Annotated in this window: 36 protein-coding genes, 2 pseudogenes and 1 riboswitch; of the genes and pseudogenes, 15 read left to right on the forward strand and 23 right to left on the reverse strand. The window is 36.9% G+C overall.

The genetic code is table 11. The features are described from left to right. Together A0F92_RS11875 and A0F92_RS11880 are read right to left on the reverse strand one after the other, a co-directional pair. Window positions 1-181: pseudogene (locus tag A0F92_RS11875) on the reverse strand (gfo/Idh/MocA family oxidoreductase); the annotation flags it as partial. A gap of 542 nt (window positions 182-723) precedes the next feature. Beyond that, window positions 724-1,455 (reverse strand): LOG family protein, encoded by a 732-nt coding sequence (locus A0F92_RS11880; RefSeq protein ID WP_068246308.1) that lies wholly within the window; start codon window positions 1,453-1,455, stop codon window positions 724-726. Window positions 1,456-1,734: 279 nt separating this feature from the next. Here A0F92_RS11880 and A0F92_RS11885 point away from each other — a divergent pair, with 279 nt between their 5' ends. From A0F92_RS11885 to A0F92_RS11915, 7 genes are all read left to right on the forward strand, one after another. Beyond that, window positions 1,735-2,571 (forward strand): hypothetical protein, encoded by an 837-nt coding sequence (locus tag A0F92_RS11885; protein WP_068246309.1) that lies wholly within the window; start codon window positions 1,735-1,737, stop codon window positions 2,569-2,571. Between the two features lie 41 nt (window positions 2,572-2,612). Beyond that, complete coding sequence (locus tag A0F92_RS11890; RefSeq protein ID WP_253810420.1) at window positions 2,613-3,404, forward strand: exodeoxyribonuclease III; 792 nt, start codon at window positions 2,613-2,615, stop codon at window positions 3,402-3,404. Further along, entirely contained in the window at window positions 3,401-3,706 is a 306-nt protein-coding gene (locus A0F92_RS11895) for a DUF4286 family protein (protein ID WP_068246311.1), read from the forward strand. Before A0F92_RS11890 ends, A0F92_RS11895 begins: the two co-directional genes overlap by 4 nt. Window positions 3,707-4,004: 298 nt before the next feature. Further along, window positions 4,005-4,274 (forward strand): HU family DNA-binding protein, encoded by a 270-nt coding sequence (locus tag A0F92_RS11900; protein WP_068246313.1) that lies wholly within the window; start codon window positions 4,005-4,007, stop codon window positions 4,272-4,274. A gap of 86 nt (window positions 4,275-4,360) precedes the next feature. After that, the gene (locus A0F92_RS11905; RefSeq protein WP_068246315.1) at window positions 4,361-4,474 is read left to right on the forward strand and encodes a 30S ribosomal protein THX; all 114 of its coding nucleotides are present in this window, start codon (window positions 4,361-4,363) and stop codon (window positions 4,472-4,474) included. A gap of 281 nt (window positions 4,475-4,755) precedes the next feature. Next, entirely contained in the window at window positions 4,756-6,792 is a 2,037-nt protein-coding gene (locus A0F92_RS11910; RefSeq protein WP_068246395.1) for a M13 family metallopeptidase, read from the forward strand. A 185-nt stretch (window positions 6,793-6,977) separates the two neighbouring features. Continuing rightward, on the forward strand, window positions 6,978-8,108 hold the full coding sequence (locus A0F92_RS11915; RefSeq protein WP_068246317.1) for an acyltransferase family protein: 1,131 nt from the start codon (window positions 6,978-6,980) through the stop codon (window positions 8,106-8,108). Window positions 8,109-8,113: 5 nt separating this feature from the next. Here the strand turns inward: A0F92_RS11915 and A0F92_RS11920 are convergent, their stop codons facing one another. Beyond that, entirely contained in the window at window positions 8,114-8,983 is an 870-nt protein-coding gene (locus A0F92_RS11920) for a formylglycine-generating enzyme family protein (RefSeq protein WP_068246322.1), read from the reverse strand. Between the two features lie 115 nt (window positions 8,984-9,098). Between A0F92_RS11920 and typA the strand changes: the two genes are divergently transcribed. Both typA and A0F92_RS11930 read left to right on the forward strand, forming a co-directional pair. After that, window positions 9,099-10,910, forward strand: coding sequence for a translational GTPase TypA (gene typA, locus A0F92_RS11925; RefSeq protein ID WP_068246325.1), 1,812 nt, complete (start codon window positions 9,099-9,101; stop codon window positions 10,908-10,910). 205 nt (window positions 10,911-11,115) lie between these two features. After that, window positions 11,116-13,287, forward strand: coding sequence for a TonB-dependent receptor family protein (locus A0F92_RS11930; protein ID WP_068246326.1), 2,172 nt, complete (start codon window positions 11,116-11,118; stop codon window positions 13,285-13,287). Window positions 13,288-13,439: 152 nt separating this feature from the next. Here the strand turns inward: A0F92_RS11930 and A0F92_RS11935 are convergent, their stop codons facing one another. The 16 genes from A0F92_RS11935 to A0F92_RS12010 all read right to left on the reverse strand — a co-directional run bounded on the left by A0F92_RS11935 (window position 13,440) and on the right by A0F92_RS12010 (window position 34,919). Continuing rightward, window positions 13,440-16,508 (reverse strand): efflux RND transporter permease subunit, encoded by a 3,069-nt coding sequence (locus tag A0F92_RS11935; protein ID WP_068246327.1) that lies wholly within the window; start codon window positions 16,506-16,508, stop codon window positions 13,440-13,442. Between the two features lie 150 nt (window positions 16,509-16,658). Further along, the gene (locus A0F92_RS11940; RefSeq protein WP_068246329.1) at window positions 16,659-17,609 is read right to left on the reverse strand and encodes an efflux RND transporter periplasmic adaptor subunit; all 951 of its coding nucleotides are present in this window, start codon (window positions 17,607-17,609) and stop codon (window positions 16,659-16,661) included. A gap of 6 nt (window positions 17,610-17,615) precedes the next feature. Continuing rightward, window positions 17,616-18,857 (reverse strand): TolC family protein, encoded by a 1,242-nt coding sequence (locus A0F92_RS11945; RefSeq protein WP_068246331.1) that lies wholly within the window; start codon window positions 18,855-18,857, stop codon window positions 17,616-17,618. Further along, complete coding sequence (locus tag A0F92_RS11950) at window positions 18,857-20,131, reverse strand: sensor histidine kinase (protein ID WP_068246334.1); 1,275 nt, start codon at window positions 20,129-20,131, stop codon at window positions 18,857-18,859. The genes A0F92_RS11945 and A0F92_RS11950 overlap by 1 nt, the downstream gene beginning before the upstream one ends. A 50-nt stretch (window positions 20,132-20,181) precedes the next feature. Next, the gene (locus A0F92_RS11955) at window positions 20,182-20,862 is read right to left on the reverse strand and encodes a response regulator transcription factor (RefSeq protein ID WP_068246340.1); all 681 of its coding nucleotides are present in this window, start codon (window positions 20,860-20,862) and stop codon (window positions 20,182-20,184) included. Window positions 20,863-21,035: 173 nt separating this feature from the next. Then, on the reverse strand, window positions 21,036-22,517 hold the full coding sequence (locus tag A0F92_RS11960) for a SusD/RagB family nutrient-binding outer membrane lipoprotein (protein WP_068246343.1): 1,482 nt from the start codon (window positions 22,515-22,517) through the stop codon (window positions 21,036-21,038). 19 nt (window positions 22,518-22,536) lie between these two features. After that, the gene (locus tag A0F92_RS11965) at window positions 22,537-25,734 is read right to left on the reverse strand and encodes a SusC/RagA family TonB-linked outer membrane protein (RefSeq protein WP_167517065.1); all 3,198 of its coding nucleotides are present in this window, start codon (window positions 25,732-25,734) and stop codon (window positions 22,537-22,539) included. Then, complete coding sequence (locus A0F92_RS11970; protein ID WP_167517066.1) at window positions 25,700-26,260, reverse strand: hypothetical protein; 561 nt, start codon at window positions 26,258-26,260, stop codon at window positions 25,700-25,702. The genes A0F92_RS11965 and A0F92_RS11970 overlap by 35 nt, the downstream gene beginning before the upstream one ends. Window positions 26,261-26,639: 379 nt before the next feature. Beyond that, the gene (locus A0F92_RS11975) at window positions 26,640-26,861 is read right to left on the reverse strand and encodes a TolC family protein (protein ID WP_068246358.1); all 222 of its coding nucleotides are present in this window, start codon (window positions 26,859-26,861) and stop codon (window positions 26,640-26,642) included. A gap of 439 nt (window positions 26,862-27,300) precedes the next feature. Then, window positions 27,301-29,925 (reverse strand): multicopper oxidase domain-containing protein, encoded by a 2,625-nt coding sequence (locus A0F92_RS11980; RefSeq protein ID WP_167517067.1) that lies wholly within the window; start codon window positions 29,923-29,925, stop codon window positions 27,301-27,303. 444 nt (window positions 29,926-30,369) lie between these two features. Continuing rightward, entirely contained in the window at window positions 30,370-30,552 is a 183-nt protein-coding gene (locus A0F92_RS15685; protein ID WP_167517068.1) for a hypothetical protein, read from the reverse strand. Between the two features lie 2 nt (window positions 30,553-30,554). Then, window positions 30,555-32,597, reverse strand: coding sequence for a copper-translocating P-type ATPase (locus A0F92_RS11990; protein WP_167517069.1), 2,043 nt, complete (start codon window positions 32,595-32,597; stop codon window positions 30,555-30,557). 90 nt (window positions 32,598-32,687) lie between these two features. Further along, window positions 32,688-33,188: a heme-binding domain-containing protein gene (locus tag A0F92_RS11995; protein WP_253810423.1), complete on the reverse strand. Its 501-nt coding sequence runs from the start codon at window positions 33,186-33,188 to the stop codon at window positions 32,688-32,690. Then, complete coding sequence (locus A0F92_RS12000) at window positions 33,158-33,778, reverse strand: DUF3347 domain-containing protein (RefSeq protein ID WP_253810425.1); 621 nt, start codon at window positions 33,776-33,778, stop codon at window positions 33,158-33,160. Before A0F92_RS12000 ends, A0F92_RS11995 begins: the two co-directional genes overlap by 31 nt. 85 nt (window positions 33,779-33,863) lie before the next feature. Further along, window positions 33,864-34,319 carry a DUF3347 domain-containing protein gene (locus tag A0F92_RS12005; RefSeq protein WP_068246409.1) on the reverse strand — a complete coding sequence of 152 codons (456 nt, stop codon included), beginning with the start codon at window positions 34,317-34,319 and terminating at the stop codon, window positions 33,864-33,866. 150 nt (window positions 34,320-34,469) lie between these two features. Further along, window positions 34,470-34,919: a hypothetical protein gene (locus tag A0F92_RS12010; protein WP_068246361.1), complete on the reverse strand. Its 450-nt coding sequence runs from the start codon at window positions 34,917-34,919 to the stop codon at window positions 34,470-34,472. A 793-nt stretch (window positions 34,920-35,712) separates the two neighbouring features. Here A0F92_RS12010 and A0F92_RS12020 point away from each other — a divergent pair. Together A0F92_RS12020 and A0F92_RS12025 are read left to right on the forward strand one after the other, a co-directional pair. Next, window positions 35,713-36,492 (forward strand): SDR family oxidoreductase, encoded by a 780-nt coding sequence (locus tag A0F92_RS12020; protein ID WP_167517070.1) that lies wholly within the window; start codon window positions 35,713-35,715, stop codon window positions 36,490-36,492. Beyond that, window positions 36,492-36,947 (forward strand): annotated as a pseudogene (locus A0F92_RS12025) (GxxExxY protein). Before A0F92_RS12020 ends, A0F92_RS12025 begins: the two are co-directional and overlap by 1 nt. 92 nt (window positions 36,948-37,039) lie before the next feature. Here the strand turns inward: A0F92_RS12025 and A0F92_RS12030 are convergent. Next, entirely contained in the window at window positions 37,040-38,446 is a 1,407-nt protein-coding gene (locus A0F92_RS12030; protein ID WP_167517071.1) for a PAS domain-containing sensor histidine kinase, read from the reverse strand. 219 nt (window positions 38,447-38,665) lie between these two features. Then, complete coding sequence (locus A0F92_RS12035; protein WP_068246368.1) at window positions 38,666-42,841, reverse strand: PAS domain S-box protein; 4,176 nt, start codon at window positions 42,839-42,841, stop codon at window positions 38,666-38,668. A gap of 522 nt (window positions 42,842-43,363) precedes the next feature. On the opposite strand from A0F92_RS12035, the gene A0F92_RS12040 reads away from it, so the two are divergent. From A0F92_RS12040 to A0F92_RS12055, 3 genes are all read left to right on the forward strand, one after another. Next, window positions 43,364-43,840, forward strand: coding sequence for a flavin reductase (locus A0F92_RS12040; RefSeq protein WP_068246373.1), 477 nt, complete (start codon window positions 43,364-43,366; stop codon window positions 43,838-43,840). Continuing rightward, on the forward strand, window positions 43,837-44,106 hold the full coding sequence (locus A0F92_RS12045) for a TIGR03643 family protein (protein ID WP_068246375.1): 270 nt from the start codon (window positions 43,837-43,839) through the stop codon (window positions 44,104-44,106). The genes A0F92_RS12040 and A0F92_RS12045 overlap by 4 nt, the downstream gene beginning before the upstream one ends. Window positions 44,107-44,773: 667 nt before the next feature. Then, the gene (locus A0F92_RS12055) at window positions 44,774-45,178 is read left to right on the forward strand and encodes a hypothetical protein (RefSeq protein WP_068246380.1); all 405 of its coding nucleotides are present in this window, start codon (window positions 44,774-44,776) and stop codon (window positions 45,176-45,178) included. A gap of 780 nt (window positions 45,179-45,958) precedes the next feature. On the opposite strand, the gene metE is transcribed toward A0F92_RS12055, so the two are convergent. Then, window positions 45,959-48,286 (reverse strand): 5-methyltetrahydropteroyltriglutamate--homocysteine S-methyltransferase, encoded by a 2,328-nt coding sequence (gene metE / locus A0F92_RS12060; RefSeq protein ID WP_068246383.1) that lies wholly within the window; start codon window positions 48,284-48,286, stop codon window positions 45,959-45,961. A gap of 174 nt (window positions 48,287-48,460) precedes the next feature. Then, a riboswitch (cobalamin riboswitch) is annotated at window positions 48,461-48,651 on the reverse strand. Between the two features lie 327 nt (window positions 48,652-48,978). After that, window positions 48,979-49,788 carry a DUF3050 domain-containing protein gene (locus tag A0F92_RS12065; RefSeq protein WP_068246386.1) on the reverse strand — a complete coding sequence of 270 codons (810 nt, stop codon included), beginning with the start codon at window positions 49,786-49,788 and terminating at the stop codon, window positions 48,979-48,981. A gap of 169 nt (window positions 49,789-49,957) precedes the next feature. On the opposite strand from A0F92_RS12065, the gene A0F92_RS12070 reads away from it, so the two are divergent. Further along, complete coding sequence (locus A0F92_RS12070; RefSeq protein ID WP_068246389.1) at window positions 49,958-50,353, forward strand: transposase; 396 nt, start codon at window positions 49,958-49,960, stop codon at window positions 50,351-50,353. Window positions 50,354-50,735 lie beyond the last annotated feature (382 nt).

Genomic DNA, 50,735 nt, shown 5'->3' on the forward strand with positions numbered 1-50,735 from the left:
CGCTTGCACCCTTTCCTCCTATACCCACCCCAGCAACATTCAGCTTATCGCTGGGTGCAATAAAGCCTTTGCCCAATACATGGCGTGGCACAATATAAAAGCCGGTAGCCGCCAAGGCGGTATTTCTTAAAAAATTACGGCGTGAATGGTTGGCAGCAGCATCGTTCGATTTCTTTTTCATATGATTGTGTTTATCAATACAAGTTTACATGTTTTCAGAATGTTATTGAAGTACATGGATAGGTTATTGCCATCCTGTTCCAACAATCGGATGGTACACTTTGGCTAAAAATTAGCGCAATGAATGTAGTGATTAATCAAGAATGTAAAAAAAGAAATGGGTGAATGGTAACCCCCATTCATACTTTAAAGGAATCACATCAAATAGCTGTAAATGGCTTAGAGCGCTCATTTTGCCGGGAGCATACGCAAACGCAACAATAGAAAATCAGTGCAGCTTAGCAAGTTTTTTTGATGAATATCAATTAGAAGATAGCAGGATATATGGAAATAGAAAGACATCATTTTTGAAATGTTTTATGAAAAGATTTTTCAACCTAACATGCCAAAGGCTAAAACCCAAAATTAAACAGTGCAAGAACGCATCGTGGGTAGCCAACAACAATAGGTGTAATCCCTCAATCTTTTGTATCATTGGGTTATACCAAAAACGAAATGTAAGAATGCCAAATAAAAGCTGAAAAACATTTTGTTAGTACAAATTTATTTTAATTCCAATAACCACCAGAACCGCTTCCTTGGTTTCAGTACATAGTTTTTACGGATATAGGTTTTAATATGGTTTATGGCTTCATCATAATCATCTGTAAACAATACCAAATCCATGTCACTGCGGGTAATGGTACCCTGCTCAGCCATTTCTTCTATAAAATCCATTAATGGTTTATAAAATTCTTTTCCAAATATTACAATTGGAAACTGAGTAATGGTGCGGGTTTGCACTAAGGTAAGGGTTTCAAAAAATTCATCCATGGTACCAAAACCACCGGGCATAATGATAAATGCATACGAATATTTTACCATCATTACTTTTCTTGAAAAGAAATGATTAAAAGTAAGTGAAGTATGCACATAGGGATTGGGTTTTTGTTCAAAAGGCAGTTTAATATTGCAGCCCACCGACTGACCGCCATTTTCAAAAGCGCCTTTATTAGCGGCTTCCATTGTGCCCGGTCCGCCACCTGTCATGGTAGTAAAACCCATTTTGGCAATTCGTTTCCCAAATTCTTCTGCTGCCAGATAGTATGGATGGTCGGATTTAAACCTTGCGCTTCCAAATACCGTAATACAGGGTCCTACAAAATGCAATACCCGAAAACTATTCAAAAACTCTATGAATACACGCCATGCAAATTTCAATTCATGTACTCGGGGCTTAGAACCCTCTAAATAAAAATTCTGTGTGGCCGGAATAATTCTTTCGCTTGTCTTCATAATAATCCACTTAAAACATTTCCAGATGAAAGCCCTGCGCCTTTGTTTATTATTTCAATAAAATACAGCATGCGGGGTAAGGTTTACATTTCAAATTACGGTAATTAATGAATTGAAATCAAAAAATTGCAGGTTAACATTTACACAATACTTTTGCGGGCAATTTCATATACCCTATGGGTAAACCAATAAAGGAAATGGAGCCATTAACCATACCGGCCATTGGGAAAAGTTGAATAGACAGGTTTAAGCAAGCAATAAAAATATAAAATACAAACTATGAAGCGTAAGTTAAGAGCATTGGCCATGGTGATGATTTGTGTAGCAGGCAGCATGCATTTGGTAAAAGCACAAACAACTGGCACAACAAAACACAAAAAAGATAGAAAAGGAGAATTTTATTTTTCATGGGGTTACAACAAAGAGTGGTATACCCACAGCAACATTAAAGTGGTACAACCGGCATTGGGTAACGATTATACTTTCAAAGCAGTAAAAGCACACGACCATATTGGTTGGGATGAAGGTATTTTGCGCATTCCTATTTCCATTCCGCAATACAATTACCGCCTGGGTTTTTTAATTAACAGAAAAAAAGATTTGTTTTTTGAAATCAACTTCGACCACACCAAATATATTTTTGCCGACCAGAATGCACATATTGTTGGCAAACTGAACAACCGGCAGGTAGATACTACGGTTGCCTTTAATGAACCCAATGGCTTTGCTTATTATTTAAACAATGGTGCTAATTTTTTATTGTTTAATTTAGTAAAACGCTGGCACATTTACCAAACAGGTGATGGCAATTTACAAATAGATGCGTTGGGCAAAGGTGGCATTGGTCCTGTTATTCCGCATGTACAAAATATGTTGTTTGGGCAAAATAACGATGCCGGCTTTCAGTTGGGTGGGTGGAATATGGGTTTTGAAGGCGCAGTGCGTGCTACCTTTTTTAAATATGCTTATTTAGAATTTGCCAACAAGGTTGACTATGCACGTTACAGCAATTTAAAAGTGTATGAAGGCCGTGCCAAACAATCTTTTGGAACCTATGAGCTGGTGTTAAGTTTGGGTTTTACTTTCCCCACAGGCAAAGTAATTCAAGTGAATTAATACAATAACCGCTATTCCACATTCAGTTAAAAAATTGAACCATGGCAACAAAAAATATGCGTATTATTTCTTATAATGTAAACGGCATTCGTGCTGCCATTAAAAAAGGTTTTGTGGAATGGCTGCAAACTGATCCTGCTGATGTAATTTGTTTACAGGAAACCAAGGCCACTAAAGAAGATGTAGACAGCAGTGCTTTTGAAACATTAGGCTACCATACCTATTGGTTTTCGGCGCAAAAGAAGGGATATAGCGGTGTAGCTGTTTTCACAAAAATAAAACCCGATGCTGTTTTTTATGGCCACCAAAAAGAGCAAAGCGATTTTGAGGGCAGGGTAATACGAATAGATTTTGGAGCCATTACTTTAATCAATGCCTACTTCCCATCGGGCACCAGTGGCGATGAACGGCAAACCTATAAATACCATTGGTTAGATGAGTTTTTAGATTATTTAAAAACATTACGCCAAACAAGGCCCCAATTAATTATTACCGGCGATTACAATATTGCACATACAGAAATAGATATTCATGATCCGAAAGGCAATAAAAATTCATCGGGTTTTTTACCGGAAGAAAGGGCATGGATGGATGGCTTTTTAGCAGGCGGATTTGTAGATACCTTCCGTTATTTACATCCCAACGAAAAAGGTGCTTACTCCTGGTGGAGCCAGCGTTTCCCCTCTGTACGTTTACAGAACAAAGGCTGGCGTATTGACTATATTACCATTACCAATAATTTGACTGAAGCATTAAGCGAAGCAGCCATTTTACCCGATGTAAAACACAGCGACCATTGCCCGGTATATGCTGCATTAAAACTGAATGTATGATAATATACAATGTAACATCGCATGTAGCAGCACCCATACATGAAACGTGGTTGCAATGGATGAAGGAAAAACACATACCCATGGTAATGCAATCGGGCTGCTTTTACCAATACCAATGGGTAAGGGTGTTGGGAACCGATGAAAGTGAAGGCTATACGTATGCCATACAATATTATGCCTATACCATACAGGATTATGAGCGGTATGTTAAAGAACATGCTATGGCATTGGGTAAAGTTGTGCAAGAAACCTGGGGAGAAAATATGACCAGTTTTCGCTCATTAATGCAGGTTGTGCAATAAATGTGGAAAGCTTTTATACTCATGTTTTTTCATTACATCAACTTCCTTATATTTATCACAAACCCTTACTCAGCCTCATTTTGCAACATTGAAAGCCTAAAACCCTTACCGACACTGTATTTCAGAAGATTGAGATATTGTTACCTGTTGTAAGTCCAACATACATTTTATATGAAAAGCCTTATCAATAAAGGATTTTGGGGCAAAACCTGTGCTTAAAAATTGAGAAAAATTATTTTGTTAATTGCCAAAAGCCTATACATTTGTTTTTGTTATTTAACTAATTAAACAATCATCTATGAACAAGGCTGAATTAATTGCAAAAATTGCAGAAGACGCTGAAATCACTAAAACACAGGCAAACGCTGCTTTAGATTCATTTGTTGAAGCAGTAACCAAAACTTTAAAAGGTGGCGGCAAAGTTACATTAGTAGGTTTTGGAACTTTCTCAGTTTCTAAACGTGCTGCCCGTACTGGACGTAACCCTCAAACCGGTGCACCTATTAAAATTAAAGCTAAAAAAGTTGCCCGTTTTAAAGCAGGTAAAGAATTAAGCAGCAAAATGTAATTTTTTGCACTACAGAATTAAATCCTGCTGTTTCAGCAGGATTTTTTATTTTTGCCTCTCATACAAATATTAAAAATCAATTTATTATGGGTAGAGGCGACAAAAAAACTGCGAAAGGCAAACGTTTTAAAGGTTCTTTCGGCAAAAGCAGACCACACAAAAAACAAAATGAAAAAAAAGAAGTGGTGAAAGCTTCGTAACAAATCATTCAATGCAGGCTGTCTCCATATTAGACGGCCTTTTTTTATAACTACACTACACTTCCCTTCCCATCCATTCTGCTGCAACAAATATCTTGTTACCACCATTAGTAATTTTTTTAATGTAAGCTTGTATATCTTCCAATTTTTTTAATGCCATCACTTCCCATTCATCAACTTTTTGGGCAGGGAATATGTTTTTGTATTACTTTAGAATTTCATTCAAAGGAAATTGCTTAGTAATAAAATTTACCGGCATTCCATTCATTAAAACCATGCACATGAATATTGTAAAAACAGCGTTCTGCAGCGCTACGTTAAGCGTTGTATTATTCACCGGCTGTAAAGAAAAACCGAACAAACCATCCGCATTCATTGACCTGAGTGCCATTGACACATCCGTAAAGCCGGGCGATAATTTCTTTTTATTCGCTAACGGAAATTGGTTGAAGAAAACCACCATACCGGCTTCTGAAGTTGGTGCAGGTTCTTTTTTAGATTTATACAACCACACCAAAAACAACATTCACACCATATTGGAAGAAGCAGAAAAAAATCCGGGGCAGGCAGGCAGTATTCAACAAAAAGTGGGCAACTTTTTTGCATCGGGCATGGACTCAGCTAAAATTGACCAGTTAGGTTATACCCCCATCCAACCTTTACTTACTACCATCAGCAATATTAAAACACCTGAATCAATTCTTCAATATGCTGCACAGGCACATACCCGAGGCAGTAATATGTTATTTGATTTTGGTGTATATCCCGACGATAAAAACAGCATGGCTACCATTGCCGTATTTGGGCAGGGTGGCTTGGGTTTACCCGACCGTGATTATTATTTTAAAACAGATGCGGCTACGCAGGCAGTAGTAGCTGCCTACAAAAATTACCTGCAAAAATTATTGGTATTGACCGGCACCGATAGCCTTACCGCCAGCAAACAGGTAGAACAAGTGTATGCATTGGAAAAACAAATGGCGGAAAGCCATAAAACCAATGTAGCCCTGCGCGACCCCCAAAATAATTATCACAAAATGGCCGTGAGCCAATTGGCCAACACAATGCCCAATTTGCAATGGCCTATGATGTTACAAACATTAAAAATCAAGGTTGATTCGGTAAATGTTCAGCAACCAGAGTTTTTTGCTAAACTCAATCAATTATTGGTTACACAACCCTTAGCCACCTGGCAGTTGTACTTGCGCTTACATACTATTAATAGTGCAGCACGTATTTTAAGTGCTCCATTTGTACAAGCATCATTTGATTTTTACGGAAAGGCACTGAGCGGACAAACACAAATGAAGCCCCGTTGGGAAAATGTTTACCGGACTATTGACAGCCAAATTGGAGAGGCATTAGGGCAATTATATGTTGAAAAATATTTTACCAAAGAAGCCAAGCAAAGGATAGATGAATTGGTGCATAATTTACAAACTGCCTTTGCACAGAGGATAAACCGCTTAGACTGGATGAGTGATTCAACCAAACAAAAAGGCAAAGAAAAATTACAGGCATTTATTAAAAAAATTGGTTATCCCGACAAATGGAGAGATTACAGTAAAGTAAATATTGACCGCAATCATTATTTTGAAAATGTAATGGCAGCAGAAGCCAACAATTACCAGTACATGGTACACAAATTAGGCAAACCGGTAGATAGAACAGAATGGGAAATGACGCCCCCTACCATCAATGCCTACTACAACCCCTTGTACAATGAAATAGTGTTTCCTGCGGGTATTCTACAGTTTCCTTTCTTTGACCCCCAAGCCGATGATGCCATTAATTATGGTGGTATAGGTATGGTAATTGGTCATGAAATGACACATGGTTTTGATGATCAAGGCGCACAATATGATAAAGAAGGCAACTTAAAAAATTGGTGGAGCAAAGCCGATTATGAGCAGTTCAAAAATAAATCGCAGCAAGTGGTGCATTTGTATGATGGATTTACAGTTTTAGATACGGTGCATGTAAACGGCGCATTGACTACCGGAGAAAACATGGCCGATATTGGAGGCATTGCCATTGCCTATGATGCCTTTAAAATGACCAAAGAGGGACAGAATACTACCCAAAAAATAGATGGCTTTACCCCCGACCAGCGCTTCTTTTTATCCTTAGCCCAAATTTGGCGTTCGAAAGAAAAAGATGCATATGTGCTTCGGTTAATCAACACCGACCCACATTCACCTGCTATGTATCGTGTAAATGGCCCTTTAATGAACTTTACTCCTTTCTACAAAGCATTTCATGTTGTGCGGGGCGAGAAAATGTATTTACCAGAAAATGAAAGAATAAAAATCTGGTAATTATTTCTTTTATTTCTTTCTCATCACCCCATTTGCCGGTTCTTTATTCCTGAAAGAACCGGCATTTTTTTGCGGCTACGCAAAGGTTTGAGCATTAAAAAGGGTATAATTTAATGGTCACTTGCTTTGTTTGCGGTTTTTATTGCTTATTTTTAAAAATCCCTAACCTCAAACCAACGATTGCTATGACAGCCCACACACAACGTTTTACTGCCTTAGATATATTTAGAGGCATGACCATCTGTTTCATGATTATTGTAAACACCCCCGGTGGTCCTTTATCGTATGCACCGCTACAACATGCCCATTGGAATGGGTTTACACCTACCGATTTGGTATTCCCTTCATTTCTTTTTGCAGTGGGAAATGCCATAAGTTTTGTAATGCCCAAATGGGCAGACAAAGCCAATGGATGGGTAGCAGGCAAAATTTTAAAACGCACCCTACTTATCTTTTTATTGGGTTACCTAATGTATTGGTTTCCTTTTTTTCGACTGGATGCGCAACACCATATACAAGCTGCACCATTTGCCAATACCCGTATTATGGGCGTATTACAACGGATAGCCCTTTGCTATGGCATTGCCTCATTGCTTATTTGGTTTTTAAAACCTAAAACAGCTTTATACATTGGGATTGCATTACTGTTTATCTATTGGGGCATCATGTATTACATGGGCGACCCTACAGACCCTTATGGAATGACCACCAATGCCGGTTATTACTTAGATGTTTGGTTAATGGGCCCCAGCCACATGTATCATGGTGAAGGCGTTGCCTTTGACCCCGAAGGTTGGCTGAGCACTATGCCTGCCATTGCCAATGTAATTGCAGGATATATGGCAGGTGCCTTTATTCAGAAAAAAGGTAACACATATGAAACACTCACCAAATTATTATTAGCAGGTTTTGGTTTATTTGTATTGTCATATTTCTGGAACCTCTCTTTCCCTATCAACAAAAAATTATGGACCAGCTCATTTGTATTACATACCGTTGGGTTAGACTGTATGATTATTGCGGCTGTGATGTATTTTGTAAGTTTCAAAAATTTAGGTGAAAGTAAAATCAGCTATTTTTTTCAGGTATTCGGTAAAAATCCGCTATTCATTTATTTATTGTCTGAACTGTTGGTAACTGTATTCTATATGATACCCATTGAAGGGTATCGTGGTTTAATTCAGTGGTTATATATTAATATTTACAGCCATGCAGGCGAATACTTTGGCTCATTTTTATTTGCTATTTCGTATATGCTGCTTTGTTGGGTAGTTGGCTATTATTTAGATAAGCGCAAAATTTATGTGCGGGTATAACCGCATTATTGTTGATCGCTAAACCCTTTTACCGGTTTTCCTTTTTTGGTTTTTTCATTTTTCCGGTTAAAGGGTGCAGCGGTTTCCACTTCGCATACACACCGAAAGCCTAACCAGCGATTGGGGCTTTTATAAGCCATACGCTCTTTAACCGTGCAATAAGCAATCGGCAAATCGTAGTGCCCGCCTTTGGCTACGCCTTTTTCTGCAATCATCTCACCCACATTACCAATCATATTGTAAATACCATATTGATTGGGGATGGAAAAACTAACCGGCATAATATCGCGTTGCCCCACCCGAAGGGAATCATCATCCGGATAACGGCAATTAAAATTTTTAACAGAATCGCCTTTATACAGGCTGTAAATACCCGGATAACCATAGGGATATTTAATGGAATCTAATTTACCATTGGCTGCCAATTCCCATTCAGCCTCAGTGGGCAGGCGGTAGATAACACTTCTAAAAGGAGGATGCGGCATGCGTGCCAGCAATTCATTTACCCGGTCGGTACGCCAGGCACAGAATGCTTGCGCCTGTTCATAACTAATGCCTGCCATGGGATAATTATTGTAACTATTGCTGCGATAATAAGTTTGAATAAATTCTTCCCCTCTTTGCCGGTAAGAAACCCATACCAGCGAATCGGGTAACATAGCGGCATAGGTAGCGGTATCATTCTCCCGGCCCAATAACCATCCTTCGGTAAAATCTTTCCAGTTGCTCACACTAATTTCAAAGGCATCCATGTACAGCCCGGGTTTCAGTAAAACCGTACCCGGCGGGGTTATAACCTTATCTCCATTCACAGCTTTTTGGGTAACAAACGAAAGGCCAATGGCACTTACGAACAGCATAATTATCCAACGCATCAATAGTATTATTTTTTATAAAGTTAAGGCATTCCGTATTAACAGCAGGTTAACTAAAAGATGAATAGCGGTAAACCCATTGTAAAACCTTACCTTTGCAGCCTTAAATTTTTTTATGGATATTAGAAATATTGCGATCATTGCACACGTTGACCACGGAAAAACCACATTAGTAGACCGCATATTACAGGCTACCAAGGTTTTTAGAGACAATCAGGAAACCGGCGAGTTGATTATGGACAGCAATGATCTGGAAAAAGAAAGGGGCATTACTATTTTTAGTAAAAATGCCGCTGTTACTTATAAAGACGTTAAAATCAATGTAATTGATACGCCCGGCCACAGTGATTTTGGCGGTGAAGTAGAACGTGTATTGAAAATGGCAGATGGGGTAATATTATTGGTAGATGCCTTTGAAGGCCCCATGCCCCAAACCCGTTTTGTATTGCAAAAAGCCTTGCAATTAAATTTACATCCTATTGTTGTTATCAATAAAGTAGATAAACCCAATTGCCGCCCCGATGAAGTGCATGATGCCGTATTTGAACTCTTCTTTAACTTAGATGCTACGGAAGAACAACTGAACTTCCCAACTTATTATGGCAGCGGTAAAAATGGCTGGTTTAATGACAGCTTAACCCCTACTGAAGATATTTTCCCGTTAATGGATGGCATTTTAAAACATGTACCACCACCTACCATTCAGGCAGGTTCATTGCAATTACAAATTACATCATTAGATTATTCTTCTTTCTTAGGCCGAATTGCAATTGGAAAAGTAACCCGCGGTACCATTAAAGAAAACCAGAACATTGCATTGGTGCAGGCAGATGGCAGCATCAAAAAAAATAAAGTAAAAGAATTATACGTTTTTGAAGGAATGGGCAAACGCAAAGTAACGGAAGTATTGTGTGGCGATTTATGTGCGGTTGTTGGTCTGGAAGATTTTAACATTGGCGATACCATTGCCGATACTGAAAATCCCGAAGGATTACCCATTATCAGCGTGGATGAACCTACTATGAGTATGATGTTCAGCATCAATAACTCACCCTTCTTTGGTAAAGACGGAAAGTTTGTTACCTCTCGCCACCTGCGCGACCGCCTGATGAAAGAAACAGAGAAAAACTTAGCCCTTAGAGTAGAAGATGCAGACAGTGCCGATAGCTTTTTGGTATTTGGACGGGGCATTCTGCACTTAGGTGTATTGGTTGAAACCATGCGCCGCGAAGGATATGAATTAACCGTGGGAAACCCACAGGTATTGGTGAAAACAGTGGATGGTAAGAAGCATGAACCTTATGAAATTTTAGTAGTAGATGTACCTTCTGAATTTAGCGGTAAAGTAATTGATTTGGTAACCCAACGCAAGGGTGAAATGCTGGTGATGGAAAGCAAAGGTGAAATGCAGCACTTAGAGTTTGAAATTCCTTCAAGAGGTTTAATTGGTTTGCGTTCACAAATGTTAACCGGCACTGCAGGTGAAGCTGTAATGGCACATCGTTTTAGCGAATACAAACCCTGGAAAGGGCCTATTCCCGGAAGAAACAATGGTGTGTTGATTGCTAAATTTGGCGGTACCACTACTGCCTATTCTATCGATAAATTACAGGATCGCGGCCGTTTCTTTATTGAACCTGGCGAAGAAGTATATGCCGGACAAATTATTGCCGAGCACATTAAACCCGGCGATTTGAATGTAAATGCAGTAGAAGCTAAAAAATTAACCAACCACCGGGCCAGCGGCAGCGATGACAGTGTACGCATTACCCCAAAAATTCAATTAACATTAGAAGAATGTATGGAATACATTCAACAGGATGAGTGCATTGAGGTAACGCCTAAAAACATCAGAATGCGTAAAGTGGTATTGGATGAAGAAGACAGAAAAAAAGTAAGCAAAAAAATGGGTGCTGAGGTTGAATAAATAATTAAATTTTAAAAAATATATAAAAAACAGCATTTATAAACTATTGCTGTTTTTTTTTGCATCAAAGTAATGCAATAAAAGAATAATTTTAATAAAATATATTTTAGTAGCTCATTTTGAATTCCAGATATCGTAAACAGAATTTCCCGATACAGTTATTATAGCATTGATTTCGCAATTTTCTTTGTGAAAAAGAAATTTCATGAAGAAAATACTTCTGCTACTATGGCTTTTATTACCCATTATTTTATTCGCACAAAAAATTGACAGCATAAACGTACACACACTTAAAAATGTTTCAGTTACTGGTTTTAAAACCGTTCGCGGAATAGGTCACATGCCAGATTTTAAAGATGGGATTATTTATGCCGGTAAAAAAAGCGAAGTGATTATGGTAGATAGTTTGGATGCAAATAAGGCTATCAATAATACCAGACAAATTTTAGGCAGGATACCCGGATTAAATATTGTTGAAACTGAAACAGGTGGCTTTACTGCAAACGGAATTGCAACAAGGGGGCTGAACCCTATTCAAAGCATTGAAATGAATACCCGCCAAAATGGTTATAACATTAGTGCTGATATATATGGATACAATGAAGCCTATTACCTTCCTCCTATGGAAGCAGTTCAAAGAATTGAAATGGTAAGGGGTGCCGCAGCATTACAATTTGGCGCTCAATTTGGAGGTTTGGTAAACTATATTACAAAAGATGCACCTGCCAATAAACCCTTTGAATTTTATACTTCGCAAACTGCAGGCAGTTATGGGCTTTTCAATACTTTTAATTCAATTGGCGGTAATTTTAAAAAACTATCCTATTATGCTTTCATCCAATATCGCTATATGGATGGGTACAGACCCAATAGTAAACAATGGCAGTTATCAGGTTTTGGAAAATTGCAGTATAAAATTTCTGAAAAGCTGAATGTTACAGCAGAATATTCTTTGCTTCGTAATACCATACAAATGCCGGGGGGATTAACAGATAGCCAGTTTCAGGCTAATCCCAGAATGTCTACACGTTCCAGAAACTGGCTGAAAACGCCTTGGAATATTGTTAATTTATCAATGAACTACAATCTATCCAAAAACAGCATAATTAGTATAAAGAGCACATATTTATACGGGAATCGTTCTCTGGTATGGAGAAACGAAGATGGTGGCCCGGCTGCCCAAGATACAATTGACCCCATTACAAATACCTACGTTCCAAGAGAAGTGGGGATAGAAAATATGAAAAACATCACAACAGAATTCAGATTTTCGCATCAATACCAATTTGCACATCAAAAAGCAACTATTTCGGGAGGTATCAGACATGCATATGCATGGTTAAAAAGGCTCGGGGGAGGGGAAGGAACTACCAATAGTGATTTTGATTTATCCATCCACGGCGATTGGGGTTATAACTTAAATTTTACCACTACAAACATCGCTCCTTTTATTGAAAATATTTTTAAGTTCGGTGACAAGCTGTCCATCATCCCCGGTTTTAGATTTGAATATTTAAACAGTACTGCAACTGGTTATAAAACTACAGATGGAACAAAACAAAATGTGTTAGAAAACAGATCAAGAACTTTTCCATTGTTTGGCATGGGCATTTCATATAAAACAGGAACCTACACCAATATTTACGGTAATATCAGTCAGGCATACCGGCCTATTGATTATAGCCAGTTAGAACCATTCGGAATAACATCCAGAATTGACCCCAATCTAAAAGACAGTTATGGCTTCAATGCAGATTTAGGTTATAGAGGTACCATTAAAAATTATTTTAATTTTGATTTGGGTGTTTTTTATCTGGCTTATAATAATAGAATTGGAGTATTAGTGCAAACAGACCCAAATACCGGAATGGAATACTCTGTGCGCAAGAATATAGCGAATAGTGTTCATAAAGGTGTTGAGAATTATTTGGAATTTAATATTTTAAAATACCTGAATGCACAATCAAAAACAGGCCTCAGTATTTTTAATTCGTTTGCTTTCATTGATGCCAGATATACCACCGGAGCATTCAAGGGCAACCGGGTTGAAGCTGCTGCCAAGACTATCAATCGTACTGGAATTATTTTTAATAACCCCCATTTTTCAGCAACTTTTCAGATAAATAATATTGGTGATGCTTACGGTGATGCTTCAAATGTAAAAACAAGCACTGACCCAATTGCAGGTTATATACCTGGATATACAGTTGCTGACCTCAGCATGACATATACCATCAAAAAAATCGCAATCAAAGTAGGTGTGAATAACTTAACTGATAAATCATATTTTACACGAAGAACTGATGAATATCCCGGACCAGGTATTATTCCTTCCATTGGAAGAAGTTATTATTTTGGATTTTCAACTCAATTTTAAATTTCCTGATAAGGGTCATTCACAACAAAAAACAGAACCCAATACAAAATATCTATTTTCATAATGAGCTCAAATTATAAGAGGCTATCTCAAAAGCAAGAGAAAGCCTCTTTTTTATGAAACTACCATAACAGAATTCTGTTTTTTATATTCTACATTTCTTCTTCCTGTACCAAAGGTTTACTGTTCTTATACAACAAATGCAACAAACTGGGCAACACTACCAATAACAATGGCAATGCTACAATAAATCCGCCAATTACGGCAATGGCTAAGGGTTGGTGCATTTGTGCACCGGTACCAATACCCAGCGCCAAAGGCGTTAAAGCAATAATAGCGCCCAACGCCGTCATTAACTTAGGCCTTAACCGGGTAGAAATGGAATAAATAATCGCTTCATCTACCCTGCCCACATTGGTTTTTCCTTTTAATGAATCCCTAAACTGCAAATAAGTAAAAATGGCATTCTCACCTATAATACCCACAATCATGATGAGACCGGTATAACTACCCACATTTAAAGGCGTATTGGTGAGGTAAAGTGCCAAATAACTGCCACTGATACCCAGTACCGCTACCAATATAATAATCAATGCAATTTTTACATCTCTGAACAAAAACAATATGACCCCAAACACCAGCAAACTGGCTGTAATTAAAATTACCAGTAACTCTTTAAACGATTGCTGTTGCTCTGCATAAGCACCGCCATAACTGATAAAATAACCTTGCGGCAATGCCACTTTTACGGCTACTTTTTGTTGAATTTCCTGCATGGTACTACCCAAATCGCGATTATCTAACCTTGCAGTAACTACCCCCATATTTTGCAAATTTTCTCTTTGTATTTCTGCATCGCCACTACTTAATGCAACTGTGGCCAAATTAGTAATAGGTATTCTTTTCCCATTGGGAAGAAAAATGAGTGTTTGTTTTACCTGTGCTACCGATAATTTGGCACTGTTTGGATAAATAAACCGAATATTACTCAACTGTTCCTTATCAAATACACTACCCACCACATTGCCTTCTAAAGCACTCTGCATTTGGTATTGAAAACTTGCAGGTGTAATACCATATTGGGCCAATGCGGTATAATTGGGTGTAACCAATACAGATGGACCGGCAATTACAATACCATCAAAAACATCGGCTGTTCCCTGAACAGTATTCAGCACTGCAGCCACCTGTCGGGACAGCTCTTGCAACTTCGACTGATCATTCCCGAAAATTTTTACTTCTATTGGCTGAACCGATGTCATTAAATCGCCCAGCATATCGGTAATTACCTGCCCAAAGTCAATACGCAAAGCCGGTTGCGTTGATTCTACCTTCAACCGAATATCATTAATTACCTCTTCCGTTGTCCGCATTCTGTTTTTCTTTAATTGTATCAGGTAATCGCCCCGATTGGGTTCTGTGATAAAAAATCCCATTTGTGTACCGGTTCTACGGCTATAAGCTTCTACTTCAGGCACTTTTACAATTATTTTTTCTACCTGCCTTAACATCCGGTCTGTTTCTTCCAATGAAGTACCGGGTGGTGAACTGTAATCCAATACAATACTTCCTTCATCCATATCGGGCAAAAAGCCGGTAGCTAATTTAGGATATACAACATAAATAGAAGCACCTAAAATTACGATGAACAATATACTGATATAAGGTTTACGGATAAAAAATCCCACCCATTTCTGTTGCTTTACTTCATGGCCATGATTTATTTTTTTGCCTACAGCATTTACCGACGCATTGCGGGTAAACAGCAAATACAATACAGGCAACAGTAACCAGGTTACAAAAAATGAGCATACCAAAGTAATAATCATGGTATTGGTCATTACTTTAAAATAAGCACCTGCAACTCCACTCATCAATACAAAAGGTAAAAAAATAACGATGGTACTTAAGGAAGATCCCACCATAGCAGGAAATAAATAATGAATGGCTTTTTGCAACAAAGTACTGGTGGGTTCGGCAGGATGTTCTTCGTGGGTACGATGAATTTGCTCCACTACTACTATCGCATCATCAATAATTAGCCCGATAGCAGCCGCCAGTGCGCCCAGCGTCATAATATTTAATGTTTGTCCGATAGCATACAAACAGATAATAGTGAGTAAAATTGTAACCGGTATGGTAAACAGAATAACGGTACTGGCTTTCAGTGAACGCAGAAAAATAATGGCCACCACTATTGCAAGCAATAACCCAATCCATAAACTATCGCTTACACTTTTAATGGCATCTTTTACAAAATTGGCCTGCTCATAGTATGGATGTATCGTTACATCGCGAGGCAGTATTTTTTTTAAATCTTTCAATTTAGCATCCATATTGCTGCTTACCTCAATTAAATTGGCATTGGGCTGTTTAATAACAGCCAGCAAAATACCTTCCCTTCCGTTTGCATTGATTTTGATATACTCCTTCGCTTCACGAATTTGCACATCGGCTATATCCTGCAACTGCACAATGCGCTTACCGTTATTGCTGATAACAATATGTTGTAATTGATCTTTCGAAACTACCGATGCATCGGTAAGTGATAAATACAATAAATGATAATCAGCCAGATAGCCGTTCGATTTGATGAAATTGGTCTGGCTTAATGCATAGTTCACCGAATCGGGAGAAATACCCAATGCAGACATTTTATCGGTATTCACAATTAACCAGTATTCTTTTGTTTTTCCGCCAATAACCCGCACTTCAGAAACACCGGATACCTGCGATAAAAAGGGTTTAATGGTATACAAAGCCAGCAGCTTCATATCAATGGGCGATCGGGTGTTACTTTCCAAAGAATACCCAATTACCGGCAAAATGGAAGGATTCATACGTTCCACCGTAATTTGAATACCGGGCGGCAGCGTATTCATAATTTCTGTAATTCGCGATTCAATTCTTTGTTTACTCACATCAATATTCGCATTCCAATTCAGGAAAGCAGATATTTCGCAACTGCCCCGGCTGGTAATGCTGCGTATTATGTGCAAATCGGGCACCCGCTTTACAGCATTTTCCAACTGTCTGGTAACAGTAATCATCATTTTATTCACCGGTTGTTGTCCGGCATCGGCTATAATTTTAATTTTCGGAAAAGTAATTTCAGGAAATAGTGAAGATTGCAATTTGCTGTAAGCAAACAATCCGCCCATAATGATGATGGCCATAAAAACAGCCAAAGGACTTTTATATTTTACAAAGAAATTGTTCATCCAAAAAATAATTAAAATTTACAAAGTATCCTGACCTTACAAAAAATTAAAAATAATTTTTATTACTTTTCTGTTATACTGTACTTGATTTAGAGTTTCATTTCAATACAGTATTCTGAAAAAACTGACCTGCCATACATGAAACATCACTTATTCTTTCAATGGCGTTGACAGAATCATCACCTTTGCAGTATCCGGCAAACCGTAATTCCCTTTTACAAGAATACTATCGGTAGTTTTAAAAGCAGGGGTAATTATTTCCACGGCATCATTCGTTTCAACACCTTTTTGCACCTGTACTTTTATTGCAGTAATACTATCTATCATTTTCATTACCCAAAAATTACTTTGCACTTCATCGCTTAACACGGCTGCTTTTGGAAGCGATAATGTATTCATTTTTTGAACTTTTATCAGGTTTACTTTAGCAATTAAATTTTCTGGTATTTGTTTATTGCTGTTTACCCTGATGATGAAGCTTTGTGTTTGTGCCGCAGGATCTACTGTAGGTAACGGAGTACCCATTGTACCTGTTAGTTGTGTACCATCGGGTAATAATAAATTAACCATTTTATTTTGTGGAAGATAGGGCTTCAATTCATAAGGCAGGTCTAATAAAAACACAAAACTCCTGTTATCGGTAATAGCTGCCAATGGCTCTCCATCTAACACATAATCGCCAGCATGGTAATTGAGCTGGGTAATATAACCATTCCCCGGTGCATGTATGGCAATGGTTCCTGAAAACCGCAAAGAAGTATCTAATGCATTAATGGTATTACCCAATGCCCTTGCTTCTTTGGTAGTAATCACAAATAAGGTTTCGCCCTTTTGTACATATTGGCCCAAATGAATATTTACCTGTTGTAAATAGCCGTTGGCATTGGCTTTCACAAAACTCTTCAATAAAAAGGCAGAAACAGCATTCAGGGTAACAGTTTCCTGCATCATACCCTTAACAGGATGGGTAATGGTAACCGGTGTGCCTGTAGCGGAATCTGCAACAGGCGTTGTGTGGACTTCAGCAGATTTTTCTTTACAGGCCTGCACTAAAATGGTTAGTACAATGCATAAATACAGTATATATTTTTTAAGCGTCATAATACTTTAGTTTCTGTTCCAGTAATTAATTTGGTTAATAATCTGTAATTTATTGATGGTATTTTGTGTAATTAAATTTTTTGCATTCAAATAATTGCCAATAGCTAAAATATAATTCGGCATCACTACATCACCGGTTTGCAGTAACTTTCGGTTTGCCTCAATTAATGTTTGCGTATATTTTATTTGTGTATTGGTTTCATTAATCAGTTCCTGCACCGATTGCAGTTGTTGGGCCAATTGTGCAATCTGTTGTTGAAACTGTGCTTTAAAATAATTGCGGTATTGCTGACGGGTTTGTTCGGCAATGGCAATTTTATCGTGTTTCATTTTTCTTTGCTTCCCATCATAAATAGGCCAAATAATCGTTACACCAAAGCTGGTTCCAAAATTTTTATAAGCCTGATAAGCAAATGATGAGAGATAGCCGGCATCTGCATACAAACTAACTTTTGGTTTATAACTAAAATCAATTTGTGCGTCACTGTTTTTCAGTTTTAAGCTATCTACAAAAAACTGTTTGTAAAAAACTGTTTGTTCTATTTCCGGTGTTAATACCAGTTGAATATCGGGTTTTTGCAATACAGTGTAAGCCGTATCTGTTAAGCCGCATAAATAATTGAGTGTACCATACTCATTGCTAAACTGAATGCGCAATTGATGAATCAATAAATCCTGCTGCTGAATGGTTACTAAAAAACTTAAATAATCAGTTTGTTTGTAGATACCTGATTCGGTTAATTTTTTCAGAATCACTTCTTCTTTTTTCAACAAATCAACCAATTCTTTATTGAACTGAATTTGTTGCTGTGTGCCATAGGCCGTAATATATTGAGCAGTTATGGCTTTGGTAATATCCTGCTCTGTTATTTTACCCGCTACTTGTAAACTTTGATTTAACAGTTGAATAGCTTGTTGCTGGTTTTGCAAGTTTTCTTTACCAATCAGCAGTTTGTTGGCAATAAGTTGTTGCGCAACATTGGCACCGTTGGTAATAGCACCATCATATCCCCAACCCTGATAAGAAGGCGCATAAGTATTTACACTGATGGCATTAATTTGTGGTTGATAGATGGCATGAATACGAAGACTGTCGATGATATTGCTTAACTGCTGATTATGGTAATCTTTCAAAAGCGGACTGTTTTCAATGGCGGCATTCACAAAAAATGGAAGGTTTTTTTGCTGTGCCTGCGCCCATCCAAAACATAATAAACTGCCGATGATGACGAATAATTGCTTTCCCATTATATTTTTTTCTCCTGATTAACAAACTGAATAATAAAAGAATGTTCATTTTGCTCAAATGTATATTGTATATGCCATTCTGCCAATCGGCATATTTCATGTACAATTGCCAGTCCCAAACCCGTTCCTTCGGTTTGTTGCTGTGGCCGGTAAAATCGTTTAAATACCTTTTCTGTATCTAAACTACCCTGTGCAGCTGTGTTACGAATGCTACAACTATTTGCAGTTAATACAATGGTAATTTGTCCATTTTGTGCAGTATACCGAATGGCATTATTCAGCAAATTATTGATGAGTATTTCGGTTAACTGCTGATGAAACAATACCGTAACGGGTACCAATTGCCGTTGTATGGTTAATTGTCTGGCTTCTATAAAAGCAGCTTTTTCTTCACATTTGTTCCGGATAATCTGATCTAACTGTACGGTTTCATTCAATGCAAACTGATTGTTTTCAATTTTAGCCAACAGCAATAATGACTGATGCAGTTTAATGAGCTTCTGCATATTATCGTCAATGGCCATCAGTTGTTGTACCCCTGCTTCATCTAAATTGTTTTGCTGAATCATACTTTCAATAGATGACCGGATTACTGCCAGTGGTGTTTGCATTTCATGCGCCGCATTTTCAGTAAAAGATTTTAAAGAACGGTATTCGGTGAAAATACGTTGCGACATTTCATTCAGGCTAATATTCAATACATGTATTTCTGTTACTTTACTAGTGGGTAACTGTAACGGCTGCGACTGCCCAATTTTATACTCCCTAATTGCAGTAATAGTTTGCTGAAAAGGTTTAAATAATTTATTGACCAATTTTCTGTTCACAAAAAAATTCAGTACCAAAAGCAAAGCAATCATTCCAAATGCCAATATGGCTATCAATTGCAATAAATCTTCCGTTTCTGCCTGCGATTTATTGACTTGTACCAGATAATGACGATTACCTACCTGCAAGTGAAATTGCAATTGCCGTATTTCCCGCATTTCCTGCTCAGCCTTATTAAATGCGGTTATGGTTCTGAATTTGTGTTTAGGTAATGCAATGACGTTACTGTCTACAATAATCCATTGGTTTTTGGTATTTTGTATTACAGGTAACTGATGATATTGTTGCACATAAGCAGAAATTTCCTGTTGTTCAGCCTTCAGGCTTTCATCTAATTGCCGAATAAGCACATATTGCAAAACGCCATAAAAAGCAATACTGCCCATTAAAAGAATAATAATGGCAGTCCAGGTATTAAAGCGTTGATAGGCGGCAAATGATTTCATGATTGCGTACGATTCGTTTTTAGTTGATCATATTTAAAATGATACAGGTATTAGTCAACCTGCATTTTATATCCGGCACCATAAATAGAACGAATACAATCTTCCCCGCCGGCTGCCATCATCTTTTTTCGTAAATTTTTGATATGCGTGTAAATAAAATCATAATGATCGGCCAAGTCCATATCATCGCCCCACAAATGCTGGGCAATGGCACTTTTAGACAATACCCTGTTTTTATTCACCACAAAGAACAGCAGCAACTGGTATTCTTTCTGTGTTAACTCAATTTCCTGCTGTTGTACCGTAACTTTTTGTGCAATGGTATCTATGAATAGCCAGTTACCAATATTCAGGATATTATGCCCATCCATTTTTTTCCGCCGTATAATGGCTGCTACCCGCATACTTAATTCGGGTAAATGAAAAGGTTTGGTTAGATAATCATCTGCCCCCAATTGCAGACCGGTAATTTTATCATCTAATGAATCTTTGGCTGAAATGATAATAACCCCGTCGTTTTTTTTGTTGGTTTTTAAATATTGCAACAGTTCTAAACCGGAACCGCCTGGTAGCATAATATCTAACACAATACAATCATATTCATACAAATCAATTTTTTCAATGGCATCGTTATAGTTGGTAACCGTTTCGCATAGATAGCCTGCGGCGGTTAAAAAGCCGGTCATGGTTTTGTTCAGTGTTATTTCATCTTCTATAATCAGTAACTTCATAATGCAATATGATGTTTAAAAAAAGTCTTCCATTTTCAATATACAAATTAACCCATGAATTCTGAAGCAAATTTGAATTGTTGGCATAGCACTTTCAAGTTGGCTTATTATTCCAAGCATAAAAAAACCTGCTGCGGGTGCAACAGGTTGTAGAAAGCAATCGGTATGGTACTTTATTTTTCCCACCAGGCTTTGTAAGTTGTTATTTCCTGGCCGCCCATTAATTGAATTTCTGCATTATAATTTTTTGTATTAATATTTTTTTCAGAAGTTGGATATAAAAAACGGGTTGGTATCACTCCGTTATTTAAGTTAACAGAACCACCAGGATCAAATGTAGGAAATCCTGTTCTTCTGTATTCAATCCATCCTTCAAAACCATTGTTAATATTAGCCAGCCATTTTTGGGTAATAATTTGTTTCATTGAGTTAGCCATACTGCTGTTATCAAAAGCTACCCCGGCATGAGTTAAATAATTGGTTGCTGTATTGGGGTCAATACCAATTTCGGCATAAGCACCCAATACGCCGCTGTTATAATAGTTTTGTGCACTGCCGGCAATAAAACCTTTTAAAGCTGCTTCTGCCAATATAAATTGCTGCTCTGCATAAGTAATAATTCTGGCTTTAATTAAATTAACGTTGGTTCCTTTTGTAAAACTACTATTGAAGTTAGAAGCCTGAGCTGTTTGAGAGTTGGTAGCATCTACCACCAATGGCAATCCGCCGTAATTGGTAAAATTAAAGGGTGCACCACTTGCAGTAAGCGAATTGGGAGCAAAATATGCCGTAATTCTGGCAGTATCTGAAGTGTTTACAAAAGTATTGTACAAAAGGTTGTTCATGTATTTTACCTGAAAATCACCTGTACGCTCTGTTAAGCTCACAAAATTATAAGGGGTTGTAGTTGGCAATGCCAAAGTACCACTTTGTGATGCATTTTGCATAATTGCACCATCATTTACAATGGCCTGCATTTCTGCACTTACGCTTAATTTAGAAGATACCCGCAATAAATATCGCAAACGCAACGCATTAATGAATCTGCGCCAGGCCATGGTGTTTGAATTGAATAACATGTCGCCACTAATTAAACCGGAAGGATTGGCTTTTAATAAACTATCTGCTCTTCTCAAAGAAGGGATGATTCCTGCAGCAGGATCGGTATACACTGTTTGCTGATTATCATATACAGGTGTGTATACACCGGATGCACCTTGTAAGGCTTGTGTAAAAGGAATATCGCCCCACAATTCGGTTAATTGTGCAAATGCATAAGAACGCAAAGTTAATGCAGCAGCCTGTAATAATGGATTGTTTTGCTTTACTGCCAGTTGATATAATGTATTGGCATCTCGTGCAGTTTCATATAAAGGAATCCAATAGGGTTCATTGGTAACGGGTTGGTAACGGGTTGGCTGGTCATAATAGGATTGACTGTACGTCATGTATTGATTATACCCATTACCGAGTGTCCATACAATATTTGCATTATTGTAGAACAAAGAAACAACAGTATTGGAAAGCAAAGTAGTGGCATCCGGTTTTTCCAAATTATTCGGATTGATATTTACCATTTGCAATTCTTTCGAGCAGGAGCTAAACAGCAAAATGGCTATTAATAACTTACCTGTGTTTAAAAAAATATTTTTCATAAATCAATGTTTTATTTAATTAAAAGTTTAATCCTAATGATAAACCCATACTCTTGGTAGAAGGGATACTTAAAAATTCTGTACCAGGTAATATTTGTTGACCTCTTAATGCCAGCGTTTCAGGATCTACATCTTTATTTTGGGTAAACTCTAATATATTTCTTGCTACAAATGAAAGATTCATATTGGCTTTAGAAGTGGCCCCAAATAAATTTTTGAAGGTGTAACCAATTCTAAATTCTCTTAATTTAACATAGGTAGCATTGTACATAAATGCTTCATTATTGGATGCATTATAGTAACCATTATAATACGTAGCGGCATCCACCTTAACATTATTCGGTACATATTTGCCACTACCATCTAACATAACACCTTTACCAACAATACCGGTTTCTCTGCCGGGTAATGTTTCAACCGACATACCACCGGCTAAAACGCCTAATGCAGTATATGAATAAAATTTGCCGCCCTGGTGCCAATCCCATACAAAACTCATATTGAAATTTTTGTAAGTAAAATTGTTGGTCCATCCCAACACAAAATCAGGATTATAATTACCCAATAATGAATTTTGACTGGAAGTAAATTGAGGTACGCCATTTTTATAAACAATATTTCCCTGGGGGTCTCTTACAAAAACATTCCCATACATATTACCAATTCTTTGACCAACAACCGCATCATATTGAATAGCACGGAAGTAACGGTCGTACTGTGTTACCTGTGCATATACATATGTATTGATACCATCAGGCAATGCTGTCACTTTTGAAATATTATGACTAAAGTTCAAATTCATATCCCAGTTAAAACCATTGGGCGTTTTAGAACGAATGGGTGAAGCATTGATCATAATTTCAATACCCTTGTTGTTAATAGATGCTCCATTTACATAAGCATTTGAATAACCTGAGGAAACTGGGATAGGCAATTGCACCACTTCATTTTTGGTATTGGAATTATACACTGTTGCATCAATACCAATTCTGTTATTCAGGAAACGGGCTTCAAAACCTGCTTCTGTGGTAGTAGTAGAAGAAGGCAACAGGTTGTTGTTAGCCAGTACATTATTGCCTGTTGTTAGCGGATAATTGTTGAATGGCGTATTGGTAAGATAGGTATTGTTGATAGAATAGGGATCGGCATCTCTACCTACTTTAGCAATAGAACCTCTTACTTTTAAATAGGAAATAGCCGTAGGCAGCCTTACCATATCAGATACAATGGCACTTAATGAAGCGGAAGGATAAAAGAATGAATTGTGATTTACCGGTAAAGTACTGGATATATCATTTCTACCGGTAACGTTTAAGAACAACAGGCCTTTATAATCAACATCTGCAAAACCGTAAGCACTGTATACTACTTTATTAAATTGTTGAAAAAAAGTAGGCAACTGGCTTTGCGCATTTGAGAAATTGTATAAACCCGGTGTAATTAATGTATTGGCAATATTTCTGTTATAAGAAACATTCTGCATAAATCTGTTACCACCAACCGATGCATCAAAATTCCAGATATTGCTGTGTTTTTTGTTATAACTGACTAAGAAATCGGTATTGTTTTCAAAATAATTAATATCATCTGTTCTAAAGCCACCACTGGGGAAACGAACGGTAGTAAACGCACGGTGCCCTTCTCTGTGATCGCTATAATAATCTGTACCGGTACGTACCATTGTTGTCCACTGTTTATTAAACGCATATTTCAATGAAGCGTTTCCAATTAAACGGTTTTTATTAAAACTATTTACGTTATCATACATTGTTACATAAGGATTGTCGTGGTTATTCCAGTAACGAAACTGATTTTGTTGGTCACGACCTGTTTGCCATTGTTTTTTTAAAGAGTTCAAATCAATATTAATGGGCATGCCATAAACTCCAAAGAAAGTATACATTACACTTTCAGAACCATATCCAATATTGGGCCGATTGCTGCTGTTGCTGTTAATGAAATCGATAAAAACATCTGAAGTCAGCTTATCACTATACCTATGCTCCGTTCTTAAAGAAATACCATTCCTTCTCAAATCAGTATTGGGCAAAATACCTCTGTTATATAAATTGCTGATAGAAAAGTGATAACTTCCCTTGTCACTTACACCACCAAAACCAATATTATTTTGGGTAGTGATACCAGTTTGTAAAAAGTTTTTAAAATGATCGGCATGGCCAACCCATGGTGTACCCTGTGGCGTTAAACCCGGATTAATGCTACGTGCAACCAAATCGGCAGCCTGATAAGGTGTGCCCGGAATAGGACTATCAAATTGCACAATTTTTAAGTTTGGATCAAATTTTAAACCCCAGTTCGGTATATTGTTTTCATTAGAAGCACCACCATTCTGATAAACATACGTACTAGGGTTTCCGGATAAAGGATATGCATTAATACCTGCACCATATTGATTTTGCAAACGAGGTAATTTTAAAGGCGTTTCAAACGTTGTTGTTGAATTGAAACTAATGCCTTGCATTCCTTTTTCGGGTGTACCTTTTTTTGTAGTCAGTACAATGGCACCATTGGCAGCTCTTGAACCATATAATGCTGCTGCTGTAGAACCTTTTAAAACGGTTATTTTTGCAATATCGTTCGGATTAATTTCTGCAGCGCCATTGCCATAATCTACCTCAGCCCATGTACCCTGATTAGCAGAATTTTCAATGGCATTATTAAAATAAGTTTCGTTGTTGATAGGCACTCCATCTACCACAAACAAGGGTTGATTGGTACCGCTGAATGAATTTTCTCCCCTTATAACAATTCGTGATGTAGAACCAACACCTGCACCGCCATTGGTAATATATACACCTGCAATTTTTCCGCTTAAGTTGTTAATTAAGTTGGGATCTTCCGCCTGAGTAATTTGACGGGTATTTACCGATTGTACTGCATAGCCCAATGCTTTGGATTGTTTACTGATACCCAATGCAGTTACCACCACTTCATTCAACGATTTTACTTCTTTTTGTAAAGCAATAGTAACGTTCTTCCTACCCCTTAATGGAAATTTTTCAGGTGCATAACCCACATAAGAAATAATGAGCACCGCATTAGCACCGGTATTCAGGGTAAAATTTCCCTGTGCATCTGTAACTGTTCCTTTTTGGGTAGTACTGATAGAAACACTGGCACCTACAATGGGTGTTTGATCCTGTGCATCCAATACTTTACCGTTAATAATTTGATTGTCCTGTGATCGGCCCGCCATCGGTAAAAGAACCATTAAAAGGCTGATGATAAATGCTGGTAGCACTGTAAAATTGCTGCGCATAAATAAAGGTTTGTTTGAGTAGTTGATATGAATAAATTAAAAGGTTTGCATGGAAAAATATCCAACAGGCATGTGCCTGCATCGAATTCTGAGTGAACCAATACGAAAAAAGTAAGTTAGAATGTAATATGCTTTTTGAGGGAGAAAAAACAGATAAAGCAGGTAAGTCTGAACAATCAGGTACCGGCATTTTATGATGTACCATTGATACCTGAGAATAACATGGATTCAAGTCTCTATCCGTATCATCATCGCCATCTATAACATCTTGAATGATGGCTAATGGCGGGGGCAGTGAATGTTGCGAAGAAAAAACGGATAAAAAGGCAGGTGATTTTTCCTGCAGCGTGAAAAAAGTATGATTCACTTTTGAAGAATGCAATAAGGCAACTGCTTTTACTCCTGTATTTTGCAGTAATACAAAACACAGCAACAATAAACAATTCAGCAGTCTGTTATGCATAGGTTTCATCAGGTTGCAAAGCTAACAGCGCATGATTGTATGGTTGAAATAAATGAGATTAACAAATTGTAAACAATTAACAAAACAGCCAAATGATTACAATTTGTTAACATGGCTTTCAGCTTAAAGCAAAAAGCCTGCTGCAGTTGCAACAAGTGGTAGAAAACGGATAGCTGGCTAAAAATAGCGGCTATGAATGTAACACTGCTTAGAAAAAAATTTTATGCTTCCATATATTTAAACCAAAAAACTTTAATTAGAAAGAAAATAAACCCTGGTAATAATCTAATATTTTTTGCTGCAGCAACACATCATACCTGATAATAATAAGGTTAATTTTTGTATTATCCAGGTTATTTTTTGCTTTGATACAATCTACTTAAGTGCCTATACCTGCTTCAAATTTTACCGTGGCAGCATGGAAAGCGTTTTCGAAATCAGCATATTGTTGTTCCAGTGCATGCAACCGTTGCAGTGCCTGCTGCATATTGATATAAGCACCATAAACTGATTGCTGTAATTGGGTTTTAGTGGTTTTTAATAAAAAAGGAGATTGATAGGCCTGAATTTTTGCCTGCCTTATTTTGGTACGTACCTGCAATCCATTTTAAATGGGTATTTGCAATATCAAACTCAATGAAACGTTGAAATTATTTTTTCACTACTGTCCGTATGAAATATTTTGGCTGCTGTAATTATTTTACTGCATGTATAACTTTATGAATAATAATATCAGAAGAATTGCATAATTGGCCCTTTGATTAACATTGCCTTTAATCAAATTTTATTACTACACAAGGGCGATATTCAGGTACATTCCATCATCTATAAAGGAAGTATATTTACTTTACAATTCAATGAACATGTATGCAGCTAACACAGAGCAGATTTTAGTCTGTGTAATATCAAGCATTAAGCCCATGTTGGTTTTTCGAACAAGTTAACCTAAATTATTATTACGCATCATTAATTATAGTCTGAAATAATATAATCCTGATTATATTAAATTATTTTTTTTAAAATATTAATAGTATAATATTTTAATAAGTAATTGTTAACCCGGCACCCAAACCCATATCACTATCATAATGAGTAGATAAAGAAATATATTTAGTGGCAATGTACCGGAAACCTGCCATGTATTCTTTATCAGTATTTATCATCATATTAAAACGCAGACGTTTACTAATGGGTACATCTTCTCTGCTTAACTGAAACCGGAATTTACCATTACCGTCAATTCTTGCATCAGCTACAAACAACAAAGGCAGCGTGTAAGCAATACCGGCTATTATTGTATGGCGATCTAGTTTATCACTTGTTTGACCAAACCAATTCTTTTTTTCGCTGCCAAAAATATTTTTTGGTCCGCCTTCTACTTTATAATGATAATCAAATCCAATGTAAGGAAACCACCATTGCATTCTGCCAAGGTAACGGCCAAACATAGTTTCACTTTCATATCCTAATTTATCGTTTAGCCCCAAATTCCATAAGGTAGTTGCCTTCCAGCGTGTATTTGCAAGCATCAAATTCCCATCACTACCATTGCTTTCAAAACCAATTCTGGCCATAGTATGGAACATTCTCCCTTCGGCAAATAATTTTCTTTGTGCCAGCTTTGGATTAGGTATTTCCGGATTGGGTGGTGAATTTTCATAACTAAATACCCTTCCCATACCACTCATCATATGGTATAATATATGGCAATGGAAAAACCAGTCGCCGCTCATATTTGCAGCAAATTCTATCGTATCTCTTTCCATTGGCATAATGTCTAAAACATTTTTTAAAGGTGCATAATCACCCTGCCCATTCAGTACCCGAAAGTCATGGCCATGCAAATGCATAGGATGACGCATCATAGTATTATTATATAATATAATTCTAACATTTTCACCTTTTTTAATTAATATCTTATCTGCTTCAGATAATACCTTATTGTTGATACTCCACATATACCGATTCATATTCCCGGTTAATTCAAAGTTCAACTCTTTTAGTGGTCCAGGGGGTAAATCGGTAGGATGGGTGGCACGTAGCATGCCATAATTTAACGTTTGAATATCCGGATTATCATCATTCATATCCATACCAGCCATACTTTGATGGCCATGATTCGTCTGCATTTGTTTACCTTTGCGCATCTGCATGGAATCATTACTTTTATTTTCCTTTATATTGTCATATCCCGTTATTTCCGGGTACATTACCGTATTCATATCCATCTCCTGATTTTGCATATTCATGCCTTCCATCTGAACCATATTGCCCTTCATATCCATCATGTCATTCATCATTTTCATTCCTGCAAAGTATTTGAGTTTAGGCAATTTTTTCGCTGGCATTTTCATACCACTGCCCAACCATAATGACGCAGATTTAGTACGGTCTTCCGGCGTTGCCAAAAATTCATACTGCATATTGTCAGGTATTGTTACCACGACATCATAGGTTTCTGAAACCCCTATTATCAATCGATCAACCTCAACCGGTTCTACATCATTACCATCGTTCGCTACTACCGTAATCTTGCCACCTGAATAGGTTAGCCAGAAATAAGTAGAAGCTGACCCGTTTGAGATTCGAAGCCTGACTTTATCTCCCGCCTTGAACTGTGGCATTTCACTTTCACTTTTCCCATTCATGAAGAACTTGTCGTAAGCAACATCACTTACATCCATTGCATTCATCCTTTTCCACTCATTGGTTAGTTTTGTTTTAAAGTTGCCGCTTTTAATGGCTTCAATATAGCTTTGTGTAGTCCCTTTCTTTATTGCAAACCAATCAGTTGCTGCATGCAGGCTACGATCAATTTCGCTGGGATTCATGTTGGCCCAATCACTTAATACGATTGGAATTGCGGGCAAGTCATCTATACCCCGCCGGAAACTAGTATCATCATTTCTCTTTTTAAGAATCAATGATCCGTACATACCTATTTGTTCCTGCAATCCAAAGTGACTATGATACCAGTGGGTGCCATTTTGAATGATTGGAAACTTATATAGATAGGTAGTGTGGGGTTGAATAGGCATTTGTGTAAGATAAGGAACACCATCTTCCTTATTGGGTACATACAAACCATGCCAGTGCAATCCTGTTGGCTCATTGAGTTCATTGTGTACATAAATTTCTGCTGTATCACCTTCTGTAAAAGTAAGAGTTGGCATGGGTATCTGTCCGTTTACTGCAATGGCATGTTTTACTTTACCCGTAAAATTTACAATGGTATCCCTTACATATAAATCATAGCGAACGGTTTTTGGAGGCGCACTTTTCTGTACGGTTTTCGCAGGTGCTATTTTTAGCATGGGCATTGCCATATTATTTAGGTCTTGTTTTTGTGTACTGCCTTGCATTTGCTCCATATTATCCATTTTATTTAATGTGTCTTTTAAAGGCATCGGCATGGTTTGTTTCTTTGGCAATTGCGTTTTTTGCGTTGCTGTATTGACTGTTTTTTTATACAAAACCATTCCACACTTCACACAATTGCCTGGTTTATCTGTATGAATTTCAGGATGCATCACACAAGTATAATACGAGGTGATTTGCTGTTTTTTTGCGGTATCTTTTTGTTGCATATCCATTCCTTTCCTATCCTGTGCCTGAGCGAAGGAATAAGACGCAAAAAGCAATGTTATTAAGATTATTTTTTTCATTTCAATGTATTATTTTTTAAAACCTGTAAAACAAAAAATTCTGTTTCGTATTGAATAGCGTAATATTTGCTTCTTCGATACACTTTATTCTGTTAAAATTGTTCTCGAACCTTTTAGCCATAGCATCTTATAAATATTGTTTTGTTTCAATTTCGCAATAATTCTGGGGTCTGTTTTGTGCAAATGTTCCTAATATCAAATAGCCTTCAGATACGATTGATTGTGCTGCGATGTGTACATATTTTTCTATTTTATCTTCATTAATCAGACAATGAAATGCTGCTCAATCGTGCCAGAAATCGAACTTTACTGAAGGTGCAAACCCGGTAACATCTGAAACAATCCAATTTACTTTTGCCACATTTATGCCCAATCGTTTTTAGGCTCTTTTAATGGCATTGACAGAAATATCCAATACATAAATATTTTCATAATTTAATTCAATTAAACCATCAAAAAAACGCTGTCACCGCCACTAATATCAATAATATTGGCAGTTGTAGAAAGATGAAACAATGAAAAAAATTGTATTGAAGTTTTAGGATATTCCTGAAACCAACTGAAACCATTTTCTTCTTTGGTTATATAGATACTTTCCCAATGCTGTTTTTGATTTTCAATTTCCATTTTTAATAATTTTTTACTTTTAACATACTTGCATTGATGGCAACTACAATTGTACTAACAGCCATTAAAGCTGCACCTGCTGCCGGGCTTAATAAAATACCGTGTTTGTATAAAATTCCTGCTGCCAATGGTAAGGCAATTACATTGTAACCTGTTGCCCAAATTAAATTCTGTACCATTTTACGATGAGTAGCTTTGCCAAATAAAATCAGGCTTACTATATCTTTTGGATTGCTGTTCACTAAAACTATACCGGCAGTCTCTGCAGCAATATCGCTGCCACTACCCACAGCAATACCTACATCTGCAATGGCCAATGCAGGGGCATCATTCACACCGTCACCTGTCATAGCAACAAATTCACCTTTACTTTGCAACGCTTTAATTTCCTCTAATTTTTGATGCGGCAATACTTCGGCAATATAATTATCCATACCTAAAGTATCACTTACGCTTTTAGCAACATTGCTGTTATCACCTGTGAGCAGAATTGATTTAATATTATTTTCTTTTAATACTTTTATTGCTTCGGCCGATTCAGATCGTATTTCGTCTGATAAAGCAATATATCCGGCCAATTCACCCTCCATTATCACAAATACAACCGTTTCCCTTACGTTTGTAGAAAAATCTTTTGGAACGGCTAATTTGCTTTCTTTTAGATAAACCGGACTAACTATCATTATTTTTTTCCCTTCAACCATTGCCTCAACACCTTTTCCTGTGATGGCTTTAAAGTTATCTGCGGCCGGTACTTTGATGGCTAAGTCTTTTATTTTTTGCATAATACCGGTTGCAATAGGATGTTCTGAGTTTTGCTCCAATGCGGCAGCCATTCGAATGATTTCAGTTTCGCTTAAATTTTTATGCAGCGACTCAATTTTCGACACTTTGAATTTTCCTTCAGTTAATGTGCCCGTCTTATCAAATACTACTGTAGTTATTTTTCTTGCATTTTCAAAGGCTGTTCTGTTTTTTATGAGTAACCCATTTTTTGCGGATAGGGCTGTTGATTTTGCCACAACCAACGGAACAGCCAAACCCAAAGCATGTGGGCAGCAAATAACAATTACTGTAACCATTCTTTCCATTGCAAATGCCAAAGATTGCCCGGTAAAATACCAAAATAAAAAAGTGCCGATACCCGAAACCAAAGCAATAATCGTTAACCATTTTGCTGCTTTATCTGCTAATAACTGTGTGTTTGATTTTGATTTTTGTGCATCATCTACCAACCTGATAACCTGCGATAAGTAAGAATCTTTTGCCGTATGTGAAACCGTAACTTTAATGGAACCATTACCATTGATTGAACCGGCAATTACTTTATCACCTTTTGCTTTTTGTACCGGTTTACTTTCACCGGTAAGCATACTTTCGTTGAGGTAGCTTTCGCCTTCTAATATTATTCCATCTGCTGCCACCTTCTCGCCGGGCTTTACTAAAATAATATCGTTTGCTTGTAGTGTATCGGTTTTTACATCATGCACCATTTCAGGCATTACCATATGTGCATCGGCTGGCATCAACTGCACTAATAATTCTAATTCCTTTGAAGCGCCTGCAATAGATTTCATTTCAATCCAATGCCCTAACAGCATAATGAGTATTAGTGTTGTTAATTCCCAAAAAAAATCCATTCCCTTCAATCCGAAAACAATGGCTACACTATAAATATATGCTACCGTTATGGCAAAGCCTATTAAAAACATCATACCCGGGCTCTTGGCTTTTACTTCATCTAACAATCCCTTTAAAAATGGGAAACCACCATATAAAAAAACAATAGTAGATAAAGCGAACAGAAGGTATTGCGATCCTTTAAATTGCCAGCTGGCTCCTAAAAAGTTTTGTATCATGGGTGATAACAAAACGATAGGAATGGAGAGGATAAGCACCACATAAAACCTTTTTTTAAAATCAGCAATCATCATGGCATGGTGATTATGCCCTGCCATACCCATTGATGGTTTTTTTGTGTGCTGCATATTGCCCATTGCATGTCCGGCATGGTTCATTAAATTGTTTTGATGTTGCTGTTCCATAATATAAATTTTATTTGCAGCAATCTTTTTTGTGTATAAAAATTGCTTTAAAAATTTTAAAAATTATTTGCTTTATTGTTTTCATAAAAATTAATTTTTTGCTAAAAGACTATCGGCTACTTTATTGAACCATTGGGAAAGTTGTATGCTTTCTTCTTTTGAAAGCCGGGCTTTCCTGTGTATTATTTTATATGACAATAAGGGCATTTCATTATCCCTAACCTGATCAGCCATATCTCTCAGCTTACTAATTTGCCTGCGTGGTGCATAGCTGCCAAACACACTTAAATTTAGGTTTGCTTTACCATTTTTTATATGATTTGCCATCAACCATGCTACCGGCTGAAAATTTGCATACCATGGATAGCTGGTATTGTTGCTGTGGCAATCGTAACAGGCATTTATTAAAAGCTTGTGTACATTATCCGGAACAACATACATTTTACTAAAATCTGTAGGAAAGACCTGCCCGCTCTTATTTCGGGCAGGTTGTATCAGTTGAATCAAGACTAAAATAGCACCTAAAGAAATGAGTATATACTTTTTTGTAGGGCGCATGGTTATTTCATTTCTTCTTTTATTGTACCACAAGTAGGCATTGATTTTCCCAAATAAGGATTTTTAATATCTTTGGTTTCGCTAATCCATATTGCTCCTTTACCATTGTTTGCCATTGGACAAAAATCTTTATATAAAGTTTGTCCGTTATTACCAAAGGCTTTTATAAGGTCTGAAATATCGCTACTCAGCATCATAAAATGTTCTCGCTGGTGTTTAATTTTATCGGCATTTGAACCTATATGTTCTGCATTTTCTTTTATATCGTCATGTAAATCGGCATATGCTTTCATTTGATCCGCAGACAAATTTGATTGATTTACTTTATCTAAAAGTTCAACGATGGATTTACCAGCAGCAGCGGCATCATTTGCATTATCATTTGCCAGCGCATTCTTCATTTGCAGGTAACCTGCAATGATTGCTTTGATCGGGAACATTGCAGCATTTTGTGTACCTGTTGCATGGTTCGTTAACTGCTGGTGCATGGCCATTGATGTATCGCCGGTTTTATCATTTTCTTTTGATGTTGTTGTTTTATCGTTGCCGGTATTGCAGGCAGCAATGGATAAGGTAGTGGCTGCTATCGCAACCATTATTACTAAAGATATATATGTTTTCATATTTTAATTATTTTTATATTTTAAGTGTCAATTTTAAAATGCGTTTTCCAAAATAAATGTGAATTGTTCAATGCAGGTAAACCAATTACAAAGTTGTTTTTATGCTGCCACAAGAAAGCATTGCACTGCCGAAATATGGGTTTTTGATTGCCTTATTATTACTTAACCATATAGCCTTTTTCATGGGGCAATATTGCTGGTATATAGGCTCGGCAGAGAGCTTTACTTTTTTTGCCAACTCAAACATATTGTTCGATAAAGTGGCAAATTTTTCCCTTTGCAGTTTTATATCTTTTGATTGAGAAATAGCAACAGCCTCGTTTAACAGGCCGGCCTTTTCAGCATCATTCATCATTTGTAGATCGGCACCATTTATGGTTTTTACCAATATAGCTGCACTGTTTGCCGCTAATACAGGGTTACTGCTTACTAAAGCGTCTTTCAGATTATAATATGCATTGAGTAATTGAACTGGCTGTGTTTTTGTATTGCTTTGTGAAAAGCTGTTCTGAGCAAATGCCATTACGATAAGGGCAAGCATTATAAATGATTTTTTAATTGAAAACATTTTTATATTTATAACGCTTTTCAGCTCCTGAATTATTGATTTCATTTTAGTTTGATTTTTATGTTTAACGAAATAGGTATGGGCACAAGTATACCTTTATCATGCTACAAACATAAAATGAAATCATATTTGAAAACTCTGAATAGCAATTCGAATGTCCGGAATGGGGGGGTGATAACCACACACAAAATATTTATTAGACTTACTAACCTGTGAAGCAGGCAATATAATGGTGTCACGGTAAGTGATTACAAAAGCAGTAGAAAATACCGGGTTTAATTGCTTGACAACTTGTGGAACTACTTTATCAGCCCGTACTATTTTCAATACATCATCATTACAACAATTATTTTTACCGTCTGAATCTGAATGCGCATGTTGATGTGCTGCAACTTCCAGATGTTGTGGATGACCTTTGGTATGAACAAAAAATTCCGCTTCAGCCTCATGATGGTGTTCATTAAACCCCATATCTACCCCCATAGCACAAGCAAAACCCACCACCATATTCAGGGAGAATATGGTTAACAGGAAAATTGCTTTAAACTGTATGGATGATAAACTATATTTCATGTTGCCTAAAGTAAAATTACAATTATTATATCAAAATGTTTTTTTAAATGCAAAAATAGCCATGAAAACTACTTGTTTGTTACATAATTATTTGAAGAATTTGCAAAATTTTAAGCGCAGGAATAAAATTAAAACAATCCTTCCTCATTCAAAAATGACATTCAAGAAAACAATGACCAGATTAAAGTAAATATTGCCATTTTAGCTTTAAACATACTTAAACTTTTTTCAATTTAGACGCATTCCCATTGAAAGTATACAAAACTTAATGATGGGAAGAACACCTGCTTAAAAGCCATATAGAGTTTCGCTTACACCATAAGACCTTGAAAAGTAAAATATACCACTAATTTTAAGCGTTACAATGAATAAAAGCTCTTTAAAAGAGAAGCCATAACATTTCTTCTAAGAAAATGAAAAACTAACTCGGCCACCAAGTACCTGTTTTCATTACTATGCAATATTGAAGAATATGTGAGAGGTTGCAAATATTGCTCAGGTATTTATTTTAAAAACATCCTTAAAAATATGCAGGGGTATTACGCATGAAAAACAGGATATCCTATCCGTTTTAGGCAGCAATGTTTCTCCGGGTCATAAATTTTGTAAGGATTCTTATACTTCTGTAATTTTACCCGGAATATATATAACACTTCTTACAATATTAAGATGGGTTTTATATTTCAAGGATCTAAAACTTTTGTTCATTCAATCGTATGTTTTTTCAGCTCATTTTTATGTTGCTAACTAATAAAATAACAGCAGCCGATTGGGCTTACATCAATCAATAATTATGATACAACCATCTTCACTACCACCAACCTTTATTGTAGGCGGTGCTACTTCAGGACTTGGGAAAGCGATAGCGCTTCTTTTACTGGAAAAGGGGGCTAATCTTTTAGCACTTGGCAGAAGTACGGAAGCATTGCAGCAGTTGTATTACAACTACCCGAAACAGGTTACCACTATCTGCGGAGATATTACCCTTCCGGTTACACAGAACACTGTATTGGATGCAATACAAAATATGTACATAGCAGGCATTTGTATGAATGCCGGAGGCCCACCGGCAGCTACTATTAACGAAACAACAATGCAGGATTGGGATATGGCTTATCAATCTGTATTGCGCTGGAAAGTTGCGCTTGTTAAAACATTGCTGACAAAATTAGAAGCCCAACAATATGGCCGGCTATTATTTATTGAAAGTGCTACCGTAAAACAACCCATGGAAAATTTAGTATTGAGTACGGCTTTTCGACTGGCTGTAACCGGGTTTGTAAAAACATTGGCCAATGAAGTAGCTGCCAAAGGTATTACTGCTAATATACTGGCTCCAGGTCCACATGATACCCCGGCTATTGAACGGGTTTTTAAAAAGAAACAGGCACAAACCGGTTTAGATATGCCCACCATACAACAAACTGAAATACAAAAAATACCGGTTGGCCGGTTGGGTAACGCCAATGCATTTGCGCAATTAGCCGTATGGTTAATGAGTGAAGATGCAGGTTATATTACCGGACAAACCATTAGTGTTGATGGCGGATTGGTAAAAGGTATTTTTGGATGATGTTGTTTATATTGTTAAATATCCGTTACTTAAAAAATGATTGGAAGGGACTATTTATAAATTCAATTTTTGAATGTATAATAGAAAATGAAATTTCGAACAAAGTTATTGGTGGGGCAATTCAAGTACATGCTGCCCTGGGTCCGGGTTTATTAGAAAGTGCATACCAGGAACGCTTATTTTATGTGTTGAAAAAGGGAGGACTAAGCGTTGTAAAACAAAAGCCCATGCCATTAGTATATGAGGAAGTACAATTAGAATGTGGATATAGAATTGACTTATTGTTATAGAACAAAGTGGTAATAGAGGTGAAAAGTGTGGAACCATTAAACGATATTCATTTAGCACAAGTACCCACTTATTTAAAATTAGGAAATTTTAGGTTGGGCTTATTGATCAATTTTAATGTAACATTATTAAAACAAGGGGTTAAAAGAGTGGTGAATGGATTTTAATAAACAATCAGTCAACGAAACCAACTCTGTGCTCTTTGCGGTGAATCTCCGTGTGCTTTATGGTGAAACAACCACAGAACAGAAGAAGAAAATTATTTCAACCTAAACTGTATATGTATTTTACATCCTTTACCCGGTGCACTGTCAATTTCAACTACTCCATTGTACATTTCAGCGCGGCGTAGCATATTATTAATGCCTATTCCTTTTCGTTGGCTGTTTACATCAAATCCTATACCGCTATCTTCTATGCTAAAAAGAACATAGTTTTCATTTCGCTGCAAACTAAGTATTACTTTTTTTGCCCCTGAATGTTTGATGATATTATTGAACTGCTCCTGTGCTATGCGATAGATATTAATTTTAAATGGATAGGTTAAGCCTGTTTCTTCAAAGTCGGTTATTCTAGTTTCTATTTGCAACGACTTTAATTCACGAATATCCGCCGCTAATTTTTCCAACCCTTCCTGTAAACTCATTTCTGTTTCTAAAGGTGTAACAAGTGCTTTAGATAGTTTTCTGATTTCTTCAATACTCTTTAAAATAAAACCTGATGCCTGACTCAATAAATTTTCTTCCCGGTTAGGATGCTGCCTTGCCGACTCTACATAAATGCGAGAAGCAATGAGCAATTGATTAACATTATCGTGCAGCTCCTGACTAAATTCACTCCGTTCTTTTTCCTGCGCAGCTATTACGGCTTCCGCTATTTGTTGCTGTCGTAATAATTGTTCATTCACTAATTGCTGCTCTAATGCCAGCTTTTCAGTAACATTATTCAACATGGCCATTACCGCCTGCCGGTTATCATATACAATTTTATGCGATACCGTTTCCATCCACATTTTTTTGCCCAAAGCATTTTGATGTATCCACACACCTTTCTTTTTTTGTTTATCGGTATTCGCAAAATCAGCCGCAAATTTTAAAAAGTCCGGCAAGTTTTCCGGCGGATGAATATCTTTCATGGATAATTTTACAAAATCGCGCCGGGCATAACCATATTCTTTACAGGCAGCATAATTCACATCAATGATTTGCAGGGTTTCTAAATCCCACAATATTAAAGCCAGCGGATTATTTAAAAACAGGTAGCGGTATTTTTCATCGGCCGATTGCACCAATGCTTCATTGGCTAGTTTTTCACGCAGGTCAGTTATTTGTAACAGCAATAAGCATTCTTTTTCAGGAGCAAGCATGGTACAATGTACCGATACAGGAATGGCAGCTTCTCCCAAAATTTGCATATTGGTTGTAACCGATGCCACTGTATTGTTTTGCACATCAGCACATAATTTTTGCCAGTATGATATTTCCCAATTCAATAATTGTAGCACTGAGTGCCGTAACCCATCAGCTACAGGACCACCCGTTAATTGCACAAATGCCGGATTGTTTGCATGTACAGCCCCTTTTGCATCGGCAATTAACATGGGCTGCAATACATGCGCCCATAGCTGACCACTCCATTCATTACCGGCAGGTAAAGTTGTATCCATGCTGTGTTTAAATATTAAAATAATCTTAGTTTTAAACAACAATGCCAAAACAAGCAGTTGCGTACTAACAAATTATCTCATGAAAAGAAACAGCACCAACAAAGAAGTGAAACTGATTTTTCAAGGATAATGATGCAAATTACTTTGCTAATATCTACACAAATCTACAAGTTGCCAAATTTATTGGACTCGATTTTTATTATACATGCATTACTTGTTTTATATATTATGAAAATCTACTAACAATACTGTTCCATTTCCCGGCGAACTTTGTATGGTAAATTTACCCTTATACATCTCCGTTCTTTTTTGAATATTATTTAAACCAATACCCGATTTTACAGCATTTACATCAAATCCCTTTCCATTGTCTTCTATCCGCAATGCAATATGCCCGCCATTTCGTTTTAACTGAATTTTTACTTCAGTGGCTGCTGCATGTTTACTGATATTGGTTAATTGCTCCTGTATAATACGATACAAATTCAAGCGAAACTTTTGTTCTAATCCTGTTTCATTAAAATGCGTTAAATCAATTGCTACATTATTTTTCAATATAAGCGACATATCGTTCACCAATTTCCGGATGGCTTCTTTCAGGCTTACATCTTTCTCAACCGGGTTAATCAATGCTTTAGAGAGTTTCCTGATTTCTTCGATGGCCTGTAAAATATACCAGGATGATTGCTGCAATAACTCATTTTCTTCAGGATGTGCTTTACGTGCCATTTCTACATAAATACGGCTGGCCGTTAAAATCTGGTTCACATTGTCATGCAATTCACGCCCAATTTCCTGCCGTTCTTTTTCCTGCGCTGTTATTTCAGCATGTATTACCTCATTGCGGCGCTGCACCTGTTCTTCTGCCAGCCTCGCTTCTAATGCTAATTTTTCTGTAATGTTTGTACCAATACCCATCACACAATCTCTGCCTTCGTATTTTATTTTGTGCGAAGCAATTTGCATCTGCATGATACTTCCATCTTTTTTCTGATGTTTCCAGTTTTTAATATACATGATTTTGTCAGATAACTGAATTTGCCGTACAAATTGTTTCAAAGTTTCATGCTCGGAAGCAGGACGTAAATCTAAAATAGTCATTTGCAGTAATTCTTCTCTTGAATAACCATATTCTTTTATGGACGTATTGTTGACATCTAAAATCTTCAGACTCCCGATATCCCATACAAAAATAGAATTAGGGTTGGTATCAAACAATTGTTTGTATTTTTCTTCCGATACATGCAATTGCTCCTTTGTTTTTTTAGCTTCGGTAATATCTGTTTCAATAGCAAAAAACTGCAGTAATTTTTTTTGTTCATCAAAAATTGGTTGTACCTGTATGTGCAGCCAAATGGCCTCACCTGATTTGGTATAATTTTTAATTTCACATTCAAAAGGTTGCTGAGCGGCAATCTGTTGACGCATATAGGTCTTTACAGCTACATCACTATCAGGCCCTTGTAAAAAACGAGCATTTTTTCCGATACTTTCAGTTAAAGTGTAACCAGTAATTTTTGTAAATGCTTCATTTACATAAGTAATGTTTTCATGGGCATCGGTAATAATAACGGCATTGGTGGTTTCCTTAGCTACTATCGACAAGCGTTTCAATTCTTCTTCCTGCATTTTACGCTGTGTAATATCTTCTGTGGCGCCAATCATTCTTGAAACTGTTCCATCTTCATTTCTAATAATAAAACCTTTATCCCGCACAAATGCATAACTGCCGTCACTTTTTTTAAACCGGTACTCCGATTCCCATATATTTTGATTTTTATTTTTAAAAGCCTGCTTTCCTCTTTTCAGAATATTAGGCAAATCATCCGGATGTATATGGCTGGTCCAGAAATCACGATCCCACTCTAACACTTCCGAAGGATAGCCGAATAATTTTTCAAACCCATCTCCCAGTAATTCAACGGTATGATTGGCAATATTCCAATCCCATAGCGCATCGCTGGCGGCTTTGGCAATTAATTCGTACCGTAGTTTATTGGTAGCCAGTAACAGGTAGTTGTAATGGTTTTCCATGATAATACCTACCAGCTTGCTCATGCGCTCTAATGTTTGCAATTGCAAAGCGGTAGGTGTTTTGGGCACCTCGTAATAAAATGCAAGGCTGCCTAAAACGGTATTATTTTTATTGAGAATGGGGATACTCCAACAGGCCCGTAACCCATGCTGCAAGGCAATTTCTTTATACAGTATCCATCTTTTATCATTTGCAATATCATCTACAATAACCCTCTCTTTTGTGTACATGGCGGTACCGCAAGAGCCGGCTTCAGGGCCAATGGGTGAACCGTCAATCATTTTCAAATAACCGGCAGGTAAATGTGGTGCTCCCAAATGTTGTACGGTATTATTAGCTTGTAAGGTAAGTACCGAAGCCAACATGCCGGGATGTAGTTTTTCCAATTCAATCAGTAAAACTTCTACCACATCTTTAAAAGCAACCTGTTGCTGCAGGTTTAAGTTGTATACCAGTGATTCAATATCCTGAATTGATTGCTGGTATTTTTGTTGGGTAATGTCTTGCATGGCCCCAACCATGCGGTAAGGTTTCCCACTTTCATCTTTTAATATTTTACCTCTATCTATTACATAGGCCCAGGAGCCGTCTGCTTTTTTGTAATAATAGGCTTCCTGCCAAAATTCTGCAGCGTTATCAATTGCTTGTTGTAAACTGGCTGCAACCCGTTCTGCATCATCCGGATGCAATCTTGTTTTCCAATCCTGAATATTTCCCTCATGGTTGTTGGTAGGATAACCAAATAATTCAGTATAGCCATCACCCCAATACATTTGTCCGGTTAATAAATCCCAATCCCAAATTGCATTAAACGACACCTGTACAACATATTCAAACCGCTCGTTGCTTTGTAATAATTGTCGCCTTGTTTTTAAACGTTCCGTTACATCATTTACCAGAATTAAGGCAGCCGGTTGCTGGTTAAATTCTATCAGGTGCGAAATAATTTCTACTTCTAACCAATCTCCATTTTTGGTACGGTGTTTCCATAAACCCTGGTAGGCCAAAATTGCACCTTTTCTTTCACGTTGAATAAGTTGTAAGGCTCTGGCATCTTGTTCGTCTCTCAAATCGTAAATCGTCATTTGTAAAAACTCAGTCCTGCTATACCCATATTTCTGCACTGCCATTTCATTTACTTCTAAAAAAGCTTTGGTAATGGGGTGTATAATCCACATGGGTTGCGGATTATAATAAAACAGGTATTTATAAGTTTTCTCTGAAGTTTCCAATGCCTGTCTTACCTGCACTTCATATGTTATACTTCTAAAAAACAAGGTTATATCTTGTTGATTCGGATAAATCCGGTAACGCATCCATTCCTGCCATTGCGGATGAAAAATTTCCAGCACATTGGATTGTTGCAGTTGCAAGGCATTGGTGATTACCTGTTCAAATACCGGTCTCTCAGAGGCCGGAATGGCCGCAATAATATTGGCACTTTTCCCATCGAACGGAAGATGCAACAAGCGGCGGCCGTTAGAATTTAAAAATGTACTTATTCCGGTAGTATCAAATGTAGCAAATCCATCGGCCAATTGTTCTAGGCTATTAACAAAATAATTTCGTTCTTTCTCAAAAGTATTTTTTAAATACTCTGATGTAAGCAACAATTCCTGTAACTGCTTTTCAATATTTTTTTGTGCCGTTACATCCATGGCATTAATCATCACATGTGCAACCTCTCCCTCTGCATTTTGAATGGGTTTGTATTTGATTTGATAAAACAACACACTACCTTCAAATGGCAATTCAATAATGGTTTTATGCGGATGACCGGCCAATACATCACTATAAATTTGTTGCAATGCAGGTAAACGTTCAGGCTGTGCATATTCTAAAATAGAGCGCCCTACAGCTAAATTTTTACCCAGTAATGCTTCGCTTTTAATTTCGGCTGAAGCATTGATAGCAGCAATGTTTAGGTTACGGTCTAAAATAATAAACGACTCATCTGTATTATTTAAAATGAGCTGCATTTGGGCCATTAATTGTTGGGTAACGGCCGACTGTTGTTGGCGCTCGGAAATATCGGCAATAATAGCCGATGCCCTTTGTTCGCCAGAGGGAGTTGTAAACAGGCGGGAACACATTTCAACAGGAAATTTTTCCCCATTGCTTTTTATGCCGATAAACTGGCCCTGCACCAATCCGCTTTTAGATCGTTGTTCATATAGTTCAGCAAATCCGGGCATGTTTTCATCAATCAACCGGCTACGATGCATACCACGTAAGGCTTCTAAACTATAACCAAACATTTCGGCAGCTGCATGGTTGGCCTCCAACACCGTACCATCGGGTTTCGATAAAAAAACAGCAAGCGGTGCGTGTAATATGGTTTGATGATATATTTCTTGCATACACAAATGCTTATAGAATTGGATAAGTGCCATACTCTGCACTTTTATCTCCTTTAACGTTAAAGGTATTGGTTGAATATAGTAAAAAACAAATCTGCAAGGAAAAAAACTAAAAAATGGGTGAAAACACCTAAGTTTTGCACTTTCAAATGCCTATCCAATGCTAAAAAATATAGTAAGCCGAAATGCATTACTGGTCATATGCATTAAAACGCTGTTATGAAATATTTATTTTTAACAGCTTTGCAACCCATTGGTTTGCCCTAGCAAATTCACGTCATTATTGTTTGCATGCTTTTGTCTGTATGTGAACAAAATACCTACTCAACAGTTTTTATGTTGCCGGGTGTTTCGGATATATAGAATGATTGGTTTACAAATCATGGAACTAAACCCATACTTTGTACAAAAACTAAATGAGGTATGCATGAAAAAAAATCCGGCAAAACGATGATTCAAAAACTAATAATCACCAACCCTTTTGAACCTTTCACTTGAATAAAAAATGTAAACCTCAAACCCATGCAAAGACCCTGGAATTTACCCAGCCTGCCTGTTTACAGCCTGGCCACCTATTTAGATAATGGCATCAACATGAATATTTGTACTTATGTTTCACCGGTGAGCATGCAGCCGAAAATATATGCCATAGCGGTATATCAAAACACCCAAACACTCCAATGGATGAACCGCACAGATGAGGCAGTGTTGCAATTACTGCATGCAGACCAATATAAACTGGTACGCACATTAGGACAAAAAACGGGCATTACATTTAACAAACAGCAATGGCTGGAAAAGAACCATCACTTAACCCTTTGGAAGACATTTCCGGCACTGTCTGGCGCAGCGGCCTATGTTCGGCTAAAAAAAATAAACACTATTTCTATCGAAGGCGATCATATTTTATTTTTATGTAAAGCCCTTCAATACCAATCACTATCTGCCAATATTTTAACCACAGCCATACTATCCAACAAAAAAATCATCCGTATATGACACAGCAGGAAACAGACCGCATTTTTGAAATGGCCTGGGAAGACCGAACACCCTTTGAAGCCATTGCTTTTCAATTTGGATTAACAGAACAGGATGTTATTGTATTGATGCGCAGACATTTAAAACGCAGTAGTTTTCATTTATGGCGCAAACGCGTCAATAGCTGCATCAGTAAAAAACACTTACACAAACGACCTACTGGTATCAACAGATTTAAAAGTAATTTACAAAGACAAATTACCCTCAATAAAATAAGTAAACGATGAGGCATTGAAGCACCAAACATTCCATTGTGTGTGATGAATGTCCTTGCTCCTCAAATATAGCCAACAACTTACCCAATACCATAATATACAAAAAACTGTTAATGTTTTCAATACCATAAAAATCAGCAGCCCTTCCAAATGTGGCATTCATATTCCCTGCTTTCACTTCCTTCATTAAAGTAGTTGATAAATGGGCGCTCACTTTCCCTTTTACACTGCATGGATTATAGGGTGTATCTTCATCTATGCACCATTTAATTTTCCATACATGTACACATTGTCTAAAAAAATCAGTTTGGCCCGGGATATTTTAACCCTAGCTGTCCCATTGTTTATAGTAACCGGCCATTGTACTTTTATTTTTATCATAAGGCAGGCCAACAGTTAAATAATAGAAATGGATTGACTTCTGTTATAATAATAAAACATATAAATATAATATTATATTATACAAAAAAGAAAAATATCATTTGCAAAATTGACCGGGTGCTAAAAAGGCTGCAAATCAAAAACAAGCAATCCTGCAACAGGTTTAGTAAACTTTAAAATAAATTAGGAATGTTCTAATTATTAATCTATCTTGTCATTAACATTCTTTTAACAGATTTACGCACCTTCTTTTTTTATATTAATACCAACCTTTTCTTTAACTGCTAAATTTGAATTTATGAAAAAGATGCTTGCATTTATATTTTGTTTATCAGTCACTTTTATTAATGGACAAACAAATAAAAAATGGATGTTTAATTCCGGCTTGGATATTGGAGCATGGTGGGGCGGAACAGGAATTTCTTCTTTAAAAGCAACAGATAATCCAGTATTAACGGGTGATTTAAAAACACAAATAGCATATACTGGCGATCTATATATAGAATGGTTACATAGAAAATACAAAAGTTCTGGTCCGGATTTTGGGCTAAAAACAAAATTAGTATGGGATTATTTTACAGCAAATAATGCGCAGTCGGGTAATAGTTTAGAATCTTTCACACTAAACTATATATCTGCTCTCCGGTATTATTTGAATATTGTATTTCCTTTAAAAATAAAGTTACAAGTGCCCGCTATATAGCACCCTCATCTACTACACAAACCTATATTTACAGTCATTCATATGGAGATAATATTGTAAGCAACACTACGGTCAATCCGGGTGGGTATAGTCCAGGCGGAATTCCATTTTCTGATGCCATATTTTTGTATGCCGGGCCATCCATTAATTTTCTCGCTAAAGCTTTTCACAATCAAAATGGCAACGAATATGTTTTAAACAATAACCAACTAAATTCATCGTATGTTGGGTTTGTAGGTGGTGTATGTTTATATCTTTTTATGATTAACATAGATATATCATATCAAAGGGGTTTTACAAGTATTTATAATAATTCAAATGTTGTATTAAGTGGATTTTTAGTTAGACTGGGTTTTAACTTATCGAGAAGAAAATTTAATTAGTTGTTTGCACCTATATACAGGCAGTTTGCACCTATGTTTTTCTATAGGTGAAGCTGGCTGTAAAATGACTACATTTACAAATTCAACAATCCTTCCCTTACTGTATCGGCCATGGCGTTGCCGTGTCTGTATGCTGCCTTTTCTGTAATACCTATATTAATGCATTGTGTTAGTGTGGCCACAAGTTGCATAAAAATAGGCACAGGTAAAGCCACAGCACATTAATGCTTTTGATTGATGCATGTTAGTGTACTGCACAAAAAGCGAAAAATTTAAAACAATTCATACAATCATATCAACAAATAGCAGTATCAATTGACTATGGTAAATAATATTTCATTATTTCATAAGTTATAATTAGGTAATTACAGTATGCAATTACCTAATTATCAAATTATCAACTTTTAGGTTGATGGACAGCTAATCGCAACTCTTTTGCAGCATTTACCATTTCTACCAATGCTTTTTTTGTTTCATCCCAATGCCTTGTTTTCAGACCGCAATCAGGATTTACCCATAGTTTTTCAGCAGGTATAAACGCTTTTGCTTTTTCCATTAATGCTACCATTTCTGCTTTAGAAGGAACCCTTGGCGAATGAATGTCATAAACACCGGGACCAATTTCGTTGGGATATTTAAAATCGGCAAAAGCATCGAGCAATTCCATTTGTGAACGACTGCATTCAATTGTAATCACATCGGCATCCATGTCCGCAATATTTTGAATGATGTCGTTAAATTCAGAATAGCACATATGTGTATGAATTTGTGTTTCATCATGTACACCACTTGCCGATATTCGGAATGCTCCAACAGCCCATTGTAAATATTCCTGCCAATTTTCTTTTCGTAATGGTAACCCTTCACGAATGGCTGGTTCATCTATCTGTATAATTTTTATACCTGCTTTTTCCATATCCATTACTTCATCACGGATGGCAAATGCAATCTGTTTACAGGTTTCACTGCGTGGTTGATCATTACGAACAAAACTCCATTGCAAAATAGTAACAGGGCCTGTAAGCATTCCTTTAACACATTTTTGGGTTAACGATTGAGCGTAAGAAGTCCACCGCAATGTCATTGGTGCAGGGCGGCTTACATCGCCATAAATAATTGGTGGCTTTACACAACGGCTGCCATAGCTTTGTACCCAGCCGTCTTGGGTAAATGCAAATCCGTTTAATCGTTCACCAAAGTATTCCACCATATCATTGCGTTCAAATTCTCCATGCACCAATACATCAATACCCATTGCTTCCTGCCAACGGATGGCTTCTGATATTTCTTTTGCAACTAAATCATCGTATTGCTCTTGTGTAATTTCGCCTTTTTTAAGCTTAGTCCTCCAACTTCTTACCTCGGCAGTTTGTGGAAATGAACCGATAGTAGTAGTGGGAAACATGGGTAATTGCAAGGCTTTACGTTGCTTAATTTTTCTCAAAGAAAAATCATTGAAGCGCTGTGTATCTTTTTCAGTAATAGCAGCAACACGTTGTTTTACGCTTTGATTGTGAATAAGAGTTGATATTTTCCTACTTTGATGTGCCTCCATATTTTCCTGCAATTTTAAAATTGCATCTGCCTGATGTTCTTTATTTGCCAATTGTTTCAGCGTTACCACTTCGTCAATTTTTTGTTTTGCAAAGGCAAGCCACTGTTTAATTTCAGGTTTTAATGTTTTATTGTTTGTTTCTAATTCCAGATCGCAAGGTGAATGGATTAATGAACAAGAAGGAGCAACCCAAATCCTTTCTACTCCAATTATTTTAACTGCTTTATCAATTAATGCAAGCGATTGCTGAAAATCATTTTTCCAAATGTTTCTGCCATCCACTAAGCCTAATGAAAGATTGGTTTTTGTTTTCACAAAATCAGTTGCTAAGATATCGTCTAACTGTGATGGGCAGCGTACTAAATCAAGATGTATTGTTTGTACAGGAAGGCTTAATACGGTTTGTAGGTTTTGCCCATAACATTCAAAATAGCTTGTTAAAATTATATGAAGGCCGGGTAATTTATTCTTTATTTTCTGATATGTTTTTACAATAATCTGTTGTTCTGATTGGCTCAAGTCAAGTGCTAAACAAGGTTCATCAAATTGGATATAGTGGGCATTAGCATCATCTAATTTTTTCAATATTTCCAAATAAACAGGCAACAGTCTTTCGATGAGTTCAAGCCTGTGAAAGCCTTCTTCTTTTTCCTTACCCAAAAGTAAGTAAGATACTGGCCCCAGTAGTACAGGCTTTGCCTGAATACCATTTGCTTTTGCTTCTAAAAATTCATTTAACACTTTAGTTGAATATAAAGTAAATTTTTGAGTAGCAGTAAATTCAGGAACAATGTAATGGTAATTGGTGTCGAACCACTTAGTCATTTCCATGGCAGTAACATCATAGCCATCTTTTTGGTAACCTCTTGCCATTGCAAAAAGCAAATCAATGTCTGGCAATTGTTTTGTTTCCATCAATGAATGATACCTTTCCGGAATTGCTCCAACCATTAAGCTGATATCCAATACATGGTCGTAAAAAGAAAAGTCATTGCAAGGTATCAGGTCAATACCTAATTCTTTTTGTAATTGCCAGTTTTGCTGGCGAATGGTTTTACCTGTTTGCAGTAATTGCTGTACAGGAATTTTGCCCGACCAATATTGCTCGGAAGCTTTTTTGAGTTCACGTTGGCTGCCTATCCTCGGGTAGCCTAAGTTGTGTGTTTGCATTTTTTGATGCTTTTAAAATGATGAAATCAGTTTAAAGCTCTTTTGCTAAACCTCATAATGTTTTGTAGAAGAAGTGAAAGAAATGGTATGCACACAACGAATCCTGCAAGAGTCAATAATCCTGCAAAATAATGGGCACATCAATTCTGACTGTCTGCTTCATTCCACGAAAGCATTGTCAACACGGTAAAGGCAGGTCTCCTGACTTGTAACATTTTTACCGTCCTTCCCATCTCGCTCAAGGCAAAACAGTGGATACACAAGGGTAAAAATTTAACGTTACTTACAGTTGCGGGACAGTTTGTGATTTGCACACAATTCCCTATTAATTTACGTTAAGTAAAACCTTTTCCGTTTGATGAAGAAATGTAGTAAAGAACTATTTGAATACAAATATATTATAACTTTCTATTAAAATTTCATCTCTGCAATTTTACCCTAAATCAAATCAAGCCATACATGTGTTATCGATTAGCCTTTCTTTTGTTTTTTTTGTCAACTTTAGTATTGTTTCTGCTGTTGTGACTATATAACACAAAACTTTTATTTAGGGTTTTATCCTTTTGACAGCAATTGAATATAACATTCATTCCAAAATCAATACCTTTAAAAATGAACGGTTGGTAATATTAACGGTTATCACGATAGCAAACCATTATTTATGTCTGAAGCATTTCAGCTTACCTGCATCATTATTCTGCTTTTATAACGTTTAAGTTGGCAGTTGTTGGTGGTGCCATTATTTGTTTATAAACGCCATCCCACAGGCTGATACGCTTTTGTAAAGAGGTAATAATTGCCTGTTCTGCTTCTTTCCAACGTTGTTCATCAGTACCACATAAGTTTGTTGTCATTTGCAGGGCAAGCTGGCTATGGTGGTCGCCGTCAACTTCAATGTGCCTTTCCAGATAATATTTGAAAATTGAGATACTGTGGGGAAAGTTTTTATGTATATCATTAACCATTGAAACAAACATCCCCGGAATTAAATCTTCGCGCCCAAATGTAAAGATGGCTGATTGCAAATAATCTTTTTGGGTGTTAATGATTTCAAATGTAAAGTCAACAAATTCACGTGCTGCTGACGGCACCTCAGCTGCTGCAAATGCAGTAACCATATTACCGGTATTTTTTAACACGCGGATAAATGTTTCCATTGGCTTAGTATCGGCGCCACATTGCTGCATGGCATCCAAATAAAGTTCAAAATGACTTTTTCTATGACCAAAACTATCCATATCAGACTCTTCCCCCACTACTATTTCATTGATAAGGTATCTTGTATCAGCAGCACCTTTGGGAAACCAGGGGATGGCAGTACAGGTTAAATTATTTTGTAATGCCTTTAATAATGACATGAAGTCCCAAACAGCAAAAACATGATACTGCATAAAAACCTTCAGGTCATCCGTATTCCTAATGGCTGCATATACTTTATGCTGCATGATTTGTTGGCGGTAAGGCTCTATTGCCTTTTTTATATGCGCTATTGATTCGTTCATCTTTTAAATGTATTAATTTTCATTACTGTCCGAGATAATCTCAAGCAATAAAAAATGAGCCAAATTTTAGGATATAGCCCAAAACATATAGGTTTAGTTTACCACAACATAATCATATGAACAATCGTACAAATTTAATTGGTAATTCTGTTTTCGGACAGCTGATTTCTTGAATACCCATCAAATTCCCTTCGTAACAAGATTAAAACACAATGCATCCTTCAGGCGAAAGAAAGAATTTGAACTGGCCGCCGATAGCAATCAAGCCATTTTACTCGATGAACAAATTGTATTGCCCATCCGTGAAAATGGAAAAATCAATCGAGGGCTACCGCTTCGCAGAGTAGTTTATTGGGATGAGAAACATAAACTCTGCTATGAGTGTACCAGCAATATTTATGATCTGACAGCTGATCAAATTGCATTGACCTATAAATCCAGATGGCAGATTGAAACATTGCACAAGCAGTTGAAACAAAACCAGTCATTAAACTATTTTTTAGGAGACAATGTGAATGCTATCATCCTCAAATATGGTGTGCACTCATTTGGAATCTGCTTTTAACCGTGTTACAAAGGCAAATTAAAGCGAAAGCCTGGGCATTTTCCAATCTTGCCAGCGTAATAAGATTGCATCTTTTTAACTATATCCATCTGAACTCCTTTTTAAAGAATCCACAGAAGCCGTATCAACAAATAATAGCCGTAGAATTGAGTTTGTTTACCGGATGACACCCGCTTTGCAGAAAACCAATATTTTTGGCGAACTTGTATTGTCAATCTTTTAAAAAATAGCTGTTACCAGTTTATCTCGGACAGTAATGATAATAAAAATAAAATTATTTTTTAATGTTTATGTGATGGGCATAAAAAAGCCGCCTTAGTAGCTACTAAGACGGCTTTTGGATAAATACGGCAGCTACCTACTCTCCCAGGGACAAGGCCCA

Origin of the sequence: Hydrotalea flava (assembly GCF_001623405.1) — a bacterium.
Classification (GTDB): Bacteria; Bacteroidota; Bacteroidia; order Chitinophagales; family Chitinophagaceae; genus Hydrotalea; species Hydrotalea flava.

Bases quoted from the DNA above. Each gene is read 5' to 3' on its own strand.
- A0F92_RS11955 (WP_068246340.1), bottom strand. From the start codon at position 20,862: ATGAAGTTACTGATTATAGAAGATGAAATAACACTGAACAAAACCATG.
- A0F92_RS11950 (WP_068246334.1), bottom strand. From the start codon at position 20,131: ATGAAATCATTTGCCGCCTATCAACGCTTTAATACCTGGACTGCCATT.
- A0F92_RS11990 (WP_167517069.1), bottom strand. From the start codon at position 32,597: ATGGAACAGCAACATCAAAACAATTTAATGAACCATGCCGGACATGCA.
- A0F92_RS12045 (WP_068246375.1), top strand. From the start codon at position 43,837: ATGACACAGCAGGAAACAGACCGCATTTTTGAAATGGCCTGGGAAGAC.
- A0F92_RS12040 (WP_068246373.1), top strand. From the start codon at position 43,364: ATGCAAAGACCCTGGAATTTACCCAGCCTGCCTGTTTACAGCCTGGCC.
- A0F92_RS11930 (WP_068246326.1), top strand. From the start codon at position 11,116: ATGAAGAAAATACTTCTGCTACTATGGCTTTTATTACCCATTATTTTA.
- A0F92_RS11905 (WP_068246315.1), top strand. From the start codon at position 4,361: ATGGGTAGAGGCGACAAAAAAACTGCGAAAGGCAAACGTTTTAAAGGT.
- A0F92_RS12010 (WP_068246361.1), bottom strand. From the start codon at position 34,919: ATGAAATATAGTTTATCATCCATACAGTTTAAAGCAATTTTCCTGTTA.
- A0F92_RS11910 (WP_068246395.1), top strand. From the start codon at position 4,756: ATGAATATTGTAAAAACAGCGTTCTGCAGCGCTACGTTAAGCGTTGTA.
- A0F92_RS11980 (WP_167517067.1), bottom strand. From the start codon at position 29,925: ATGAAAAAAATAATCTTAATAACATTGCTTTTTGCGTCTTATTCCTTC.
- A0F92_RS12065 (WP_068246386.1), bottom strand. From the start codon at position 49,788: ATGAACGAATCAATAGCGCATATAAAAAAGGCAATAGAGCCTTACCGC.
- A0F92_RS11970 (WP_167517066.1), bottom strand. From the start codon at position 26,260: ATGCATAACAGACTGCTGAATTGTTTATTGTTGCTGTGTTTTGTATTA.
- A0F92_RS11920 (WP_068246322.1), bottom strand. From the start codon at position 8,983: ATGCGTTGGATAATTATGCTGTTCGTAAGTGCCATTGGCCTTTCGTTT.
- A0F92_RS12000 (WP_253810425.1), bottom strand. From the start codon at position 33,778: ATGAAAACATATATATCTTTAGTAATAATGGTTGCGATAGCAGCCACT.
- A0F92_RS11940 (WP_068246329.1), bottom strand. From the start codon at position 17,609: ATGACGCTTAAAAAATATATACTGTATTTATGCATTGTACTAACCATT.
- A0F92_RS11885 (WP_068246309.1), top strand. From the start codon at position 1,735: ATGAAGCGTAAGTTAAGAGCATTGGCCATGGTGATGATTTGTGTAGCA.
- A0F92_RS11960 (WP_068246343.1), bottom strand. From the start codon at position 22,517: ATGAAAAATATTTTTTTAAACACAGGTAAGTTATTAATAGCCATTTTG.
- A0F92_RS11880 (WP_068246308.1), bottom strand. From the start codon at position 1,455: ATGAAGACAAGCGAAAGAATTATTCCGGCCACACAGAATTTTTATTTA.
- A0F92_RS12020 (WP_167517070.1), top strand. From the start codon at position 35,713: ATGATACAACCATCTTCACTACCACCAACCTTTATTGTAGGCGGTGCT.
- A0F92_RS15685 (WP_167517068.1), bottom strand. From the start codon at position 30,552: ATGGAAATTGAAAATCAAAAACAGCATTGGGAAAGTATCTATATAACC.
- typA (WP_068246325.1), top strand. From the start codon at position 9,099: ATGGATATTAGAAATATTGCGATCATTGCACACGTTGACCACGGAAAA.
- A0F92_RS12005 (WP_068246409.1), bottom strand. From the start codon at position 34,319: ATGCTTGCCCTTATCGTAATGGCATTTGCTCAGAACAGCTTTTCACAA.
- A0F92_RS12035 (WP_068246368.1), bottom strand. From the start codon at position 42,841: ATGCAAGAAATATATCATCAAACCATATTACACGCACCGCTTGCTGTT.
- A0F92_RS12030 (WP_167517071.1), bottom strand. From the start codon at position 38,446: ATGGATACAACTTTACCTGCCGGTAATGAATGGAGTGGTCAGCTATGG.
- A0F92_RS11900 (WP_068246313.1), top strand. From the start codon at position 4,005: ATGAACAAGGCTGAATTAATTGCAAAAATTGCAGAAGACGCTGAAATC.
- A0F92_RS11915 (WP_068246317.1), top strand. From the start codon at position 6,978: ATGACAGCCCACACACAACGTTTTACTGCCTTAGATATATTTAGAGGC.
- A0F92_RS11935 (WP_068246327.1), bottom strand. From the start codon at position 16,508: ATGAACAATTTCTTTGTAAAATATAAAAGTCCTTTGGCTGTTTTTATG.
- A0F92_RS11895 (WP_068246311.1), top strand. From the start codon at position 3,401: ATGATAATATACAATGTAACATCGCATGTAGCAGCACCCATACATGAA.
- A0F92_RS12055 (WP_068246380.1), top strand. From the start codon at position 44,774: ATGAAAAAGATGCTTGCATTTATATTTTGTTTATCAGTCACTTTTATT.
- A0F92_RS11965 (WP_167517065.1), bottom strand. From the start codon at position 25,734: ATGGCGGGCCGATCACAGGACAATCAAATTATTAACGGTAAAGTATTG.
- metE (WP_068246383.1), bottom strand. From the start codon at position 48,286: ATGCAAACACACAACTTAGGCTACCCGAGGATAGGCAGCCAACGTGAA.
- A0F92_RS11945 (WP_068246331.1), bottom strand. From the start codon at position 18,857: ATGGGAAAGCAATTATTCGTCATCATCGGCAGTTTATTATGTTTTGGA.
- A0F92_RS11890 (WP_253810420.1), top strand. From the start codon at position 2,613: ATGGCAACAAAAAATATGCGTATTATTTCTTATAATGTAAACGGCATT.